Source organism: Nostocoides vanveenii (assembly GCF_039531165.1).
GTDB classification, from domain to species: Bacteria; Actinomycetota; Actinomycetes; order Actinomycetales; family Dermatophilaceae; genus Nostocoides_A; species Nostocoides_A vanveenii.
In genome coordinates this window covers 1-50,092 of sequence record NZ_BAAAPN010000001.1, presented here as the reverse complement: position 1 = coordinate 50,092, position 50,092 = coordinate 1, and the positions used below count along the sequence as shown (strand labels likewise).

Genomic DNA, 50,092 nt, shown 5'->3' with positions numbered 1-50,092 from the left:
AACGCGGTCATCATCACCCGAAGCCTGCTCCGCCGAGCCTGGACGACCCACCGCTGGGACACCCGACCCACCCGACGACCCTGACCTATCCGCGCGATCTCTTAAGCCGGGACGGATCGTCGTCCTGGGTGGACCGACCACGGTCACGCCCAATGTGCTAACCAAACTGCAGACCTTCACCACCGGCGCCGTCGTCCGCTGGAGCGGCCCCGACCGCTTCGCCACGTCGGCGGAGATCTCGGCGGGGAATTACGGCCCGGGCGTTGCTGTTCTCTATGTCGCTTCGGGCCGCGTGTTCTCCGACGCCCTTCCGGGCGCGCCGGTGGCCGGTATGACGCGGGGCCCGGTTCTCTTGGTCGACACCTTCGAACTCCCGCGCACCGTGGAGAACGAGATCGCCCGGCTGCAGCCGCACCGGATCGTCATCCTCGGCGGGCCCGCAACGGTCAGCGAGAACGTCCGCGCGGCCCTCGGGAGCTTCCTGCCCTGACCCCGAGCCTTGGGGGCTGCTTGGCCAATGACCTGGCCAATGTGGGAGATTACGACTCGTGATCGAGGTCGGCCAGGCAACCCACGTGGGGTTGGTGCGCGCGCAGAACGAGGACGCCTCGCTCGCGGCCTACCCGATCTTCGCGGTGGCCGACGGGATGGGCGGGCACGCTGCGGGCGAGGTGGCCAGTGCGCTGGCCATCGACACCCTGCGTGAACTAGCCGGTCGTGAGCTCGAGGCGGGCGATGTCGTCGCGTCCATCGAGGAAGCCAATCGGCGGGTGTGGGACGGGGGCCTGCTGCCCGGCCAGCGCGGGATGGGCACGACGCTGACCGGTGTCGCCGCCCTTGCCGACGGCAGCTGGGTGGCCTTCAATGTCGGCGACTCGCGGGTCCTGCTGGCGCACGATGGCGAGTTCCGGCAGGTGACGATCGACCATACCGAGGTTCAGGACATGGTCACGCTCGGCATGCTCGCGCCGGACGAAGCCGCCGTGCACCCCATGCGCCACATCGTCACGCGCAGCCTCGGCGCCCGCCCCGGGGTCGATGTCGATCACGAACGACTCGACCTGACCAGCGGCGACCGGCTGCTGCTGTGCTCGGACGGATTGACCGATGATGTCGCCCCGGACGACCTGTTCTGGATCCTGCACACGGCCGCGAATGCCCAGGACGCAGCCGACGCACTGGTCCAGGCCGCGCTCGCGGGCGGGGGCCACGACAACGTCAGCGTGATCGTCCTCGAAGTGCAGGACAGCGGCGCCTGACCGCCCACTGCTTCCCCGGACGTGCCGATATCAGTGGAGTTGGTTACCCTGCCCTGGGCGATGTGTGCTGAGGGTCAGCGCCGAGAAGGTCGAGGAGTCAGAACTGATGGGTATTGCAGTCTTGCGTCGCGGAGCGTTGGCCCTGGCGACGATGGGGGCAGTGGCGCTGGTGCCGGCCATGACGAGCTCTGCGGCGACGGTGCAGGGAGCCGCACCGGCCAAGGTCTCCGGCGTCGAGCGACTCTCGGGCGCCGACCGCTATGAGGCGTCGGCCAATATCTCCAAGGCGAACTATGCGCCCGGCGTGGCTGTCGCCTTCGTCGCCTCCGGGGCGATCTTTACCGACGCGCTGTCCGGTGCTCCCGTGGCCGCGCGGGACGGGGGTCCGATGCTGCTCGTGCGTTCGACCGAGATCCCCAGTGCGATCACGGCGGAGTTGAGCCGCCTCGCGCCGCGCAAGATCGTCGTGCTCGGTGGCCCGAACTCCATTTCCGACGCGGTCGAGAACCAACTGAAGTCCTACACCTCCGGTTCGGTCGAGCGGTGGATGGGTGCCGACCGGTATGACGCGTCCGCGCAGATCAGCCAGTCCTCCTTCAGCCCGGGCGTCAACACCGCCTTCGTCTCCTCGGGTCAGGTGTTCGCCGATGCGCTCTCGGGTGCACCCGTGGCCGGGATCGCGTCCTCGCCGATGCTCCTGACATCGGACGATCACCTTCCCCAGTCGATTCTGGACGAGCTGGACCGCCTCAACCCCAAGCGGGTCGTCGTGCTCGGTGGCCCGAACTCGGTGTCCGACGCCGTGCTGGCCCAGCTGACCACCTTCACCGGCAGCTGGGTGCCGCGCTGGTTTGGTGCCGACCGCTACGAAGCGTCGGCGCAGATCTCCGCGGAGTCCTTCGCTCCCGGCGTCTCGGTGGCCTATGTCGCCTATGGCCAGGTCTTTGCCGATGCCCTCTCTGGCGCCCCGGTGGCCGGCAAGAACAAGGGCCCGATGCTGCTTGTCGGCACCGACTCGATCCCCAGCTCGATCCGTTCAGAGCTGTTGCGGTTGCGCCCGCACAAGATCGTCGTCCTCGGCGGTCCGGCCTCGATCAGCACCTCGCTCGAAGCGGAACTCGGCAACTACGTCGTGTCCTGACGTTCACCGTCGGCGCACCGTCCGGTGTCGCCACCTCGCAAAAGGAGTAACCGTCCATGACCCTTATGACCACGCGCCGCTCGGCGCTCGCTGCCGCGGCTGTCGTCGGCGCTCTCGTCGCCGGCCCCAGCCTCGCGAGCACCGCGAACGCCTCCCAGTCGGCCGGCACGGTCACCCGCATCGCGGGTGCCGACCGCTACGAGGCCTCGGCCAATATCTCCAAGGCGAACTACGCGCCGGGGGTGGCCACGGCATACGTTACGTCGGGGCTGGTCTTCACCGACGCGCTCTCCGGTGCGCCGGTCGCCGGGCGCGACGGCGGCCCGGTGCTGTTGACCCGTCCGGACTATGTCCCGGACTCGGTCATCGCCGAGTTGACCCGCCTGGCGCCGAAGAACATCGTGGTGCTCGGCGGCACCAACTCGGTCAGCGGCGCGGTCATGAACACGCTGCGCACGTTGACCACCGGTGAGGTCTCGCGCATCGCCGGCCAGACGCGCTACTCCGCGTCGGCGAATATCTCGGAGTTGAACTTCGCGCCCGGCCCCGATGTCACCTTCGTCGCCTCGGGCGAGGTCTTCCCGGACGCCCTCTCCGGCGCCCCGGTGGCGGGCAAGACGCCCGGACCGGTTCTTCTCATTGAGCACGACGGCGTGCCCGGCGTGGTGAAGAAGGAGCTCGAGCGGCTGCAGTCCAAGAGCATCGTCGTGCTCGGCGGCGAGAACACCATCGACCAGGACACCTACTCCTTCCTGACCCGCTACACCACCGGCGGCGTCTCGCGCTGGGCCGGCCCCGATCGCTTCTCGACGTCGGCGACGATCTCCTCGAACGCCTACGCTCCCGGCGTCAACACCGTGTATGTCGCCTCCGGCCGCGTCTTTGCCGACGCCCTGTCCGGCGCCCCGGTGGCCGGCAAGAACAAGGGACCGGTCCTGCTCGTCGACACCGACGCGATCCCGGCCTCCGTCGACGCGGAGCTCAAGCGCCTGGCGCCGACGAACATCGTCCTGCTCGGTGGCCCGGCCAGCGTGTCCACCAATGTCGAGGCAAAGCTCGCGACCTACCTCAAGTAGGCCAGAGCCCGGAACGACGTTCTGGCACGGGCACATCAGGCGAATCGCCGCTCGCGCGGCACGCGAGCGGCGATTCGCTCTCCATGGACGCCCTAAGTTTTCTGGCTACTTTTGGTCGGGATTTCCCCGCGGGAGCACCACGAACGGCTCTATTGTCAAAAGCACACGCCTCGCCCGATAGGGCAGTCCGCGCTCGGTCAGCCAGGCGCTCATCTCGTGCCGCCCGCCGAGCAGGTGGGGCAATTTGGGGAGGCAGCACATGGCCATACAGAAATTCATCCGCGGCACGGCATTCGGCGTCATCGGGGCGGCCGCGCTCGCGACGGGGATCGGAGCCGGAACAGCGTCGGCCGCGGTCGCCGAGACCTGCACGGCACGCTGACGGGGACCTACCCCGCGATCGTCGTGCCCGACGGCGAGACCTGCACGCTGGACGGGGCGCAGGTCAAAGGCAATGTCAAGGTCGGCATCGGCTCGACCTTGATGACTGCCGACGCGATGATCAAGGGCAATGTCTTCGGCCAGCAGGCGATGCGCGTGCACATCATCGACACGGATGTGTGGGGACAGATCCACTTCCGTCGCACGGCGAAGGAGATCATCATCGGCAATGACGGGTGCAAGGTCGACCCGAATGCGGGCGGGAATATCAACCTGCAGAACAACTACGGGCCGATCGGCATCTGCCAGATGACGATCAAGAACAACATCATCCTGCACAACAACCACAACCGGATCGGTGTCTTCGACAACCGGGCCGGCAACAACATCGAGGTCATGAGCAACACCTCGGCCGCGATCCGGCTGCGTGACAACACCATGAAGGGCGGCCTGCTGATCAAGGGCAACACCGTGGCCAAGGTGCTAAACGTCTCGACCAACACCATCGGCGGCAATGCCAACTGCACAATGAATCTCGTCGCCCCGACCGGGTCCGGCAACACCGCTGGCGGCGCCCTGTCCGGTCAGTGCGCGGGCCTGGGCTGACCTGCAGAAGGTGAGGTGGGGGCATACGGCAATCGGGCCGTATGCCGCCCCCTCACCTTCGGCGGTCAGGTGCGCGTCAACGCGCCTCGTCGCCGGCGATGAAGGCCTCGAGCCGGCGACGGCCCTCGGTGTCCTCGCGCTGCTCCGGCGGGGACTTCATCAGGTAGGAGCTGGCGGAGAGCAGGGCGCCGCCGATGCCGCGGTCCTTGGCGATCTTGGCGGCGCGGATGGCGTCGATGATGATGCCGGCGGAGTTCGGGGAGTCCCAGACCTCGAGCTTGTATTCGAGGTTCAGCGGGACGTCGCCGAAGGCGCGACCCTCGAGGCGGACATAGGCCCACTTGCGGTCATCGAGCCAGGCGACATAGTCGGACGGGCCGATGTGCACATTGCGGTCCTCCTTCTTGCCGGCCAGCGGGCCGGTGAGGTTGGAGGTGACGGCCTGGGTCTTGGAGACCTTCTTGGACTCCAGGCGCTCGCGCTCGAGCATGTTCTTGAAGTCCATATTGCCGCCGACGTTGAGCTGATAGGTCCGGTCCAGCACCACGCCGCGGTCCTCGAAGAGCCTGGCCATCACGCGGTGGGTGATGGTCGCGCCGACCTGGGACTTGATGTCGTCGCCGATGATCGGCACGCCGGCGGCCTCGAACTTCGCGGCCCACTCGGGGTCGCTCGCGATGAAGACCGGCAGGGCGTTGACGAAGGCGACGCCCGCGTCGATCGCGCACTGGGCGTAGAACTTGTCGGCCTCCTCCGAGCCCACCGGCAGGTAGGAGACGAGCACGTCGACTTGGGCCTCGCGCAGAGCGGCGACGACGTCGACCGGCTCGGCCGGGCTTTCGTCGATGGTCAGGCGGTAGTACTTGCCGAGCCCGTCGAGGGTGTGGCCGCGCTGGACCGTCACACCGGTGGTGGGGACCTCGGCGATGGTGATGGTGTTGTTCTCGGAGGAGTTGATCGCCTCGGCGAGGTCCTTGCCGACCTTCTTGTCGTCGACGTCGAACGCGGCGACGAACTCGACGTCATTGACGTGATACGGGCCGAACTGCACGTGCATGAGCCCGGGGACGGTGCCGGCCGGGTCGGCATCGCGGTAGTAGTGGACGCCCTGCACGAGGGAACTCGCGCAGTTGCCGACGCCGACGATGGCGACGCGAATGGAACCCATCAGGGTGCTCCTTATTTCGGTGATGGTTAGCGGCCGAGTCGGCCGGGTGGCGTGAACGCCGGGTGGTTGGGGTCGGTCAGCGTGCCGGGGCGGGCGGGTGCGCCGCGTTCGGCGGTGATCAGGTCACCGAGCCAGCGCAGGTCGCGCTCGATCTGCTCTTCCGTATGCCGCGTGACAGCGATGCTCCAGCTGTCCCGGGTCGTGCGCTCGCGGTTGGTTGCCCGCAGGGCGGCCAACCGCTCCTCCAGACGGGCGCGGCGGCCCTCGAGGATGCGCAGCCGCGCCGTGGACTCGGTGCGCCCGAAGAAGGCGACGCGCAGCTCGAAGCCCTCGTCGTCATACGCATCGGGGTCGACGCGCGCGGTGAGAGCGCCGAAGCGGGTGCGCCCGGCGTCGGTCAGTTCGTAGGTGATCCGGGGCCGGCGGCTCGCGGGCGCGGACGCCGGGTCGGCGCTCTCGCTGAGATAGCCGTGCGCGACGAGCGCGCGCAGCGCGGGGTAGAGCGTCCCGAAGGAGAGCGCCCGGAAGGGGCCGAGCGCAAGGTTGAGCCGCTTGCGCAACTCGTACCCGTGCTGGGGACCCTCGTGGAGGAGACCGAGCACGGCGAACTCCAGCAATAGCTGGCGGCGGGTTGTCATCATGTCTCCTCTCGATATATCGGGCTGATATATCGCAACGCTAGCGGACAAAGTCGGCGTTTGTCATATCGACACGCCGCCAAGCGTGGCCTGACCCTCCATGAGTGCAAATGTGTGCACATACCTTTGATAGAACAAATACGGTCGGTTGCCGTATGCTGTGACTGGCGCCCCCGCCTACCCTCGCCACTCGAATCCGGAGGTTTGTCATGTCCCCCTCGCTCGGTGCTCTCGACGGCCGCGTCGCCGCCGCGCCCATCTCCTGGGGCATCTGCGAAGTGCCCGGCTGGGGTGAGGTCATGCCGTCCGACCGGGTGCTCGGCGAGATGCGCGAGCTGGGCATTCCCGCCACCGAACTCGGTGCCCCCGGCTTCCTCCCGGAGCAGGCCGGCGACCTCAACGCGCTGCTGGCGGGCTACGGCTTGGAGATGATCGGCGGCTTCGTGCCGCTCGTCCTGCACGACCCGGCCCAGCGGGCCGACGCCCTGCGCCGCGCCACCGAGGTCGCGGAGCTCTTCCAGGCGGCCGGGGCGACCCGGTTCGTCACCGCGCTGGTCCAGGACTACGACTGGTCGACGCCCGTGCCGCTCGACGCGGCCGGGATGGCGATCGTCGGCGAGGGCCTGCGCGAGGTCGACGCCATCTGCGCGGCCCACGGCCTGACCCAGGTCCTCCACCCGCACGTCGGGACGGTCGTCGAGACCGCGGCCGATGTCGCCCTGGCGCTGGAGCACACCGACGTCCAGTGGTGTCTCGACACCGGCCACCTGCAGATCGGCGGGGTCGACCCGGTCGCCTTCGCCCGCGAGCACGGCGACCGCGTCGGGCACGTCCACCTCAAGGACGTCGACGTGGCGACCTCGGACCGCGTGCTCTCCGGTGAGCTGACGCTCGTCGAGGGCGTCCAGGCCGGGATGTTCCGCTCGCTCGGCGAGGGTGACGTCGCGATTGACGAGGCCGTTCTCGCGCTGGAGGCCGGCGGCTACCGCGGGTGGTATGTCCTGGAGCAGGACACCGCGCTCACCCAGGGCCTGCCCGCCGCGGGCACCGGTCCGGTCGACGATGTGCGCACTTGCCTGGACTACCTCGCCACCAACGTCGCGCCCCGGCTCGGGGCCTGACCATGACCGGCGCGCAGCGCACGATCGGGGTCGGCGTCATCGGCGCCGGCTGGCTTGGTGATGTGCACGCCCGGGCGTGGGGACGCCTGCGCCACCACTACGCCGACCTGGGGGTGACGCCGCAGTTCGTGGCGGTTGCCGACAGCGTCCCGGGGGCGCGCGATGCCGCGGTCGCCAAGCACGGGTTCGCCACGGCATACGGCGATTGGCGCGAGCTGATCGCGGACCCGCGCATCGAGGCGGTCAGCGTGACCGCGCCCAACGCCCTCCACCGCGAGATCGGCGTCGCCGTCGCCGCGGCCGGCAAGCACCTGTGGATCGAGAAGCCGGTCGGCCTCTGCGCCGCGGACGCGCAGGCGGTCGCCGATGCCGTCGCTGCTGCCGGCGTGCAGGGGACGGTGGGGTTCAACTACCGTGCGGTGCCGGCGTCGGCTCGCTTGCGCGAGCTGGTCGCCGACGGCGCGATCGGTATGCCGACCCACGCCCGGGTGCGGCTGCTGACTGACTACGCCGCGCACCCGCTCGGCACGCTGACCTGGCGGTATGGGTTGGCGTCGGGAGGCCATGGGGTCCTGGGCGACCTTGCGTCGCACGCGGTCGACCTGACGCGCTATGTCCTCGGTGACCTCGCCGGGCTGGTCGCGCGGACCGCGGTCTTCATCCCCGAACGGCCGGTGCTCCAGGAGGGCGCGCAGACCTATGGCCACGGCCTCGGCGACCCCGAAGCGCCCAAGGGCGCGGTCGAGAACGAGGACTATGTGATGGCCATGATGCGCACCCACGCCGGCGTGCTCGTCGCGCTCGAGTGCAGCCGGGTGGCCGTAGGTGAGCAGAACAACTACGGCATCGAGGTGCACGGCACCACGGGTCTGATCGAGTGGGACTTCCGCACGCCCGGCGAGTTGCGTCTGTCCACCGGAAGCACGTATGCCGATCAGCCCACCCAGCGCCTCTTCGTCGGCCCGGGCGCGGGCGAGCACGGGCGCTTCCAGCCGGGGTCGAGCATCCCCACCAGCTATGACGACACCAAGGTCGTGGAGTTGGCGGGCTTCGTGCGCTCGATCCTGTCCGGGACTTCGGAAGGCCCGGTCCTGGCCGACGCCGTCGCCTCGGCCGAAGCCTTGGATGCCATGGTCCGCTCCGCCGCCGGCGCCGGCTGGGTCACGCTCTGACCCACCCCCGTCGAAAGGCCGGTTCAGGGGCGTCGAAAGGCCGGTTCAGCCCCGTCGAGTGGCCGGTTCAGCCCTGTCGAGTGGCCGGTTCAGCCCGTCCCTGTCCCACGCTCTGCGTGGGCGAGGGTGGTTCAGCCACTCGACGGGGAAAGCTAGGTGACGGTGTCGACGTCACCCAGCGGCGTCTGGGCCGCGCTAGCGAGCAGGACGCCATAAGTGGTCATCCAGCAAGGTCGTGGCCACCGTCGCGGGCCGGCATGTTCCTCGAGTGGGGGGCGGGCTGCGGCATACGGCCGTCTCGACGCCCGGTGATTTGCTGATCCACGCGCGCGGGCGCGAGCCATCTCGACGTCCGCTTCGAACTGGCCCGTCAGATCGGTGAATCCCGAAGGCGCTCGCGCATCCCCGTCGGCGCGATCGTCACGCGCGAGCTCGGCACCTACTTAACCGGTTATGCCGCCGACCGGCATCGTCGAGGAGATACTGCGGAATATGTTCCTCGGTAAGCCCGCCGGCAACACCGACCGGCCCCATCCCACTCGACGGGGCTGAATCGGCCACTCGACGGGAAATCTGGGGATCAGCTGAGGGGGGCGGGGGCACCCTCGTCCACCTCGAGGCGCAGTGACCGCAGTTGGTCCTCGATGGGCCAGGCCTGGGTGCCGAGATCCGTCATCGTCCGTGCCCCTGACATCGAGGTGTCGAAGGGCACGGGCGCCGGGATGCGCGCCTCGTCGGGCGGCGGCCCGAAGTCCAGCTGTGCCGGGTCGAGGTCGAAGACCCGGCAGGTCGCCTCCGCCAACTCCCGGCGTGTCACCGCGCTCCCACCAGCGAAGTGCAGCACGCCCTCGGCCCCCCGGTCGACGGCCCTCCCCAGGAGTGCCCCGATCTCCGCGGACGCGATCGGTGTCGCGACATTGTTGATCAGGGGGTCCTCCCAGACCGTGAAGCGCCCGCCGGCGCGCAGCACGTCGACCAGCGCCAACACGAAGACGATGAAGGACGGCAGTCCGGTGAGCATGACCAGCCAGCCGTTGATCAGTCCGATGCACGCCGCGAAGGCGAAGGTCAGCAGGATGGCCGGCCACATGCTCAGGCCGAAGTGGGTGGTCAGCAGGCCCGCGAGGAGGCCGGAGGTGCCGATCATGACGCCGGAGCTGAGGTCGAACTCGCCGGAGATCATCAGCAGCGCGACCGGGACGGCGACGATGCCGGTGCTGGCCGCGACATCGGTCCAGCGGGCGGTGCCGGCGATGGTGGCGAAGGTGCCGTTCTTGTCGACCAGGGCGAACATGACATAGATGACGACCGCGCCGAGGAAGGCGCCGAGCTCGGGGCGGCGCAGCATACGGGTCAGCGATGAGGTCGTGGCGACGCGTTCGTCGACGCGCGGACTAGCGGTGGACATACGGAAACCTCCGTGAGGGACGGATGCGGGCGACATACGGTCCGGAGGCGGCCTCCGGTCGGGTGCGGGCCGATCGGCGTATGCCGTGGCCGCGCCGGCGGCTGCGCGCCGGCGGGGCGGTGGCGGGTCGGGCCCGCCACCGCGAGCGTGGATCAGCGAGTGCCGGCGTCGGCGAGCTTCTGGACCAGGTCGGCGTTCTCCTTGGTCACGAAACCGGGGCCGGTGTACATCGGCTTGCCGCCACCGAGGACCAGGCCGTCGAGCTTGTTGACGTAGAGCAGGACGACGGGCAGGTAGCCCTGGGCGTACTGCTGCTGGTCGATGGCGAACTCCATCTTCCCGTCCTTGATCGCCTGCACGGCGTCGCCGGAGAGGTCGAGGGTGCCGATCTTGATGCCGCGGTTCACAGCCTCGGCGGCCGGGATCGCCGCACCGGTGGCGATGTCGGCGTTGAGGGAGAAGATGCCGTCGATGTCCTTCTCCGACTCCAGCTAGGCCTGGATCTCGGCCTCGCTCTTGGAGATGTCGGCCAGGCCGGCGGACAAGGTTGGCGAAGACGGCGCTGCCGGAGTTCATGGTGACGATGGGGATGCCGGCCGCGGTGGCCTTGCCGAGGGCGCCCTTGATGGCGTCGGGGATGGGCGCGGAGACGGCGATGCCCTGGTACCCGGCGCTGACGCCGGCCTCGATGAGCTGGGCCTGCTTGGCCGGGTCGTTGTTGGACTCCTAAGTACTCGAAGGTGACACCAAGGTCCTCGGCGGCCTTCATCGCGCCCTTCTTCGCGACCGACCAGAAGCCGCCGCCGTCGCCGTGGGTGTACATGCACAGCTTGATCGACTTGTCGCGGCCTGCCCGAGCTCGTCATCGAGGCGGCGTTCACGGCCGAAGGCGGCGCCGCCGGCGCCGAGGCGATTCTGCGTATGTCGAACCCCCCCACCGCGGTGTATGCCGCCAACGACTAGAACGCTGTCGGCGCGATCGGGCGGTTCCGGGCCGCCGGCCTGCGGGTGCCGGAGGACATCAGCGTGGTCGGCGTCGACGACTCCGCGCTCGCGGCATTGGAGATGGTGTCGCTGACGAGCGTGCGTCAGTCGGTCGAGGAGTTTGGCCTGGTCGCGGTGGACATCGTCCAGGACCGGATGCGCGGCGCCGACGGCCCCAGGCGCGTCGACCGCCTCGCCACCACTCTGGTCGAACGCTCCACCACGGCCCCCGCCCCCGCACCCTGACGTCGAGAGGCCGGTTCAGCCCCGTCGAGAGGCCGGTTCAGCCCCGTCGAGAGGCCGGTTCAGGCCTATCGAGTGGACGGAGCCCCCTCGTGGGCGGTGACGGCTCGTCGGCGAGTAGCCGGTCATCGAGGCGCCCTCGCCTAGGTGGTACCTCGGGGACCCTAGCCGCCATCGATCGTGATCCGGCCCGCCTGGACCAGTGTGGCTGGAGTGCGTGGGCACCATGTGAGCTCGATCCCGGACCACGTTCGTCAGCCTCAGTCGAAGAAGTCTTCGTCGATCTCGACGATCTGGACCGTCCGCTTGACCTGAACCCCGACGCCGTAGCGGATCATGAGGGCGGCGAGCCGCTGGCCATCGACGAGCACGACGCGGGTCGCGATGCCCTTGGCGTAGTCTCTGGCGCCCGAGCTGAAACCTGCCGTCGTGAGGTAAACGCCTTGGTTCGCGGCGTTGCCGTGCAGGGCGCCGACGAAGGCCTGGATCTCTGGCCGGCCAATGCTTGCGCCGAGCGCGTAGCGCTTGGCCTGCACGTAGACCCGGCTCAGGCCGAGGGCATCCTGGTCGATGACCCCGTCGATGCCGCCGTCATTGGATAGTTGGGTGCGCGTGGCGGTCCCCTCCGCGCCGCCGTAGCCCATCGCCATGAGCAGATCGAGCACCGCCTGCTCGAAGAACGCCGGCTCACGCTCGTGCAATCGGGTCAGCAGATCGGCGGAGACCTCATCGTGGATGCGGGCGATGCCGATCTCGATCTGCTCCACCGGGTCGAGCGCGGCCTCGTGGTCCGTCGACAGGGCGGGTCGCGCAGCGGTCTGGCGTGCACGGGTCCTCGGGATCGGCGGGGCATTTCGTATGCCGGCATTCTCGGCGGCCGTGAAGGTGTCACGCTCGGTGATCCCGTCAGGGTGTTCGGCGAGCAGGCGACGTCCGACGTCAGTGATGACGTACTGGCCGCGCGCCGGACGGTCGAGACCGCCGATCCGAGTCAGATGAGACGTGGCCCAACCGATCCTGTTCTCGTACATCGGCTGGCCGGACTTCAGGATCCTTGCACGCTCTTCGTCGGTGAGTTCCGCTTCCGCGGCGACGTTGTCGTATAACCAACGGCGAGAACGCGTCTCGCCATCCGCCAGCGCGCGGAGCACGGTCGCCATGAACTGGTCCCACGTCGGCATCACCATCGGAGGGGCCCCAAGACATTCGCTTCCGCATCGAGGCGAAGAGACCTGCGCCACTTGGTTTGGAGGCAACGGCAGGGACCGAGGCGGAGGGATCGCGATGGCGACAGCGGTGAACGTCCCCCGGGCGCTGTCGGTGGGTGATCTGCTCGATGTCCTCGATAGGTTTGCCGACGCCGCCGGGCCAGAGAGCACCCCAGAGGCGGTCGCTGTTGCTCTTCGGCACTTCGGTGATCACGCGGCCAGGGTATGTGTCGACGAACCGAACCGGCCTCTCGACGTGGCTGAACCGGCCTCTCGACGAAAAGTGGTGGTGGGTTCGTCAGCCGGCGAGGGTGGCCTCCAGGGCCGCGCGCATGACGTCGCGGTCGGGCTCGACGCCGGTCCATAGGTGGAAGTTCACGGCGGCCTGGCCCACCATCATCCCGACCCCGTCGAGGGCGGTGGCGCCGGCGGCGCGAGCGGCGCGGACATACGCCGTCGGTGTCGCACTGACCACGACGTCCGCGGCGATGAGCCCGGGCCGCAGGCTCGCGACATCAATGTCGACCATCGCGTCGGGATCGCCGAAGCCGACGCTGGTCGCATTGACGAGGATGTCGGCGGTGGGGGGAACGGCATACGCCCCCTCCCACCCCTTGGCGTATGCGGGCACACCGGTCGCCTGGGTGACATAGGCACCCAGCGTGCTCGCCTCGTCGGCCTCGCGTCCCACGAGGGTGATCGAGGCGGCGCCGGCCAATGCCGTCTCGACGGCCACGGCGCGGGCGGCGCCACCGGTGCCGAGAACCACAATGTGGGCGCCTTCGGGTGTCCGCACCTGCGTCAGGGCCGCGACGAAGCCCTGGCCATCGGTGTTGTGGCCGATCAACCCATCGTCGGTCGCCACCACACAGTTGACGGCACCGATGATCTCGGCCGAAGGCGCGAGCGCGTCGATGAGGTCGATGACGGTCCGCTTGTGCGGGATCGAACAGTTGAAGCCCGCCCAGCCCATGGCCCGGGCCCCGGACACGGCGGCCGCGAGTTCCTCCGAACCGATGTCGCAGTTGAGATAGCGGGCATCGAGGCCATGGTGGCGATACGCGGCCTCCATGGCGACAACCGTCGGGTTGTCGGCGGCGGGCGTGGAGAAGGAGCCGGTGATGATCCCGAGGTAGGTGCGCGGCATACGAAACTCAAGCACCGGACGGGAGTCGCCGCAATGCGGCGTCCGGTGGGCGATCAGACGTAGAAGCGCTGCGCCTTCTTGGCCTCGACATGCTCGATGTATGCCGTTCGCGTCGACTCCAGGTCGCTCACCTGCGCGACCGGCACGTCCCACCACGCGGTGCCCGGCGGGTTGGGGCCGGTCAGGTCGGTCTCGATGTAGAGCACGGTCACTCCGGGGCTGTCGGCCGTCTCGGTGAACTTCGCGTGGAAGTCGGCGATCCCGTTGCAGCGCAGCACATTCGCGCCCCAGGATGCCGCATTGGCCGCGAGGTCGAAGGGCACGTCGGCCCCGTCGAGCCGGCCAGTTGCCGCATTGCGCATCCGGTATTTCGTGCCGAACCCTTGCGAGCCGCGCGACTCCGATAGCGCCCCGATCGAGGCGAACCCGTGGTTCTGCAGCAGCACCAGGGTCAGGTCCAACCCCTCCGACACTGCGGTCGCGATCTCCATCGGGAGCATCTGATAGGTCCCGTCGCCGACGATCGCGACGACGCGGTTGCCGCCCGGCAGCGCGAGCCGCGCACCGATCGCCGCTGGGATCTCGTAGCCCATGCACGAGAACGCATACTCCACGTGGTACTGCACGGGAGTCGTTGCCCGCCAAAGACATTGGAGATCACCGGGCATCGAGCCGGCCGCGTTGATGACGACATCCTCGGGTCCCATCAGCTCGTTGAGCGCGCCGAAGACCTCGGTCTGTGCGGGCAAGGGCCCGTGGTCGCGGTGGTAGCACGCGTCGACCTCACGCTGCCAGGCCGCGTCGAGGTCGATCGCCTCCTGCCGGTATGCCGCGTCCACCTGCCACCCGGACATCGCCGCCGTCAACCCCTCCAGCGCCGCGCGCGCGTCGGCTACGACCATGGTCGCGCCGTGCTTCATCGCGTCGAACCCCAGGGTGTTGATGTTGACGAAGTGCACCTCCGGGTCGGCGAAGATCGTGTGCGAGGCGGTCGTGAAGTCGGAGTAGCGCGTCCCGATGCCGATGACGACATCGGCCGAGCGAGCCAGCGCGTTCGCCGCGGACGATCCGGTGGACCCGACCGCACCCACCGAGGACGGGTGATCCCAGTTGATTGCGCCTTTCCCCGCATGAGTGTCGGCCACGGGAATCCCTGTCGCAGAGGCAAACTCGCGCAGTTGCGCGGACGCATCGGCATACACCACGCCACCGCCGGCGACCACCAGCGGGCGCTTCGCCGACCGGATGATCTCGACCGCACGTGCCAGCGCCGCGGGCTCGGGCACCGGCCGGCCGACATGCCACACGCGCTTGCGGAAGAAGGCGAGCGGCCAGTCATACGCCTCGGCCTGGACGTCCTGCGGCAAGGCGATGGTGACCGCGCCGGTGTCGGCCGGGTCGGTGAGGACGCGCATCGCGTTCAACAGCGACGGGATGAGCTGCTCGGGCCGGTTGATCCGGTCGAAGAAGCGCGACACCGGCCGGAAGCAGTCGGTCACCGCGGTGTCTAGGGTCTGCGGCGATTCCAGTTGTTGCAGAACGGGATCCGGGATGCGATTGGCGAACTGGTCGGAGGGGAAGAGCAGGACCGGGATGCGGTTGGTGGTCGCCAGCGCGGCGCCGGTGATCATATTCGTCGCCCCCGGCCCGATCGACGTCGTCACCGACATCACCTGCAGCCGATTGCGTGTGCGCGCATAGGCGGTCGCCGCGTGCACCCCGCTCTGCTCGTTGCGAATCAGGTAATAGGGCACGTGCCCGGCCGCGAGCGGATCCTGCGCCCCCGACTCCTCGAAGGAGATCTGGTCCTGCAGCAACGCCTGCCCGACTCCGCACACATTGCCGTGCCCGAAGATCCCGAACATCCCGGTGACGAGCCGCTGCTCGACCCCGTCGCGCTCGGACCATTGCGCCCCAAGGAATTTCACGATGGCCTGGGCCGTGGTCAACCGGATCGTCTCGCTCATGCCTGCCTCACGTTCGTGCTCGGATGCGTTGGGTCTGCCGCTATGGTGCCCGGTCGATCAGGGTGCGGGCACGAGGATGTCGCGCACCAGGTGGTCGAGCTCCTCATCGGCACCGAGGAACTGACGCATGGTCTTGCGGGTGGCGCCGAAGCCGTCGAACTCGGCGATCGTCATACCGTCGGGATCGTAGGCACGCCGGAACTCGGGGAGCTCAGAGAGCGCATCGATGATCGCGGGATCGACGGGGATCGCCATCCGGTCCTCGACCACGACCTCGCACTCGTCCTGAATGCGTTGCTGCCACGCGAACGGTGGGGAGATCACGACATCGCCACCGACGAATTCCGACCAATGCTTGGTGTTGCGGAAGGCCGCGGATAGCAGACGAGAGCGGAAGCCGCGCTCCTGGAAAATCCCATAGGCCCGTTTGAAGGCCGCGACACCGGCCCACTCCAGGTAGGTGGGGTCGATGTCCACACCATCGCGCGCGACGCAGTCCTTGAGCCAGTCATCCAGTCGCCCGACCATGATGGTCACGACGTGCCCCATGGCCGAGACATCGTGTCCGGCAGCCTCGCGCGTCGCCATACCCCGCTCGATTGCCTCGGCTGCGGCAATCGCCTGCGGCACCGAGAAGGAGACGGTGACATTGATCGAGACGCCGCGCGCGACGGCGTCCTCGATCGCCGCGATCCCGTTGGCCGTCGCCGGAATCTTGACGATGACATTGGGGGCCACCCGGCTGAAAGCCTCGGCCTGGTCGGCTAGCGCCACCGCGTCCCGCGCTAGGCGGGGATCGGTCTGCATCGACAGGCGCCCATTGCGCCCCCCGAACTTTTCGTATGCCGGCAGCAGCATCGCCGCCGCCTCGAGCGAGATCTCCTCCACGACTTGCCAGCCGATCTGGGATTCGGAGGCGGTCGGGCGTTCGGCGGCGATCTGGGCCATCCGGTCCGACCAGCGCGGCAGGTCCGCTTTGACGCAACTGACGGCAATCACCGGGTTGCAGGTGGCGCCCACGGCACCCCAGGCGATCGACTGCGCCAACTCGCGCGGGTCGGCGCTGTCGTTCCACAGCACGGTGGGCTCGCTCGCGGTCATGGCCTCGAGCGGGGTGGTGGTCGTGGTCGTGGTCACGGAGAACTCCTGGTGCCGAGAGGGCCGGGCGTCACCCGGTGTGCTGTCTGAATGTTAGGACAATAGGACTATTCGCGCAAGCGGCGGAACGCTCACAGCGGACGCGAACATATGGTACTTTGTCCTAACAAAGTCCTCCGGAACGAAAGTGCGCGCGCCATGAGCCCGACCCGTATCACCCATCTGATCGCCGGCACCGAATGGACCGGGACCGCCGAGCGCACCTCGCCCGTCTACAACCCGGCGACCGGTGCACAGACCGGCGTGCTCGACCTGGCCTCCAAAGCTCTCGTCGACGAGGTCGCGGCATCGGCCAAGGCGGCCTGGGAGTCGGAGTGGCAGAACGCCTCGCTGACCAAGCGGACGCAGGTGCTCTTCAAGTTCCGTGAGCTGCTCAATGCCAAGAAGGAGGAGATCGGCGCGCTGATCACTGCCGAGCACGGCAAGGTGCACTCCGACGCCGTCGGCGAGGTCACACGCGGCCTCGAAGTCGCCGAGTTCGCCTGCGGCATACCGCACTTGCTCAAGGGCGGCTTCTCCGAGAATGTCTCGACGCGCGTCGATGTCTACTCGATCCGGCAGTCCCTCGGCGTGGTGGCCGTCATCTCGCCCTTCAACTTCCCGGCCATGGTGCCGCTGTGGTTCGTGCCGATCGCCATCGCGTGCGGCAATGCCGTCATCATCAAGCCGTCTGAGAAGGACCCGTCGGCCGTGAATGCCGTTGCGGCACTGTGGAAAGAGGCCGGCCTGCCGGACGGCGTCCTCAATGTCGTCCACGGCGACAAGGAAGCCGTCGATGCTCTCCTGGACAGCCCCGACGTCCGCGCCGTGTCCTTCGTCGGCTCCACCCCGATCGCCAAATATGTGTATGAGCGCGGCACCGCCAATGGCAAGCGCGTCCAGGCCCTCGGTGGCGCCAAGAACCACATGCTCGTCCTGCCCGACGCCGACCTCGACCTCGCCGCCGACGCCGCCGTCAACGCGGGCTTCGGCTCGGCCGGCGAGCGCTGCATGGCGATCTCTGCGCTGCTCGCGGTCGAGCCGGTGGCCGACGACCTGATCAGCAAGATCACCGACCGGATGGGCAAGCTCGTCACCGGCGACGGCACCCGCGGCACCGACATGGGCCCGCTCGTCACCCGCGAGCACCGCGACAAGGTCGCCTCCTATCTCGACAAGGGCACCGAGGCCGGCGCCACCCTGGTCGTCGACGGACGCGACGGCGATGTCGACGCGGATGGCGACGGCTTCTTCCTCAAGCCGACACTCTTCGACAATGTCACCCCCGGTATGCCCGTCTACGACGACGAGATCTTCGGCCCGGTGCTCTCGGTGGTCCGCGTCGCGTCCTACGACGAGGGCCTGAAGCTGATCAACGACAACCCCTACGGCAACGGGACAGCGATCTTCACCAATGACGGCGGTGCCGCGCGGCGCTTCCAGAACGAGGTCGAAGTCGGCATGGTCGGCATCAACGTCCCGATCCCCGTCCCAATGGCCTACTTCTCCTTCGGCGGCTGGAAGGCCTCGCTCTTCGGCGACTCCCACGCCCACGGCATGGAGGGCGTGCACTTCTTCACCCGCGGCAAGGTCGTCACCTCGCGCTGGCTCGACCCCAGCCACGGCGGCCTGAACCTGGGCTTCCCGCAGAACCAGTAGGCGAGCGCCCGAGATGGCGGCCGGATCGAGCCCGTTCCCTGCTCGCGGCGAGCAGCGAGATGCTGTTCGCCGACCTGCCCAAACCGGAGCGGATTCGGCGGATCCACGACCTCGGCTTCGCCGTCGAGATCTGGGATTGGCGCGGTCACGACCTCGACGCCCTCGAGCACCTGGCCGGTGAGGGCGTGGTCTTCACGTCGATGACCGGCTACACCGAGGGCACGCTGGCCGACTCCGCCGGCGCCGACCGGCTGCTTGCGACGGCCGCGGAGTCGATCGCGGTGGCTCGCCGCATCGGCGCACGCCACCTCAACATCCACGGCACCGGACTCGACGGGCGCGGCCAACCGGTCGTGCCCGTCGACCCGGCCGTCGGTCTCACGTCGAGCAGGTAGGCGACGGCCCGATCGACTCTGCAACGGATCGCCGAACTCGCGGAGCGTCACGATCTGACCTACAGCCTGGAGAACCTCAACACCGCCGTCGACCACCCGGGCACGCCGTTCGCGCGGGCGGCCGACACCCTGGCGTTGGTGCGGGCAATCGACAGCCCGCATTTGTCGCTCAACCTCGATCTTCACCACGCCCAGATCGGTGAAGGAAACCGCATCGAGCTCTGCCGGGCAGCCCTGCCGTGGGTCGGCGAGATCCAGGTAGCCGACGTGCCGGGCCGGTGTGAACCCGGCACCGGTGAGATCAACTACCGCGGCGTCGCAAAAGCCTTGCAGGACATGGGGTATGCCGGCGTGATCGGCCTGGAGGGCTGGCCCAGCGGGTCGAGCGAGGACGCGCTCGCGGCCTTCTGCTCCGCCTTCACGCTCTGACGCGGCTCGGCCGATGAGGCCGGGCCGCGCGGGGGGTGGGGGATCGGGCATACGCTGATGTCGTGCGTGCTGCATGAGCGCCGACCACCGCACGGGGTCGGCGCCTTTTGATTCTCGGAGCCCTCGGCGTCGTGTTCGGGGACATCGGCACCAGTCCCCGCTACGCCATGCAGACCGTCTTCGGCCTCGACGGCGGCATCGTGACCCCCACACGAGACAACGCGCTCGGCGTGATGTCGACCATCGTCTGGTCGATCATATTGATCGTCTCGATCAAATACGTCCGGTTCGTGCTCCGCGCGGACAATGACGGCGAGGGCGGGGTGCTCTCGTTGGCCTTCCTCGCACGGCAATCGGTGCGGCCAGGCGGCAAGCGGTTCCGGCTCGTCATGCTCCTCGGGGTTATCGGGGCCGCTCTCTTCTACGGCGACTCGGTCATCACCCCGGCGATCTCGGTGATGTCGGCGGTCGAGGGTCTCGAGGTCGTCTCGCCGGGCATGGCCCGCTGGGTCATCCCGATGGGGATCGTGATCATCACGGCGCTCTTCGCCGTGCAGAGCCGCGGCACCGAGCGGGTCGGCCGGCTCTTCGGCCCGATCATGGTCGGCTGGTTCGTCACGCTCGCCCTGCTCGGCATCCCGCACGTGATCGCGTATCCCCGCGCGTTGTGGGCGCTCTCGCCCCACCTCGCGATCCAGTTCGCCCTCGCGCACAAGCTGATCAGCTTCCTCGCGCTCGGCGGCGTCGTCCTCGCCATCACCGGCGCCGAGGCCCTGTATGCCGACATGGGCCACTTCGGCCGGCCCGCCATCCTCTCCGCGTGGTTCTGGTTGGTCTTCCCCAGCCTGACGCTCAACTACCTCGGCCACGCCGAGCTCATCGTCAAGGATCCGTCGACGGCGAGCCGGCCCTTCTTCTATCTGGCGCCGGCCTGGGCGACCCTGCCGCTGGTGGTCCTGGCCACTATCGCGACCGTCATCGCCTCGCAGGCGGTGATCTCGGGTGCCTATTCGGTCTCGCGGCAGGCCGAGCGTCTCGATTTCCTGCCCCGCCTGAGCGTGCATCAGACCTCCGAGCACCAGGCGGTCAGATCTATGTGCCGGTCGTCAACTGGCTGCTGTATGCCGGCGTGCTCATTTTGATGCTCACCTTTCGTAGCTCCGAGCATCTCGCCGTCGCCTACGGCCTCGCTGTCACGGGAACGCTCGTCCTGACCACGTGCCTGTTCCTGGTGTATGCCGATGCCGCCCTCGGCTGGCGACCCTGGCAACTCGCGGCCTTCGGGCTCCCCTTTCTGTGGCTGGAGTTGACCTTCGTCGGCGCGAATGCCACTAAGATCACCCATGGCGGCTGGCTGCCAATCCTGTTGGCTACGGTGATCGCCTTCGTGATGATCACCTGGCGACGGGGTCAGGAATTGGTCAAGGATCGCCGGGCCAAGCTCGAACGCCCGATCGGTGACTTCCTTGCGCAGGCGCGTTCGGGTGAGTTGCTGCGGATCAAAGGCACCGGTGTCTTTCTGCACGTCCGCGACGACACCGCGCCCTTGTCGCTCCGCGAATCGGTCGACTTCACCAACGTCCGCTACGAGCGTGTCGTCATCACCAACACCATCCGGATGAATGTCCCGCATGTGCCCGACGAGCAGCGGGTGACGATCGATGATCTTGGCGACGACTCGGACGGCGTATGGCTGGTCAGGCTGCGCTTTGGCTTCGCGGACGAGCAGGACATTCCCGCGGGCCTGGCGATCGCGGCTGCTCAGGGGCTGCCCGTCGACCCGGAGACCGCGCGCTACTACCTGTCCCGGATCTCAGTGCACGCGAGCGACCGGCCGGGCATGGCGCGGTGGCGCAAACCGGTGTATGTCGCTTTGTCCCACAACGCGGCCGACCCGACCAACTACTTCCACGTGCCGATCAGCCGGACCGTGGTCGTCGGGGCTCAGGTCTTCTTCTGACGCTTCACCGGCCTTTCGACGGGTCTGAACCGGCCTTTCGACGGGTCTGAACCGGCCTTTCGACGGGGTCAGTGGTCGTGGACGGTGACGTCGAAGGCGTACTGGTCGTAGCGGTAGCAGTGGTCGCCGAACTCCACGGCGGCACCCTCAGCGTCATACGCCCGGCGGGTCATCGTCAGCAGCGGATCGCCGGCCTTGAGGTCCAGCAACGTGCGCTCGGTTGCGGTCGGACGGCGGGCGCCGATCGTCTGATGGGCGATCACCGGGCGCACGCCACGGGCGCGAAGGGCGGCATACAGGGAGCCGCTCGCGATCTCATCGGCGGTGACGTCAGCAAAGCGTGGCGGAAGCCAGTTGTGCATGACAGCCGTCGGCACGCCACCGGCCAGGCGCAGCCGCTCGATGCTGACGAGCGCAGTTTCCGGCGTCAAGCCGAGCGCGGCGGCGGCCGCGGGATTCGTTGTCGCGGAATGGAAGCCGAGGACCTTGGTGGTCGGCTGCTGGCCGCGGCGGACCATATCGTCATAGAGGCTGGTCAGCTCGTCGCGCCGGTGAATGACCTGGCTCGCGACCGTGGTGCCCACGCCGCGGCGCCGCACGAGCAGACCGCGGGCGACGAGCTCGGCGATGGCCCGGCGCACCGTTGGCCGGGAGAGCGCGAGCCGGTCAGCGAGCGCGAGTTCGTTCTCGAAAGCATCGCCCGGCCCGAGTTGCCCGCTCTCGATCGCCGCGGTGAGTTGCTCGGCGAGTTGGTGATACAGGGGCACCGGGCTGGCGCGGTCGATAGTCACGGCAATGGGGATCACAAAGTTGAGCCTATGTCACCGATTGCACAACAGCCGAACAACCATATGTCCTAACAAAGATTGACACCTGCACGGTGACCCGCGAAGATGGCCGTATGACGCCGCGCTCGTTCGAGGTCCTCGCGATCGGCCGGGTCGGAGTGGATCTCTATCCGCTGCAGTCGGGGGTCGGGCTCGCCGATGTCACGAGCTTCGGGAAGTTTCTCGGCGGTAGTGCGGGAAATGTCGCCGTCGCAGCGGCTCGCTATGGGCACTCGGCGGCGCTCATCTCGCGCGTGGGCGCCGATCCGTTCGGCGTCTTCGTGCGCCGCTCGCTGACCGAGTTGGGGGTGGACGCCGACCTCGTCACGACGGACCCGGGCCTCCCGACGCCGGTGACCTTCTGCGAACTCTTCCCGCCGGACGACTTCCCGCTCTACTTCTACCGCTATCCGACGGCGCCGGATCTGCGCGTCGGGCCGGGCGAGATCCCGCCCGTGGCCGTCACCGAGAGCCGGCTGCTGTGGACCACGCTGACGGGCTTGTCCGCGGAGCCGAGCCGCACCGCCCACGCGACCGCTTGGGAGCTGCGACATGCCGCGGGGGGTGAGGATCGGCATACGGTCATCGACCTGGACTACCGGCCGATGTTCTGGCGCACCGAGGACGACGCCACGCGGGCAGCGGACGCCGCACTCGCCGCGAGCACGGTCGCAATCGGCAACCGGGACGAATGCCGGGTGGCCGTCGGTGAGACCGACCCGGACCGCGCGGCAGACGCCCTGCTCGAGCGCGGGATCGAGCTGGCCATCGTCAAGCAGGGGCCGCGCGGGGTGCTGGGCGCTACTGCGGACGAGCGTGTAGTCGTGCCGCCAACACCCGTCGAAGTGGTCAACGGCCTCGGCGCTGGGGACGCCTTCGGTGGCGCCGTGTGCCACGGCCTGCTCATGGGGTGGTCGCTTAACCGGACGCTCCGATTCGCCAGTGCCGCAGGGGCGTTCGTCGCAGGCTACCTGGAGTGTGCGTCGGCGATGCCGACCGAGACGCAGGTGCGGCACGTGATAGGCGAAGTGACCGGATGATCGACCTCGCCGCTCTCACCCGGCGCCGGATCGCGGAGCCCCAGGCAATTGCTGGTGCCTGGCAGACGCGCCTGCCGGCGACGCGCCCGGCCGACGGCCGCATTTTGCTGATTGCCGCCGACCACCCGGCGAGGGGCGCGCTGACGGTCCGGGGCGAGCCCCGCATGGCGGATCGCCGGGAGCTGCTAGGCCGGCTGGCAACGGCATTGAGCCGGCCGGGTGTCGATGGAGTGCTCGGCACGCCCGACATCCTCGAAGACCTCCTCCTCGCTGGTCTGCTGGAGGGCAAGCTCGTCATCGGCTCCATGAACCGCGGCGGCCTGCAGGGTGCGACATTCGAGTTCGACGATCGGTTCACGGCCTACGACGTGCCGACCATCGTCAACCACAATCTTGACGGTGGAAAGATGCTGACGCGCATCGCGCTTGACGATGCGGGCTCGGCTTCGACGCTGGAGGCGAGCGGGGCAGCGGTGACCGCGCTCGCGACTGCCCGCAAGCTCGCCCTGGTCGAGCCCTTCCTCAGCGCCCGGCGCGGCGTGCGCCGCGTCGAGAATCTCCTCGATCCCGACTCGGTCATCGCGTCCATCGCCATCGCCTCGGGCCTGGGGGCGAGCAGTGCCTACACCTGGCTGAAGCTGCCGGTCGTGGGCGAGATGGAACGCGTGCTCACCGCCACCACATTGCCGACGCTGCTGCTCGGCGGCGATCCCGCCGGCGACCCGGACCGGACGTATGCCGGCTGGGCCGCCGCCCTGGCCATCCCGCCGGCCGCCGGACTCGTCGTCGGCCGCGCATTGCTCTACCCGCCCGACGACGATGTCGCCGCTGCCGTCGACACCGCCGCCCGACTCGTCCATGGAGACCGCAAATGAGCACCGGAGACGACAACGCCGCCTGGGTCCGACTGGCGGGCGCTACCGCCACCGACGGCTGGGATGTTGACATCACCGACGGCATACCGGGTTGGGCGCACACGGGGCTGCTGCTCGCGACTCTTGCCGACGGCGACGAACGACGTGTCGATCTCGGCGAGCGCGAGGCGATCGTCGTCCCGCTCGCCGGCGGCGTGCACGTCCGGACGGAACGAGCGGGCGTCGTGGAGCAGGCCGAGCTCGCCGGCCGCGAGTCCGTGTGGGCGGGAGCGAGTGACGCGGCATACGTGCCGACGGGAAGCACACTGACCCTGACCGGCACCGGCCCGGCTCGAATAGCGATCTGTCTGGCGGCCGACGCGACCGGCACCGAGCCGCCACCCTTCCGGCACCTACCGGCGAGCGATGTGCCGGTCGAGTTGCGCGGGGCCGGGATCGCCTCCCGGCAGGTGCGCAACTTCGGCATTCCCGGCGTGCTCGAGGCCAACCGGATGATCGCCTGCGAGGTCATCACACCGGCTGGGAACTGGAGCTCCTGGCCACCGCACAAGCACGACACCGAGCGGCTTGGAGTGGAGTCGGAGCTGGAGGAGATCTACTACTTCCAGACCCGAAGCACCGACGCGCGAGGCACGGATCCAGTTGGCTACCAACGGGTTTACGCCGCCGGTGGGCGCCCGATCGATGTGCTCGCCGAGGTCCGGACCGACGACGTGGTGCTCGTGCCGCACGGCTGGCACGGACCCGCCGTCGCCGCGCCGGACGCCGATCTCTACTACCTCAATGTGATGGCTGGCCCCGGGCCTGAGCGGGCCTGGCTGATCTGCGACGACCCGGCGCACGCCTGGGTGCGCGAGACCTGGGCGTCGCAGCCGGTCGATCCCCGCCTGATCTGAGCGGTAAACCCCCGGCAGAACCGCAACGGGTCCTTGACCGCTTCGGTAGCGTCGGTGCTGAACATCCCAGCCGCCGCCTGACCCGACACCCGCGGCCAGCCACCACCACAGACACGCCGAGGCGGAAGGCGCACCACAGATGAAGCCGTCGTCTACGACGCACCCGAGAGCTTCGAGGTCAAGGAAATCCCCACCCCTGAGCCTGGCCCGGGCGAAGTCCGGATCAGGGTCACTCAGGTCGGCGTGTGCGGCACCGATGTCCACATCCACCACGGCGACGTCAATGCCGTCTTCCCGCTGACCCCCGGGCACGAGTGCGTCGGCACTGTGGACGCGCTCGGTGCTGATGTCGATCGCTTTGCTCTCGGCGAGCAGGTCACCGTCAACCCGAATATTCACTGCGGGACGTGCGACTACTGTCTCGAGGGCCGGCTCATTCTGTGCACCGACCTCAAGGGGTCGGCTCCAACTATCCGGGCTGCTTCGCGGAGTATGTCGTCGCCCCGGTCAACTTCGTCTACTCCGCCGAGGGAATCGACCCCGACACCGCGGTCTTTACCGAGCCAACCGCGTGCGCGATGCACGGTATCGAGACGCTGGCCGCCCGGCCGGGCTCGACGGCCCTCGTCTTCGTAGCGGGACCGACCGGGCTGCTCGTCGCTCAACTGCTCAAGCGCGGCGGCATCGCGCACGTTCCAGTGGCTGCGCCAACGGCATACAAGCTTGAGGCGGCGACGGCTCTCGGCATTGACGCGACAGTCGTGATCGACCGCACGGACAGCGCCGGCAACCTCGAGGCGCTGCGAGCGGCGTCCGGTCGCGACGGCTACGACTACGTCATCGAGGCCACCGGCTCGGTCGAGGTTGCCGAGATCTGCGTGCCGCTCACCCGAAATGGCGGGACGGTGCTGATCTACGGCGTCACGCGGGCCGACGAGGTTGTCCGCTTCCACCCCTTCGACGTCTTCCGGCGTGAGATCACCATCAAGGGCTCCTTCGCCGAGATCACCTCGTTCGCGGCCGCTATCCGCGCCCTGCGCTCCGGGCGAGCCAAGACCGACGGCATCATCACCCACCGGTTCTCCCTCGACGACTACGGCCAGGCGCTCGATGCCGTCGCGCATGATCGGTCCGCACACAAGGTGCTCATCGTCCCCTGACGTGGACGCCGGACGGCAAATGTCCTAACATTCCGTCAGCCCGATCACGAAGGAGCGCGATGCTCATCCTGCCCACCGCCCGGACGCCCGACCCGCGGACCGCCCCATCGCTGCGGTGGGGGATCCTCGGCACCGGATGGATTGCCGAGAAGTTCACAACCGCCTTGCGGCGCAACACCACTCAACGCGTGTATGCCGTTGGCTCACGATCGCAGGAGAGCGCGGAGCGCTTCGGGCGCACGGTGGCGGCCGAGCGGGCATACGGGTCCTACGAGGCGCTGGTCGCCGACCCCGACGTCGACATCATCTATGTCGCGACGCCGCACAACTACCACCACGAGCACGCGCTTCTCGCCATCGCCGCCGGCAAACACGTCTTGGTCGAGAAGCCGATCGCGGTGAGCGAGGCCGAGGCCCAGGACATCGCCAATCACGCTGCGGCGGCGGGAGTTTTCTGCATGGAGGCGTTCTGGACGCTCTTCCTGCCGAAGTACGACGTCCTGGCCCAACTCGTGCCGGACATCGAGGTCGACGCCGTGCTCGCCGACATGGGCGAGCACTTCACGCCGGATCACCGCATCTTCGACCCCGCGCTCGCCGGCGGGCCGCTCTTCGATATGGGCACCTATCCGCTCTCCATCGCGATGTGGGCGCTCGGTGACCCGATCTCGGTCACGGCATACGGCGCACCCGCGCCCAATGGCGTCAACGGGCAACTCGCGATCGCGATGCAGGGCGAGCGCGGCGGGGTGGGGGCGCTGCATACGTCGATCGTCGGTGAGACCCCGACGACGGCGACCTTCGCCGGCCTCAATCACACGGTGGTCGTCGACGGGCCGTTCTACCAGCCGGGCGGCTTCACGCTTACCACGCGCAGTGGCGAGCGCCTTCGGTATGACGAGCCGAAGGCGGCACACGAGGGCGGGCTGCACTTCCAGGCTGCCGCCGTCGCACGTCATCTCGCCGTCGGCGAGACCGCCTCGCCCATCCGCCCCCTGGCCGACTCGATCCGCCTGCTGCGCGTGATGGACACCATCCGTGCTCAGGTCGGCATCCCGGATTAGTGCGCGCGGGTGGGGCTACTCGCAGCGGGGCACTCGCACGATCAGTGCGCCGGGGTCCATCGTGATCTCCATGGTGCGCGCCTCGTCGAACCCATCCCCGTCCAACTCCACGCGTTGCGCGGGGTCGACCTCGATCCGGATTCGGTCACCTCGGGAGCGGGCGATGGCGTCGGAGTCGGCGCCGTCCGCTCCGCGGGCGAGCGTCCATACGGCACCGACCCATTAGGCGACCCCAGAGGGACAGACGACCACGGTGTCCAAGATGCCGTCGTCGATGAGCGCATCCGGGAAGAGCGTCAGCCCGGGCTTGAGGGTGCCGCAGTTGCCGACGACGACCGTGCGGATATCCGCAGCGTCGGTGCGCTCGTTGTCGGTGGTGATGTGGGCGCCGAAGGTGCTGCTGCGCAGATTCTTGGCACCGGAAACGACATAGGCGGGCCAGCCCATCGTCTTCTTCAGGCCCTCGGTCGCGTCGTCCATCATGGCCGCGTCGAAGCCCATGCCGGCCATCACCGTGAAGAGCTGACGCTCGCCACCGTCAACCACCGCGCACGCGGCGTCGATGCGCCGATCAAGCCCCGTGCACACGACCTCGACCGCGTCCTCCAGATCCGTCGGCGCCCCGAAGTTGCCCGCGAGCAGGTTGCCGGTCCCGCCCGGCAGCAACCCGAGCGGTATGCCGGTGCCCGCCAGCTCGTGCGCCACCGCCCGGACGGTGCCGTCGCCGCCGAGGGCGCAGACCAGACGGGCCCCGTCGCTGAGGACCTGTCGCGTCTGGCCGTATCCCGGGTCGTCTTCGGTGGTCTCGACCACGGTCGGCACGGGCAGACCGCGGCGCCCGAAGCCGGCGATGACCGACGCAATCGCGTCCTGGAGGTCGTCGCCGAATTTGGTTGGGTTGACGATCACCGCCGCGCTCTGGATTGCCTCGTTCACAGCGCCTCACGCTAGCTCGTCGGCTGGAATCATGGCGAGCATGGAGACCCCCGATGTCGAGCGTCATGCGCGGGAGGTGGGCGACTCCCGACCGGTCGAGATGGGCGCGCGCCTCGGCTATGCCGCCAGCGGATTGACGCTCGCTCGCCCGATCCCGCTCGCCCCGCCGGTGACGGCCGCTGTCTTCGCCTGCAATGCGCTCATGGGCCTACCTTCCGCTCGCTCCGTTGCACCGCCCCGGCACAGGCACAACGCTATTGCCGTATGCCGTTCGCCCGCCCCCGGTCAGTGGCTGAGCTTGGTCCAGGCCTGGTGCGCCAGGCGCTCGGCGAGCACGTCCGATGTCCAGCGTTCGGCGAGGGCGGTCTGCGCGAGATCGGCCTGGCTCGGCGGGGCCATCCCGCCGACCGGCTGGTCACGGTCCAGGTTGGAGGGGAAGGCATACCCCTCGGCGCTCGCGGCCACGACATGGTCGCCGAGGTCGAGCGGCATACCGTCATTGATCGCCGTGAGGAGCGCGGGATAGATGGCGTTGACCACCCGCTCGCGATTCACCGACTCCATCGCCCGCCCGAAGGCGGACGACACCTGCAGCAGGTTCGCCATCCGCTGGATGTCGGCGGAGACATTGGTCCCCGCGGCGTGCATCAGGGCGGGGTTGAACCACACCAGGTCGCCCTTGGTTAGCGGCAGCTGGATGTGGTTGGCGATGAAGTAGTCCTGGAAGTCCGGCTGCCAGTAGGCGAGGTAGCCGTGCGAATACTTTTGGCTGTGCGGGAGGTAGAGCGTCGGCCCGGCCTCGACGGGCATGTCGACGTGCGCGACCGCGCCTTGCAGGGTGAGCACCGCCGACAGTGCGTGCACATGCGCGGGATAGCGCGCGGCCTGGGCGCTGTCCATGAACCCGAGGTGATAGTCGCGGTGGACGGTCTGCGCTTTGCCACCCGGTCGCACGACGTTGGCCTGAGCCGTGACCTGATATCCGGGCCCGAGCCAGGCGCGCGCACCGAGGGCGACGAGGGCGTTGCTGTAGTAGGCGACGAAAGCCTCGGGATCGCGGACGGCGAGCTTCTCCAGCGCATTCCAGATGCGGTCATTCGCCCCGGGTTCGCCGAAGTGGTCGCCCTTCGGGCCGCCGGTTTCCTTCTCCTGCTTAATGATGGCGTCGTATGCCGTGCTCACCCGGTCGATGACCGCCGCCTCGAAGGCGCCCGTCAGGACCACGATCCCCGGGCCCGCCGCCCACGCCCGCGCCAGTTCAGCCTCGACCTCGGCGGACCGGCCCGCGGCCAGCGCGGCCCGCACCGTGGCGCCGTCGTAGCGGAGCACGCCCTGCTCGACTGCGCTCGCCGTGGGGTAGTCGGCAAGGTCCGTGGTGTCGTCGAGGATGGCCAGCAAATCGTCGAGCCGACAGTCCTCGGCGCGCAGCGCGCCGACGGGGATGGCCGGGTTGCGGCGGTAGGGCGCCGTGCTCATCGAATGGCTCCGTTTCACGAGGACTTCCCCGTCACCCTCCCATGGTGCCGCACCCGGTCGGGGCTGGGTGCGTCAGGACGGCACGACGCTGCGGGCGCTGATCATCGATGGGCTGCGCAGCGAGCTCGATCGGCGACGCGAGGGCGCGAGTGCCGTCGAGTTCTTCTTCGAGACGCTCCCCGGTCAGGGCCTGGCGAGCGACCTCGAGCCGGCGGACGCCATCGCGCGCTCGTACGGATTGACCGAGTGATCGCCCTCGATACCAACCTGCTCGTCTACGCCCACCGCGAGGACGCCGCGCACCATGAGCGCGCGCTGGGGGCCGTGCGGCGAGCTGCCTCAGGTCGCGGAGGTTGCGCCATCCCGTGGCCTTGCGTGCACGAGTTCCTCGCGGTGACGACGCACCCGCGGATCTATCGACCTCCGACGCCACCCGACGACGCACTTCGGGCGATCACCGCGCTGACCAACCATCCGGGCGTGCATCTCATCGGTGAAGCCCGTGATCACCTGCAGGTGCTTGACGAACTGATCTCGGGCGGCGCGGTCACCGGGCCACGGATCCATGACGCCCGGATCGCCGCCATCTGCCTGGCGCACGGCGTCGATGCGCTCTGGTCCGCGGACCGCGACTTTCCTGGTTCCCCGGCCTGCGCGTGGTCAATCCGCTGGCGGACGGAGATCCGGTTCAGGCGCGATGAGGCCGACGTCTGGATCGAAGGTCACGACGACCGGTGTCATTAGAGGGCCGCACGCAGCGCGAGGACCGCGACCCCACTGGCGGCGAGGTTCACGACGAGCCAGCTGAGCAGCCATACGGGCGCGGGGAGGTGGGTGAGCGCAGCCAGCACGGCCGGGTCGTCCGTGGGTCGTCCGCGGCGGGCGACATTGGCCAGACCGCGCCAGCCCCCGGCGAGCAGCAGCACGCCGGCCGCCAGCGCGACATAGGTCTGGACGGCGTCGTCGCGCCACCACCACAGCCCCCCGGTCGCCGCACCGGTGAGCATCACGACGAGCGCAGTCAGCAGCGAACGCACCTGTGTCGCAACGAGAATCGAACCGACCAAGGCCGCTCCCAGGACAGGCGCAGCGTGGCCTCGCACGACCGCCGTGATCAGCGCCGCCCCGGCGAGCGCGGGTGCCGGATAGCCCGCCCAGGTCGTCGCCACTCGCCCGAAGCCACGGCTGGGTCCGACGGTTACGGCGTGCCCCGACGCGTCGCCCCGCACGACGAAGCCGGTGAAGCGTCGCCCACACGCCATCCCGACGCTCGCATGGCCGAGCTCGTGGACGAGCGTGACGATGATCCGCAGCCGGCGCCAGAGCGGCTCCCACGCCGCCGCACCCGCCGCGACGAGCAGCACCGCTCCCAGCCCGTATGCCGTGATCCCACCCCCGCGCGCCGCCGGAGTAAGCCGCTCGCGCACGAGGTCCCACCAGTCCACGGGCGCGACCCTAGGCGACCGCGCTGTGCCCGCGGTGCGGATGAACTACGTCAGCGGCAGATGCGCGGAAGGCGAGTGCCGCGCCGAATATCGTCTTCAGGTGTGACCCAGATGGACGCACTTGACCCCGATCAACTCGTCTGGCATTACACCGACGGTGCCGGGCTCATCTCGATCGTCACCAACCACGTCCTGTGGTCCACGGCGTCGGCCTTCCTCAACGATGCCCACGAGGTCGAGCTCGGCTATCGGCGTATCCGCGACGAACTCGGCGCCCGCGCTGCCGGCGGCGATCCCTTCGCTCGCATGCTTCAGGACAAGGTCGATCGCAGTGAGCAGGAAATAGCCGGGCCCTCGCCGGGCATCTTCTTCATCCTCTCGGCAGCGCAGCACTGGGACCTGCTGGCGATGTGGCGCTGCTATGGCGGCGCGGGAGAGTCGTATGCCATCGGCCTGGATCCGCTTGTGCCACTTCGGATTCTGTGCGATGCGGACTGCCCCTTGGTCGAGCAGCCGAGCGATCCACGCATCGGCCGGTTGATCCGTCAGCGCCCCTGGAGCCCCGTCCGGTATGCCCTGCCCGATCAGCAGGCGCTCGTCGCGGCGGTCTTCGAGGGCCTCCCCGAGGAACTCGCGGCGGCCCACGAACTCGCTTCTGCCGCAGGCGAGGCCGACGCTCGCACGGGCATGGTCGATGCGCTCAGTGAGACCCTCGACGACATGGAGCAGGCCCTCGTCCTGATCAAGCACGACGGTTTCCACGACGAACGCGAGACGCGGCACAGCACCACGCTGATCGACCCGGCCGGCCTGGCCGGCTTCCCGGGCGTCGTGCGCTACCGAGCCACGGCATACGGGATGGCGCCGCATCTCTGGCTAACTGGTGCCGGCGACGCGAGCGGCGGCCCGCTCACTACCGCACGTATGCCGTTGCCGATCCGCGCCGTCGCCATCTCACCGACGCCCAACGGTGCGGCCGCCGAGGAGTCGATGCGCGCGATGCTGCGCACGCGCGGATACGACGTGCCCGTCCTCCGCTCGCGAATCCCCTTCCGCGGCTGAACAGTTGGCGCGGCTGAACCAATTTCTCAGGCCGGCGTTGTGTCGGTCGTCGGTGGTGGCCGGTCGAGCCGCTTCACCGTCGCGGTGACCTCGGTGCCCGCAGCGACGACGGTCCCGGCGGCCGGCTCCTGGCTGAGCACGACGAAGACCGAACTCAGCGGATCGCTCCCAGCGCCGTCCGGTGCGACGGGCATGGCCACCTTCAGCCTGGCACCGAGCCACTCGCCGCGCGCGACCAGGAAGCTCTTTCCGACACCGTCCGGGACAGCCATAGCCCCGGGCGTCACCGACGCCCTGGGCGACTCCGTGCCCGAGGCATCCGGGGCCTGGCCGACGGGCGTTGTGGAGGTGGCACCGGGGTGGGGGTCCACGGATCGGTGCCCTGGCGACCGGGCGTGCACCCGCCAGCGCTCAGCGCAGCGATGCCTGCCAGCAGGCCCGCCCCGATGCTGCGTCTGCCCGTCATTGGTGCACCTTACGAGGGTGCTGATCGCCTGTGGAAGGGTTCAGGGATCGCCAAGTCGGCCCGGATGCGGAAGGATCACGGCATGGCTCAGCGCGTCCTCACGATCCTCGTCAGTGATCTCACCGGTCAGGACATTCCCGTCGGCGACGGCCGGACCGTGGAGTTCTCTGTCGACGGCCGGGACTATCGGCTGGATCTCTCGGACGCCGAGGCCCGGGCTTTCGATGCCGCCCTGTCCCCGTATGTCCGCGCCGCCCAGCGGGTCGGTGGCACCGCCCCGCCCGCGACGGGCCGCGTCGCACCACGGATCGAGAAGGCGCAGCTCGACGCGATGCGACGGTGGGCTCGCGCCAATGGCTACAACGTCTCGGACCGGGGGCGGATCTCGGCCGAGGTGCAGGCCGCGTACCACGCCAGCACGTCCCCCTGACCCGACCTTCCCGACGCGGTCTGCCCGCAATCAACTCAACAGTCCCTTCCGTCACTTCTGCCCCACGCGCCCCAATCGAGCGTGGCAATAACGAGGGGTAGATCGGTCAAACGCGCGCTGACCTGCGAAATTCATGGGACGAAAAGTATTGACAGCGATGCATCGGGTCCTGTCAACCTAGGTGGCACCCCCCCGAAGACTGGATGTCCGGCACTGTCGCCGCGAGCCGTCCTTCGACCCGCCTTCGCCCCCACGGAGACCCGCCGATGCCACACCCAGCCTCGCTCCGAAGCGTGCCCGCAGTCGTCGCCACCTTGGCCCTGACCGGCGTTGCCGCGCTGACGATGAGCCCGGCCCAGGCGGCGCCCAAGCCGGCCGCCCCCACGGCACAGCTCAACCCGTCCGGCAACTTCCTCAAGCTCTGGACCGCGGAATGGATGGGAAAGCACGACGCCTGCACCGCCGCGACGGCCACCGCCCTTGCTCAGCGCGTCGACTACATCGCCGCGATGAAGGGCAAGTTCTCCGCCACCCTGCTGCCGGGGATGCGCGCCGCGAACCCCGACCTGCGCATCGGCGTCTATCGCAACGCGACCTTCGGCAACGCCGGCATGACCGAGGACCTCTACGCGCACGACGCCGGCGGCAACCGGATCCACGCGATCAAGTGGCCAACCACCTACCTGATGCAAATCGACTCCCCCGGCTGGAGCTCCACCCTGAACGCCTCCTGCGCCGACCTGGTCGCGCGCAGCGGGTATGACGACTGTTACCTCGACGTCCTCGGCTACGGCCCGCTGACGTCGGTCTATCTCAACGCCAAGCCGGTCAACAAGGACGGCTCGCTCTGGACCCCCAACCAGTGGATCGCCGCATCGTCGAATCTCGCCCGCAATGTCAAGGCAGCAACCGGCGAGGGCGTCACCGGCAATGGGATCGGCACCGGCCGGCGCTACTGGAGCACCGATATGCCGTCCAAGCCGCTGATCCCGGCCACCGACCAGGTGGCGGCGGAAGGCTTCGTGCGGGACGCGCAGTCGTCGGTCACGGCATACCGCAATGAAGCGGAGTGGAAGAAGGACGTCGACATGCTCGTCGACTCCGAAGCCGCGGGCAAGGGCATGATGACGATGACCAAGCTCTGGATCACGGCGACGCCCGCGCAGGTCGACGCATGGCACGAGTACACGCTCGCGACCTTCCTGCTCGGCAGCGGCGGCAAGTCGAAGTTCTTCTTCCTGCGCAGCAAGGCCGACACCGGCTGGATGGACCACCCCTTCGACCTGATCAACCCCGGCACCCCGCTCGGCGGGTATCGCCCCGAAGGTGGCGTCTACAAGCGCGACTTCACCACCTCCCTGGTGCTGGTCAACCCGACCAAGGTGACCGCGACCGTCCCGCTCACGCGGACCTACACCACCTTGACCGGAGCCACGGTCTCCGGCTCGGTCACGCTGGCCCCCAACACCGCGCGGATCCTGCGCTTCTGAAGGCCTGCGGCGCCTGTCGTATGCCGCTCCCGCAGATCGACCGGTAGTTACGGGAAGTCCTAGACATAACGCTTCGTGTCGCTCTGTCGACGTATGATGAGGACGTAGCCCCCCTGCGAGGGTCGGGGAAGTGAGCCTCGGGATTTCCTGCCGGACGACAGGGCCCGAGGCTCGCGCTCGTCAGGGCGAGATGTCGAAAACGGCGATTCGATCCCCAAGCAGCGTCCGGAACTCATCAGCTCCGATCAGAGCGGACGAGATTGCGCCACAAGCCGCGTCGGCGACCCAGAGGAGGGGTTCGTTCCTGCCCACCGCCTGTGCCACCCTGACCCTCGCCGACACACGGCGTTGCGCGCGCAGGGCGTCAACCATTGAGACGTCGCGCATATCGTCGGCCCGCCCGCGCGATTCCAGGACGACCGTCTGAACGCCGCGCCGCCCCAGTTCATGGAGGAGGCGTTCCAGACACTTACGACGGCTCCGCTCGGCCCGCTCCCCATCGCGACCCGTTCGCACGACCGCCAGGTGGGCGATATCGGCCTGGGCGATGTCGCGAACGATCCTTCTGCGTCTACGGTTGCTCTCACCGCGCCAGTGCAACTTCGTCTGCGCCGGCAGGCGCAGCAGCGTCATCCGACCGCGTAGGTCCTCTTCTTGATGTGCCCGAACGATGGTGGCGCCAAGGACGTAGGTGATTCGCCGGGGTCCAGAGCTGACGCATGACTCGTCTACCCATGCCCTGGACCGAACGTCCTCCACAACTCAACGCCCCTGTCCTGCGCCCGGATGCTTCCGCATCCGACCATGTGCTGCCAGCCCCACCAGGTCTTACGTCCGCCGTGGCGACTGGCCTTGCTCCCTCGGCGACGTGACAGCGCACCCCTCAACGAAGGCCACGGCGGACTCCTCACCGTACAATTCGAGGTATGTGCGGTGTCAAGTAGATGGGAGAGTTCGAGAGGAGAGCAAGACTATTGACGGACTCTCGGCGTTGTGTTTCCATGGGTCTCCTGGGGTGTCGAGCGACGGCGTGGGGTTCAGCGTCCCAAAGCCCACCGACAACCGCGCCGGGACGGAGCGCGCGATGAACCAATTGACAGTCACCACCCTCACCGAGGCCTGCCGGCCGGGTGGCAGCAGCGTCCTGACCCTCAGTACCGAACTAGCCCCAGCAGCCGGCGAATCAGCGGGCATCGCGCCGGCTCGTTTCGTCCGCGGCCGAGAGGGGACGTACGCCTTCGAGACGCGCTACGAAACCGCCGCGGACGGATCCGGCGCAGCGGTCCGGGCCGTGGTCATCGACAGTAAAGGGAGTTCACTCAATCGCGTCGAGACAGCGATCATGGCGGCCATCCGCGATGGTCATCCCGTTCTCTCCCGGGTTCCTCGGCTTGAAGTGGACTACGGGCGTGCCGGAACGTTCACCGATCTGGAACTTCCCCATCGCTTCGCCGATGGCCATCTGCGAGCCGGCACCATCGATGGAAAGCCGACCACCGACAATCCGCAATACCGAGCGCTTCGGGACTGCACCGCGCTCAACGCACGTCCACTTCTCGAGGCCAGCCCCGGAAGTCTGGTGTTTGGCGCCTGGGATTCCACGCGAAAGTCGCAACAGGTCCGATTCCGGAGCGCCCTGGTCGGTGAGACCATCGGCTTCTTGGCGGACCAGGTCACGGGCTCCCACATCGACCCCCGCGGTGCCGCCCGCTGGGACACCGTTGCGCCCAGTGTGCGCCTGAAGGCGGAGGACATGCGCACGCTGCTCGCTCAGCTTGAGCCCGAACTGAGCCCCGGCAATGTCGCTGCGATCCGAAAGGAGATCGACAAGGCCGGCAAGGGGACCGTGTCTGCCGCCGCCCTGGGCCTGGGCGCGATCCCACCTTCCCTCAACGGGCTCGGGCTGGTCTCCTGCCGCCGAGTACTTCGCCACCACGTGCTGTCCTTCAGCGCCCTGCGGCAGTTGCGCTTCGGCTTGGGGACGGACGGCGACACGGCGGCTCGGGCGCTGCTCGCGGCATACGCGCTCTGCGGCTTGACCCGATCATATGCCGAGGTCGTCTACCGGGCGAACTGCGACCTAGTCGAAAAGGGCTGCCCGACAATGGTTCTCGATCGCCGCTTCGGCGAAACCGAGGAGTTCGACGCGCTCACCGAAGGCGTCGCCGACGCGCTCCTCGAGGAAGCATTGACCGCTGCTGGCGCCTTCGGCGTGCGCTGGGAGGGGCACATCCTGCGTGTGAAGGGCAACCCGCTGATCTCGGTCGGGGAGGCATCCGAAGAGGACGAGGGCGCCTGACATGCCCTTCCTCGCGATCTCCGCCAGGTTCCCACTCGGAACCTTCCTCGGGCACCAAGCCACCGGACAGCCGGCGACCGTCCCCGACACGGCCCGGCTCCACGCCGCCCTACTCCACGCCGCTGGTAAGGGTTCGACCGCCGTCGAGGTGGCCGGAGACCTCCGTCCGAGCGACGCGAGCCTGGCGGCCTTGCGTTGGCTCGAGGCGCGCCCGCCGGATGCGTTGGGCGTCCCCCGGAGCGTGTCGGTCAGCTCGGCATCGGTGTCGGGTACTTCGTCCTATCGGGATGACGGGGTCATCGAAAAGGTCAAAGGCAATGTGCGTGTCCGCAAGGTTCTCAAAAGGCAGTCCGACGCGGTGGCCATCGATGGCGCCCTCTGGTGGGCCTGGGCCGAAGAACTGACCCCAGAGTCGTTCGCTGCGATCGAAGCGTTGTGTGCCGACGTCAGTTGTCTCGGCGAGTCCGACTCCCCCGTGGTGTTGGAGGCGTATGACGCGTCGGTGGCTCCCATGGAGGTGACCCACCGCCTGTCGGCACGTCAATCCTCGTTTCCCCCAGCTGGCGGCCTGGTCATGCGCACGCCGAAAGCCGGCCGGGTCGAAGAGCTCGAGGATGCGTATGTCCGGAGCAACCCGGCGAAGCGCCCCACCCTGGGTGCGGATCGCCCCTCAGAGAGCCAGGTCGCAGCGTCGCCGCAGCCGCCGTTGTCACGGCTGCAACACCTGGATTACCGCCCGACCGACCCGGCCAAGCCGGCTGCCCCCTGGGTGGCGGCTCTCGCGCTGCACGTGGATACGCCCATACCGGCTCATGACGTCGTCCGCTTCTGCGCGGCGCTGCACCGGACCTTGACAAGTTTCCTCGGCGCCGACTCCTCGGCCCTACTGACCGGTTCCTACCCTCAGGGTTCTCCGCAACCGCCGAACCGCGTGGCGCTGCACTACGTCGAGGCCGGCCGAGTAGCCGCGATCGACAACCCGGGTGGCGCCTTCCTCGTGCTCCTGCCGCAGGATGCGGATCCGGTCGAGGCAGCGGTCGTCGAGAGGCTGACCAGGTCAGTGAGGAAGGTCTACCGCGGTGCCCTCGGTGTCCGCGAGGTCCGGGATCGGACCCCTCTCGACGCCACAGGTTTCTGGCCGGCGCCTGAGCCTGGCCTGATCCGCTTCTGGCGGCCGGCGATCGCGGCGGTGCCCGAGATCAATCGCCCCCGCAAAGATGTGCGCTGGTCGCTCAACGACACGGCCCTGCTGTCAATGGGGCACCTCCTGCGCGATCGCGTCGCCGCGCCGACCGGACCCCCCGAAGAGGTGCGGCGGGCGCGGGTCCAGGCGATCAAGGACCTCGGGATCTGGGCCGGGGGAAGTAGGCGAATCCCCGATAGTCACGTGGAACGCTACGTCCACAAGTATCCGGAGTCCCTTGTGGTGCAACCGTATTCGACAACCATACAGAGTGCGGGTCAGATTCCCGACGGCGCGGTGTGGGCGCTCGGGCAGAGCCGACATCTCGGTGGGGGATTGATGATCCCCTTCGACCTCGCCCCGGATGTCGCCCAGCATCTGCTCGGCTGGTCACCGTGTTAACGCCCGCGGCCTTCGGCACCTTCTTCGCCGCCGTCAATGGCGGATACCAGCCCTTCGCCTGGCAACAACGGTTGCTCGATCACGTGATCACGGAAGGGGTGTGGCCGAGGGCTATCACCGCGCCAACAGGAACCGGCAAGTCGAATGTCGTCGACGTCCACGTCTTCGCCAATGCCCTCAATGCCGTGGGCCAAGGTCCGCGCGTGCCCCGGCGGCTCGCCGTCGTGGTCAACCGGCGGGCCATCGTCGACCAGCACCTGGTTCATGCGGCGGAGATTCAGCAGGCACTCGACGCGCCCGACCGCCCCGAGATCCTCGCAGCGGTCCAGGCCGCGTTGGCCGGCCTGGCCGAACCTCTCGGCTCGAGCCACGGCGACGCGCCAACCCTGAGCGTGGTGTCGATGCGCGGCGGGCAACCGTCTCTCCTCGAGCCGGAGGGAGTTCAGCGCGCCTCGTCCCGGGAATGGCTCGATGACCCACGCCGCTGCATGGTCATCTGCGCCACTCCCGACATGTGGGGCTCGCGACTATTGTTCCGGGGCTACGGCACGGCCCCGCTGGCGCGACCCCGCGACGCTGGTCTTCTCGCCTTGGACGCCGCCGTGATCGTGGACGAAGCGCACCTCAGCCACCAGCTTCTGACCACCGCGCGAGATGTCTCTGCCCTGAGTCACGCCGGGGCTGCGAGGCTCGATGTGCCGGCCCTTCAGGTCGTCAGCACGACTGCCACTGCCACCAACTCGACGCCCGTCGGTGACCAGGTCGTGACGGTTGAGGCACGTGACATCGACGGTGACGGGCGCGACCCCGAACTGAGGCGACGGCTGGTCGGGACCAAGTCGATCAAACGGATCATCAGCGCCAGCCAGCCGGCGTCGAAGAAGGCTGGAGCGGCATACGTTAACGAAATCGCCGAGCGAGCCGCGGCGCTGCGGCACGAGGCTGGCACAGCAAGAAGCGACGCGGCTTGCACGATCGGCGTCATCGTGAACCACGTCGCGACTGCGGCACAGGTTGCCGACCGCCTGCGGAAGTTCCATGGCCTGACCGTCGTGACGTGGGTGGGCCGGATGCGGCCGATGGATGTCGAAGAGATGGGCGCGGCATACCCGGGCGTCTTCACTGTCGAGGGCAGTCCAACCGTGGACGCCCTGGTGACGAGCCAGACGGCCGAGGTCGGCGTCGATCTCGACTTGGCGGGCATGGTGACCGAACTGGCTCCGGCGTCGGCCCTGGTCCAGCGATTCGGGCGGGTGAACCGGCGCGGACGCCGCACCGATGCCGTTGTCGAGGTCATGGTTCCGCCAGCGCCCCCATCCACGGATCGAATGCCGTATCTCCGGGACGACCTCGTCGCGAGCTATGTCTGGTTGCAAGAGATTGCCGCGCGTGGTGGCGACGCGTCACCGTGGGGTCTGAGCGGACCGACCGCACCACCTCTTCCGGTGACTAAGCCAAGCCGGCTCGCGTGGTCGCGGGTTCGGCCAAGTGACGCGGACCTATTGAGCTCAACGAGCCTCCCGTTGTTCCAGGAACCCGACCTGGCCTTCTGGCTTCGGGACGACCTGACCGCCGAGACGGCCATGGTCGGGGTGGTGGTGCGCACCTTGCCGATCGATGACGCCTCGGCCGCGGCTCTGATCGTCGCGACCCTTCCCGTCGATCGGGAGATCCTGCCGGCGACGATCACGACGGCACGCGCTGTGCTGGAACGGCTCATCGGGAGCGGTCGCGATGACCACGAACGGATCTTCCTGGTCGCGGCCGACGGCAAGACCGCGAGTCCCCAACGCGATGGCGACGCTATCTCGACGCAGCTCACGCCCGGTGCCATGGTGGTAGTCGATGCCGACCACAGGTTGGTTCTCGAAGGAGTGCTGGTCGATGACGTGCCGGGCCGGCTGGCGCGGCTCAAGCCGTTGGAGGATCACCCGGAGTACGTCGTGCTCGGTGGGGCCGACGCAGAGGACTTGCTCGCGGTTACCGATGGCGAGGAGCAGGATGAGTTGGCGAGCGAGCGGCTGGGCATGCCGTCGACGGTCGCGGCCTCATTCGACACCGAGGGTGATGACGCGTGGGTCGTCCTCGTCCCGAAGGACGCCGTGCTCAAGGACGAGTCCATCCGGCAGGAGCTGACGGCGAGTTCGCAGGGCGTGCACCTCGAGGACCACTGCCGCGACGTCGCCGAGCGAGCTCAACGACTCGGCATCGACCTTGGCCTTCCAGGAGACCTTCTGGCAGTTCTCTACGCCGCGGGCATCTGGCATGACGCCGGCAAACGGGATCGGCGATTCCAGAAATACCGGCTGTTAAACACCACGGGTCCCCTGCTGGCGAAGAGCTCCCAGCGCCCGGCCTGGAAAGTGCGCCGGGAGCGAGGTGGACTACCCCCAGCGTGGCGGCACGAGCAGCTCAGCGCGGCGCTGGCGTGGCTTGCGTTGTCCGGAGACCTTGATGAGTCACGCCGGGTCCTAGTGGCGCGTCTCGCCGGCACGAGTCATGGGTGGGGGCGGCCATTCTTTCCCCATGGCAGCGTCGGGCTGGCCGATGACACCGAACTCCCCGGCAGTCTCGCTGCGTCTCGCGCGCTCTTCGACTCGACGGCATGGCATGACGTCATCGAGACGACCGAAGCGCTCTACGGAATCTGGGGCTGTGCCTACCTCGAAGCCCTTGTCCGGGCCGCTGACGGAACCGTGTCGAAAGAGGGCCACTGATGGTGACGATCGAACTGCCGGGAGACCCCTCGTCGGCCCTGGCATTGTTGGCGCCGGTGGGACTGGCCGGCATTCTGGACGAGGCCGGGCTGGGGCCTGCATACCTGAAGTGGACGTTCGATGAGGTGGAGTCCGGGCGAGAGGTGGTCCCAAGCAGAGCGCAGGTGACGTGTTCCGCGGAATCGGTGGACGTTGTCGCCGCGGCCGTGCGGCGGCACGCTGAGCGACATCTGCAGGCCGATTCGTGGCTTCAGGCGCGGATCGATGGTCTGTCCAACGCCGGGAAGGGACTCTTCAGCCCGCGGGCTGGGATCAAGCCGGACGACTGGGAAGGCTACCTGGCCCAGCGTAAGGAAACGCTGGATCGCTTGGGCCCCCTCATGACAGACCTGGATTGGGCCTTCCTCGCCGGCCTGGGTGAACCCGCGTGGTGGCACGCCGGCGACAAGGACGCCCAACCCGACAAGGGAGCGAGTCGCTGGGAGATGAAGACGCGAAATCGTGGCGAAGAGATCATGGTCAATCGGCTGCATCTGCTCGCCCGTGCGGTCGCTGCTCGAACTGTGGGCGCCATGAGTGCCGGGTTGACCGGAGCTGCTCTCGTCGATGAGTGCGGTGCCAACAAGCCTGACTCACGTACTCCGACGGGGTTCACCATTCCGCAGCCGACCGACAACGTGCTTGCGTGGCTTGCGCTGTGGGGCCTCGCGGCCCTGCCGGTCGCGGCGGTTTCCTCATCGACCCATGAGGGACTGAGCCAGTCTCCCGGAATGTGGCCACGACGGGGCGTTCACCCCCAAATGGCTGCACTCCCCGTTGTCACGCAACCATATTCGCAGAGGGCATTCCGCCAACTTGTCACCACCGGCGCCTTCGACCTCGGAGCGTTCGGTTCGGATGACGACGCTTTGCCCGCACGCACCTGGCTGGGGAGTCAAGGAGTGGTCGCGATTGTGCGCTTTCCCATCCGCAAGACCGGGTCCGCGTCCGCGCCCGAGCGCCAGCTGTTGTCGGGTCACGCGACACGGACGACGCCCAATGGCTGATCCGCTTCCGATCAGCCTGGTCGCGCACACAGTATTCTGCTCGCGCCGCGCGTGGTTGGAGGCCGCTGGCGAGACGACACCGAGCTTTGCGATTGAGCATGGCGTGGCCGCGCACGGCGCCGTCGACGCGAGGAGAGACGACCGGCGGGCCGCGAGGCGATCTGTCGAGGTGATCCATGCGCAACTCGGGTTGGTCGGGCGCTGCGACGTCGTTGCCGACGATGGCGACGGCCTTCGAATCGTCGAGTACAAGTCGTCCCCACTCCGCAGGCGCGCGGAAGTCACTGCAGCCCAGCGCATCCAGCTGACGTTGCAGGCCATGTGCCTCGAAGACATGGGGCATCGGGTGACAGGCGGCGCGGTGTACTTCACGAACCACCACAAGGAGGTCAGCGTCGCCATCGACGACGCGGCGCGAGAGGAAGCGCGGAGCTACGTCGACCTGACCCGCGTTGTCGTCGAGGCTGCCTGCGCCCCGGATCCACTTCGGGACGATCCGCGTTGCCGCCTGTGTTCGCATGCGGGTGTCTGTTTGCCCGAGGAACGACGCGAAACGCGGATCACGCACGCGATCAAAGTGACGGAGCCGGATGGGGAGACCTTGCATGTGACCACCCCCGGTGCCCGGGCTTCCCTGTCGGCTGGCCGTGTCGTTGTGCAGCGGTCCGAGGACAAGCTCGCGTCCGTTCCGATCGAACTCGTGGCCGCCCTGGTGGTCCACGGCAACGTGGATGTGTCGTCGGCGCTCATGCGCGAGTTGCTGTGGCGCGGCATACCGGTTACCTGGTGCAGTGGGCGGGGCACTGTTGTCGGGTACGCCCGTTCGACCAGAAGCCCCAACGGGGCCGCCCGGGTCGCGCAACGAAATCCTCCCGCCGACGTTGCTCTTGCGCTGGCCCGGGAGTTCATTTCGACAAAGATCGCCAACCAGGCGACGCAGATGCGCCGTTCGGCCCGAGAACCCCTCCAGGACAAGGTGGATCACCTGCGACGGCTCTCCCGGCAGGCGGCGCACGCGGCGACGCCGTTACAAGTGCTGGGCTTCGAAGGTGAAGCGGCGGCGGTGTACTTCGATCGGATGGCGTCGATGCTCGCGGTCCCCACCCGTGACACGTTCGCCCGAAGGTGGCCAGGTCGGGAAGGCCGTGGAGCGCTGGATCCGCTCAACGTCTCGCTGAACTTCGCCTATGGGCTCCTCCTGGGCGTCTGCGTGCGCGCGCTGGTGATCTGCGGCCTTGACCCGCACGCCGGGGTTCTCCACTCGGCGGGCAGGAACAAACCCGCAATGGCGCTCGACCTCATGGAGGAATTCCGGGTCCCGCTCGCCGACGCCGTCGTCATCGGTGCCATCAACAACGGTGAGTTCACTTCCCACATGCTGACTTCTGTTCTCGGGGGCACCCGGCTGCGGGACGACGGACGGCGGGCGCTGGTCGGAGCCTTCGAACGTCGCCTTGACCAGTCCATTCGGCACCCCGTCTTTGGTTATCCCGCCACGTGGCGGCGGACCGTTGAGATCCAGGCAAGGATGGTGCTCGGAACACTCGACGGGAGCCAGGATCGGTATGTCGGAGTGCGTCTGAAGTGAGGAGAGACGCACGGCGCACGCTGGTGGCCTACGACATCCCGGACGATCGCCGTCGCCTGCGGATCGGGAATGCGCTTGCGGCCTATGGTGATCGCGTTCAGTACTCAGTGTTCCTGGTCGACATTGGCCCGGTGAAGTTGGCGCGGCTCATTCGCCAGCTGGAATCGCTGATGACCGACGATGACTCGATTCTCATCGGCGACCTTGGCCCGGTCGATGGAGGCGACTCTCGTTGCACCTTCCTCGGGCGCAGGTCAGGAATCAAGCGGGACTTCGTCATCTGATCCGCCCGGACGTGAGGTTATCGCTCCCATCGTGTGTGGGGGAACTGCACGTGAGTCGAATGTCCAGGTCAGCGGACATGAGTGCGTCGCCACTCCGGAGATTTGTCGATCCCAAGATGCCCTGTCCCCCAACCCCACGTGAAGTTTCACGTTTTGCCTGGTCAGTGGACTAGCCTTAGTGGAGCGGTCGCAGTTCGTTCGCGAGCTGCACTTCGTTGAGGGCGGCTCAAATCGGCCGCCCGCCGGCGAGTTCCGCGGGTGGTCGCAGTTCGTTCGCGAGCTGCACTTCGTTGAGGGTGGCAACATTGCGGGCGACCTACGGGTCTGCCGACAGTCGCAGTTCGTTCGCGAGCTGCACTTCGTTGAGGGGACCTGGACGACCTCGCGATCGGCGGCACCCGATTCTGGTGGTCGCAGTTCGTTCGCGAGCTGCACTTCGTTGAGGGCGCACTTAGCGATCCGGGCGCGGCCCATCGCTTGCAGGGTCGCAGTTCGTTCGCGAGCTGCACTTCGTTGAGGGTCACCACGGCGCTACTGTGGCCGGCGCTCGACGGGGGTCGCAGTTCGTTCGCGAGCTGCACTTCGTTGAGGGTCGACGGGCACCCCCGCGACGTCCCCGGTCGCGTCCACGTCGCAGTTCGTTCGCGAGCTGCACTTCGTTGAGGGACAGCGCGGCGTTTCACAGCCCCCGCACTGGTGATCGCGTCGCAGTTCGTTCGCGAGCTGCACTTCGTTGAGGGCACCCGTCGGTGTAGCAGTCCCGCCACTTCGGCCCGTCGTCGCAGTTCGTTCGCGAGCTGCACTTCGTTGAGGGACCGTGACGAGCCCGCCCCCGCCGGGCGGCTATCCGCTGTCGCAGTTCGTTCGCGAGCTGCACTTCGTTGAGGGCCGGGCGGCGGCGCGGGAGCGCTCGTGTGGTCACGGAGGTCGCAGTTCGTTCGCGAGCTGCACTTCGTTGAGGGACCGGCACCTGATCTTGAGAGACGCTGATCCGCCGCGTGGTCGCAGTTCGTTCGCGAGCTGCACTTCGTTGAGGGGTATCGGGCTTTGGTGGCGTGGGGTATGGCCGAGGGCGTCGCAGTTCGTTCGCGAGCTGCACTTCGTTGAGGGGTGGACGAGACGGGCACCGGCTCAAATCAGCCGCCCGGTCGCAGTTCGTTCGCGAGCTGCACTTCGTTGAGGGGCGCCGGACGGGAAGCTGCTGGGCGGCACCGAGCCGCCGTCGCAGTTCGTTCGCGAGCTGCACTTCGTTGAGGGGGCTCACGACGCGTCCCCGTTGATGAGGCGCGCGATGGTGTCGCAGTTCGTTCGCGAGCTGCACTTCGTTGAGGGGTCCCCGTCACGGAAGCCCCCGCGGCCACGCCGTGTCGCAGTTCGTTCGCGAGCTGCACTTCGTTGAGGGGGGCTGGCGGTCGCGTCGACCTGCTTGGCGCCCGCCGGTCGCAGTTCGTTCGCGAGCTGCACTTCGTTGAGGGGTCGTCGGGCAGGTGTGGCTCAGGCGCGGCGCTCACGTCGCAGTTCGTTCGCGAGCTGCACTTCGTTGAGGGATCAGCGGGAAACCGTCTCAGCGTCGCCGCAACCTCGTCGCAGTTCGTTCGCGAGCTGCACTTCGTTGAGGGCGCCGCGGGCGGCCGCAGCCCCGGCGTTGCGCCGGTGACCGCGTCGCAGTTCGTTCGCGAGCTGCACTTCGTTGAGGGAGCCACAACTTGTTCCCGTCCGCCACGATCAGCCATGTCGCAGTTCGTTCGCGAGCTGCACTTCGTTGAGGGATGTGGAACGACGTCCTCAAGCCGACCTTCAAGTTCAGTCGCAGTTCGTTCGCGAGCTGCACTTCGTTGAGGGAAGATCGCGGCCGCGCCCTCATCCGGCTTGCCCCGAAGTCGCAGTTCGTTCGCGAGCTGCACTTCGTTGAGGGCCGATGACGCAGGGCGGGAGTGGCACGGAGTACTTCATCGTCGCAGTTCGTTCGCGAGCTGCACTTCGTTGAGGGGGCTCCATCCGGCTCTCGGCCCAGCGGTCTTCGGCTCGGTCGCAGTTCGTTCGCGAGCTGCACTTCGTTGAGGGGACCCCGAGTCGGATTCGCTGGTCATGCTCTTCCGGCGGGTCGCAGTTCGTTCGCGAGCTGCACTTCGTTGAGGGCGGTTCTGGGTCAGCGGTCGGCAGGCCGAGGGGCATGTCGCAGTTCGTTCGCGAGCTGCACTTCGTTGAGGGGGGCTGATTGTTCTCGGGTTGCGGTTCCTGCATACGGCGTCGCAGTTCGTTCGCGAGCTGCACTTCGTTGAGGGGTCGGCGGCCGACCGGTCGCTGGCCCGTCGCTTCGGGCTGTCGCAGTTCGTTCGCGAGCTGCACTTCGTTGAGGGCACCCGACCGGCAACGCCTGGCAGGACGTCGCCGACGTCGCAGTTCGTTCGCGAGCTGCACTTCGTTGAGGGCCATGACCTTGATGACGATCTGCGCCGGCAGGCTGGACGTCGCAGTTCGTTCGCGAGCTGCACTTCGTTGAGGGCTCGAAGACGGCGTGGTCCGCTGGTGGATAGATCAGCATGTCGCAGTTCGTTCGCGAGCTGCACTTCGTTGAGGGTGCACCGAAATGTGGCTCCCCGACGACACCGTCGCCCCCGTCGCAGTTCGTTCGCGAGCTGCACTTCGTTGAGGGGACCCGAGCGAGCTTCGCGATTCCGGCGCGGCGCCTGTGTCGCAGTTCGTTCGCGAGCTGCACTTCGTTGAGGGCTCAGGTCTCCATAGATCTCGTTGACGCTGCCGTTGGTTGTCGCAGTTCGTTCGCGAGCTGCACTTCGTTGAGGGGGCTGGTACGTCTTCTCGAACCGCTTCGCGATCGTCGAGGACATGTCGCAGTTCGTTCGCGAGCTGCACTTCGTTGAGGGGGCGGGCCGGACAGTCGCCGCCGCGCGGCGCGCAGTCGCAGTTCGTTCGCGAGCTGCACTTCGTTGAGGGTCCAATCGACCGGTTACGGTCACTGTCGGGGAAGGGATCAGTCGCAGTTCGTTCGCGAGCTGCACTTCGTTGAGGGATCGCCCGCTCCCCGGATGGCTCACGCTGGCCGGCGTCGCAGTTCGTTCGCGAGCTGCACTTCGTTGAGGGAAGCTCGACGGGTTCGTGCCCGAGTGGTTCGTCTCCGTCGCAGTTCGTTCGCGAGCTGCACTTCGTTGAGGGATGCCGGCCAGGTCGTTGGGGAACGCGGCGCGCAGGTCGCAGTTCGTTCGCGAGCTGCACTTCGTTGAGGGATCACCACCCGAGACTGTTGCCGCTTCGTGACCGACCGGTCGCAGTTCGTTCGCGAGCTGCACTTCGTTGAGGGTGATCGCCGACGCCAGATCCCCGACCTGATCGGCCGTGGTCGCAGTTCGTTCGCGAGCTGCACTTCGTTGAGGGGCCCAGACCGTTGCCGAGTCGTACGCCTCTACCGTTGGTCGCAGTTCGTTCGCGAGCTGCACTTCGTTGAGGGGCGCGGGAAGCGATCACCGAGTTTGAGAAGGAGCGCGAGTCGCAGTTCGTTCGCGAGCTGCACTTCGTTGAGGGGCGATCGAGGGCAACACCTCCAGCGGCCAGGCCGGCGTCGCAGTTCGTTCGCGAGCTGCACTTCGTTGAGGGCTCGTCGGTGTCGCGTCGGGCGCGTGCGGGGCCGGGTTGTCGCAGTTCGTTCGCGAGCTGCACTTCGTTGAGGGGGCGACGGCGACGGCTACGGCGACGGCTAGGGTCGCAGTTCGTTCGCGAGCTGCACTTCGTTGAGGGCGGCAACCTCGTGGCCGACGAGTCGATCGCTGACGTCGTCGCAGTTCGTTCGCGAGCTGCACTTCGTTGAGGGGTATCGCAAGTGGGTGAGTAGTAGCGCGGGGTCGAGCCCGTCGCAGTTCGTTCGCGAGCTGCACTTCGTTGAGGGCGAGCCGCGCCGCGGTACAAGGGTCGGCCGTCGATGCGTCGCAGTTCGTTCGCGAGCTGCACTTCGTTGAGGGGCGTGGAATGAACGTGTCCTGGCCTTGGAGATGGGGACAGGTCGCAGTTCGTTCGCGAGCTGCACTTCGTTGAGGGCGCTATGTCGCCAACCAGGGCAAGTCCATGGGCGGCGGTTCGCAGTTCGTTCGCGAGCTGCACTTCGTTGAGGGGATCGAGCAGGCTTGGGGGTCCCACGCGTCGAATGTCTTGCCGGTGGGGAACCCGGCGGCGGCGCGGCGGGTGGCGAGGGCGGAGCGTTCCCGGCCGGCGGCTTCTTCGCCGAGCAGGGCCCGTAGGACCTCGACGGGTTCCCACCGTTGGGCCTTCGCGGTCGCGACGACCTCGGGGGCGTGGCGGCGGATGTGGGGCAGCCGCAACCGGCGCAGGAGCGTCTGAAGGTCATCGGGTAGCGGGGGTGGGGCAGGTACGCCCAGGGGCGGGACTGGTGCTTTCGCTGCCGGGCTCACGAGGTCACCTGCGGCCGATGGTCGTTGACCGTGAGGTTCGGGTCGCTACCTGCCGCCGTCGGTGTCGTCGGGGTCGGGGTCGGGGTGGCGCCGAGGGCGGCCCAACTGGCGGTGCCCTGGGTCAGGGACCCGTCTTCTCCGGCGCGGCTGACCGCGGCGTTCTTCGTGGTGTGCTGGTGGTGGTCGAGGATGGAGGCGAGGTCGGCCTCGGCGAACCGGGCGTGGACCGCGGCGTGGCCGAGCGCCCAGTCGACGTCCTTGGTATCGAAACAGCTTCGCCAGGGTCACGGCCTGGGCCATCTTGACCCGGATCTTTGTCGTGCCCGCGGCCGCGGCCTCGCTCAGCCACAACCGGGCACCGTCACCGATGGCGAGGAACTCGGCCTCAGCAGTGTTGCGGGCCAACGGTTTCCGCTGCAGTGCCCGACCGGGGTGTGGGGGAAGTGGTCGTCGTTGATCCTCGGGGTGCCCGGGGTGGCCCGGGCGTGACGAGCGACCTCGACCGGCCCGCACGGGCCGACGTGGACCAGCACGATCGCCTCCTCGGCGCCCTGCCCGTAGACCCGGGCCCACACGGTCTGACCGAGCAGCCGGGCCGGGACGGAGTACTGCCCGCCCTCGAAGGAGACCATCGGGGTACTCGGCGGGACCGTGCGGGTCACCCCGAACGCGACGGTGTGCGGTGTCAGCGGGATGGGGTGCAGCCGGGTCTGTTCCTCGGCGAGCATCTCCACCGGGACCCGGCGGGTGACCCGGTGAACCCGCNGGTCACCCCGAACGCGACGGTGTGCGGTGTCAGCGGGATGGGGTGCAGCCGGGTCTGTTCCTCGGCGAGCATCTCCACCGGGACCCGGCGGGTGACCCGGTGAACCGGGTGTTGACGTGGCCACAGAACTCCGCACACGCGGCCTCGAGCTCAGCGAAGGAGGTGTACTCCTGCCGCAGGTTCGTCTCCTTCGGGACCAGGTCGGCCTTAGCGATCTTCACCGACGACTCCGACCCACCCTTGGACGCGGGATCGGCGGGGACGCAGGTGTGGATCGTGACGCCGTAGTGCCGGGCGAACGCGACGATCCCGGGATTGCGCACCGGCATCCCGGCGATGTGCTCGGTGGTGACGGTCTTCTCGTTGTCGGTCAGGACGTAGGTCGGGGCGCCGCCGAGGGGGCGCAGCGTGACATCGAGCGCGGCCATCACCGACGGCATCGTCTTGTCCCGGATCGGCAGGACCACCCGGAACCTGGACCACGCCAACCACGCGATGAACAACGTGGTCTTCACCCCGTCGATGACCGGGCCGTCGCCGAAGTCGTACTGCAGCCACATCCCCGGCTCGGTGACCCACGGCCGGTGGACCCGAACCCGGCCGAGGCGATAGTCCTTCTTCACCGCCGCGACCACCCGCCGGGTCGTGCGCTCGGACCCGGTGTACCCCAGGGCGAGCAACTTCTCGTGGGCACGGTCCGCGCGCAGCTTCCCCTTCGAGCGTTCGATCCACTCCTCGACCTTCGGCAGGAACTCATCGACCAGCCGAGCTCGGGCGGCGGGACGCTCGGACAGGGTGCCCGCTTCGCGGGCGGCGACGTACCTGGCGACGGTGTGGTGCGAGACCCCGGACAACTCCCCGGCGTCACGCAACGACCCGGTCAGGTCGAAAGCTTCCAACATGTTCATGATCTCCTCGGCAGACTTCACGGTGTCCCTCCTGGGGGCGGTCGACGCTTCAGCACCGCCAGCGCACCCCAGGAGGAGCCCCAACCACCGGACGTGGTCAGGCCAACGAACTTCGTGTCGGGCAGACCCCGTGACCGCCAGCGGGCACTTCTCGTGGCCGCTACCGGGCAGCTATATGGCCGCCTCCGGGCAGTTTCTCGAGACCGCTTTCA

Annotated in this window: 42 protein-coding genes, 6 pseudogenes and 1 CRISPR repeat array; of the genes and pseudogenes, 31 read left to right on the top strand and 17 right to left on the bottom strand. The window is 68.2% G+C overall.

Translation table 11 applies throughout. The features are described from left to right. The first annotated feature begins 154 nt into the window (after positions 1-154). From ABD209_RS00235 to ABD209_RS00210, 6 genes are all read left to right on the top strand, one after another. Positions 155-490, top strand: coding sequence for a cell wall-binding repeat-containing protein (locus tag ABD209_RS00235; protein ID WP_344060404.1), 336 nt, complete (start codon positions 155-157; stop codon positions 488-490). A gap of 58 nt (positions 491-548) precedes the next feature. Continuing rightward, complete coding sequence (locus tag ABD209_RS00230; protein ID WP_344060395.1) at positions 549-1,259, top strand: PP2C family protein-serine/threonine phosphatase; 711 nt, start codon at positions 549-551, stop codon at positions 1,257-1,259. A gap of 106 nt (positions 1,260-1,365) precedes the next feature. Further along, the gene (locus ABD209_RS00225) at positions 1,366-2,400 is read left to right on the top strand and encodes a cell wall-binding repeat-containing protein (RefSeq protein ID WP_344060392.1); all 1,035 of its coding nucleotides are present in this window, start codon (positions 1,366-1,368) and stop codon (positions 2,398-2,400) included. A 56-nt stretch (positions 2,401-2,456) separates the two neighbouring features. Continuing rightward, entirely contained in the window at positions 2,457-3,476 is a 1,020-nt protein-coding gene (locus tag ABD209_RS00220) for a cell wall-binding repeat-containing protein (RefSeq protein WP_344060389.1), read from the top strand. A 259-nt stretch (positions 3,477-3,735) separates the two neighbouring features. Beyond that, the gene (locus tag ABD209_RS00215) at positions 3,736-3,858 is read left to right on the top strand and encodes a hypothetical protein (protein ID WP_344060387.1); all 123 of its coding nucleotides are present in this window, start codon (positions 3,736-3,738) and stop codon (positions 3,856-3,858) included. Between the two features lie 23 nt (positions 3,859-3,881). Continuing rightward, positions 3,882-4,463 (top strand): hypothetical protein, encoded by a 582-nt coding sequence (locus tag ABD209_RS00210; RefSeq protein WP_344060384.1) that lies wholly within the window; start codon positions 3,882-3,884, stop codon positions 4,461-4,463. A 76-nt stretch (positions 4,464-4,539) separates the two neighbouring features. Here the strand turns inward: ABD209_RS00210 and ABD209_RS00205 are convergent, their stop codons facing one another. Then, positions 4,540-5,631, bottom strand: coding sequence for an inositol-3-phosphate synthase (locus ABD209_RS00205; RefSeq protein ID WP_344060381.1), 1,092 nt, complete (start codon positions 5,629-5,631; stop codon positions 4,540-4,542). A gap of 26 nt (positions 5,632-5,657) precedes the next feature. Further along, positions 5,658-6,269 carry a PadR family transcriptional regulator gene (locus ABD209_RS00200; protein ID WP_344060378.1) on the bottom strand — a complete coding sequence of 204 codons (612 nt, stop codon included), beginning with the start codon at positions 6,267-6,269 and terminating at the stop codon, positions 5,658-5,660. A gap of 209 nt (positions 6,270-6,478) precedes the next feature. Between ABD209_RS00200 and ABD209_RS00195 the strand changes: the two genes are divergently transcribed. Beyond that, positions 6,479-7,390: a TIM barrel protein gene (locus ABD209_RS00195; protein ID WP_344060375.1), complete on the top strand. Its 912-nt coding sequence runs from the start codon at positions 6,479-6,481 to the stop codon at positions 7,388-7,390. A gap of 2 nt (positions 7,391-7,392) precedes the next feature. Then, positions 7,393-8,562 (top strand): Gfo/Idh/MocA family protein, encoded by a 1,170-nt coding sequence (locus tag ABD209_RS00190; protein WP_344060370.1) that lies wholly within the window; start codon positions 7,393-7,395, stop codon positions 8,560-8,562. A gap of 580 nt (positions 8,563-9,142) precedes the next feature. On the opposite strand, the gene ABD209_RS00185 is transcribed toward ABD209_RS00190, so the two are convergent. From ABD209_RS00185 to ABD209_RS19690, 3 genes and pseudogenes are all read right to left on the bottom strand, one after another. Next, complete coding sequence (locus ABD209_RS00185) at positions 9,143-9,970, bottom strand: ABC transporter permease subunit (RefSeq protein ID WP_344060367.1); 828 nt, start codon at positions 9,968-9,970, stop codon at positions 9,143-9,145. Between the two features lie 152 nt (positions 9,971-10,122). Beyond that, the gene (locus ABD209_RS00180; RefSeq protein ID WP_344060401.1) at positions 10,123-10,443 is read right to left on the bottom strand and encodes a substrate-binding domain-containing protein; all 321 of its coding nucleotides are present in this window, start codon (positions 10,441-10,443) and stop codon (positions 10,123-10,125) included. A 151-nt stretch (positions 10,444-10,594) separates the two neighbouring features. Then, a pseudogene (locus tag ABD209_RS19690) lies at positions 10,595-10,660 on the bottom strand (hypothetical protein); the annotation flags it as partial. Between the two features lie 288 nt (positions 10,661-10,948). Between ABD209_RS19690 and ABD209_RS00170 the strand changes: the two are divergent. Then, entirely contained in the window at positions 10,949-11,200 is a 252-nt protein-coding gene (locus tag ABD209_RS00170; protein ID WP_344060398.1) for a substrate-binding domain-containing protein, read from the top strand. Between the two features lie 257 nt (positions 11,201-11,457). Here ABD209_RS00170 and ABD209_RS00165 read toward each other — a convergent pair whose 3' ends face one another. From ABD209_RS00165 to ABD209_RS00150, 4 genes are all read right to left on the bottom strand, one after another. Then, positions 11,458-12,357: a restriction endonuclease gene (locus tag ABD209_RS00165; RefSeq protein ID WP_344060361.1), complete on the bottom strand. Its 900-nt coding sequence runs from the start codon at positions 12,355-12,357 to the stop codon at positions 11,458-11,460. Positions 12,358-12,703: 346 nt separating this feature from the next. Next, positions 12,704-13,552, bottom strand: a complete 849-nt coding sequence (locus tag ABD209_RS00160; protein WP_344060358.1) for a shikimate dehydrogenase family protein — start codon at positions 13,550-13,552, stop codon at positions 12,704-12,706. Between the two features lie 53 nt (positions 13,553-13,605). After that, positions 13,606-15,519: a 3D-(3,5/4)-trihydroxycyclohexane-1,2-dione acylhydrolase (decyclizing) gene (iolD, locus tag ABD209_RS00155; protein ID WP_344060355.1), complete on the bottom strand. Its 1,914-nt coding sequence runs from the start codon at positions 15,517-15,519 to the stop codon at positions 13,606-13,608. Positions 15,520-15,576: 57 nt separating this feature from the next. Beyond that, positions 15,577-16,656: a transaldolase family protein gene (locus tag ABD209_RS00150; protein ID WP_344060352.1), complete on the bottom strand. Its 1,080-nt coding sequence runs from the start codon at positions 16,654-16,656 to the stop codon at positions 15,577-15,579. A 159-nt stretch (positions 16,657-16,815) separates the two neighbouring features. On the opposite strand from ABD209_RS00150, the gene ABD209_RS00145 reads away from it, so the two are divergent. From ABD209_RS00145 to ABD209_RS00125, 5 genes and pseudogenes are all read left to right on the top strand, one after another. After that, entirely contained in the window at positions 16,816-18,315 is a 1,500-nt protein-coding gene (locus ABD209_RS00145; RefSeq protein WP_344060349.1) for a CoA-acylating methylmalonate-semialdehyde dehydrogenase, read from the top strand. Positions 18,316-18,374: 59 nt separating this feature from the next. Continuing rightward, the gene (locus ABD209_RS00140) at positions 18,375-18,710 is read left to right on the top strand and encodes a hypothetical protein (protein ID WP_344060346.1); all 336 of its coding nucleotides are present in this window, start codon (positions 18,375-18,377) and stop codon (positions 18,708-18,710) included. Between the two features lie 15 nt (positions 18,711-18,725). Then, positions 18,726-19,139 (top strand): annotated as a pseudogene (locus ABD209_RS00135) (TIM barrel protein); the annotation flags it as partial. A 167-nt stretch (positions 19,140-19,306) separates the two neighbouring features. Then, positions 19,307-20,550: pseudogene (locus ABD209_RS00130) on the top strand (KUP/HAK/KT family potassium transporter); the annotation flags it as partial. Next, on the top strand, positions 20,530-21,099 hold the full coding sequence (locus ABD209_RS00125) for a KUP/HAK/KT family potassium transporter (RefSeq protein WP_425564513.1): 570 nt from the start codon (positions 20,530-20,532) through the stop codon (positions 21,097-21,099). The pseudogene ABD209_RS00130 and the gene ABD209_RS00125, both read left to right, overlap by 21 nt. Positions 21,100-21,167: 68 nt before the next feature. On the opposite strand, the gene ABD209_RS00120 is transcribed toward ABD209_RS00125, so the two are convergent. Next, positions 21,168-21,905 (bottom strand): GntR family transcriptional regulator, encoded by a 738-nt coding sequence (locus tag ABD209_RS00120; RefSeq protein ID WP_344060337.1) that lies wholly within the window; start codon positions 21,903-21,905, stop codon positions 21,168-21,170. A 95-nt stretch (positions 21,906-22,000) separates the two neighbouring features. Here ABD209_RS00120 and iolC point away from each other — a divergent pair, with 95 nt between their 5' ends. The 6 genes and pseudogenes from iolC (at position 22,001) to ABD209_RS00095 (ending at position 26,961) form a co-directional block, all read left to right on the top strand. Continuing rightward, entirely contained in the window at positions 22,001-22,966 is a 966-nt protein-coding gene (gene iolC, locus ABD209_RS00115; protein ID WP_344060334.1) for a 5-dehydro-2-deoxygluconokinase, read from the top strand. Then, positions 22,963-23,841, top strand: a complete 879-nt coding sequence (locus tag ABD209_RS00110) for a Cgl0159 family (beta/alpha)8-fold protein (protein ID WP_344060331.1) — start codon at positions 22,963-22,965, stop codon at positions 23,839-23,841. The genes iolC and ABD209_RS00110 overlap by 4 nt, the downstream gene beginning before the upstream one ends. Beyond that, positions 23,838-24,737, top strand: coding sequence for a 5-deoxy-glucuronate isomerase (gene iolB, locus ABD209_RS00105; RefSeq protein ID WP_344060328.1), 900 nt, complete (start codon positions 23,838-23,840; stop codon positions 24,735-24,737). Before ABD209_RS00110 ends, iolB begins: the two co-directional genes overlap by 4 nt. Positions 24,738-24,980: 243 nt before the next feature. After that, positions 24,981-25,136, top strand: a pseudogene (locus ABD209_RS19685) (alcohol dehydrogenase catalytic domain-containing protein); the annotation flags it as partial. Positions 25,137-25,177: 41 nt separating this feature from the next. Further along, the gene (locus tag ABD209_RS00100) at positions 25,178-25,897 is read left to right on the top strand and encodes a zinc-binding dehydrogenase (RefSeq protein WP_344060326.1); all 720 of its coding nucleotides are present in this window, start codon (positions 25,178-25,180) and stop codon (positions 25,895-25,897) included. 59 nt (positions 25,898-25,956) lie between these two features. Next, entirely contained in the window at positions 25,957-26,961 is a 1,005-nt protein-coding gene (locus tag ABD209_RS00095) for a Gfo/Idh/MocA family protein (RefSeq protein ID WP_344060324.1), read from the top strand. 222 nt (positions 26,962-27,183) lie between these two features. Here ABD209_RS00095 and ABD209_RS00090 read toward each other — a convergent pair whose 3' ends face one another. Then, a complete protein-coding gene (locus tag ABD209_RS00090; RefSeq protein ID WP_344060321.1) occupies positions 27,184-27,897 on the bottom strand; it encodes a diacylglycerol/lipid kinase family protein in 714 nt (237 codons plus the stop codon). Between the two features lie 285 nt (positions 27,898-28,182). After that, positions 28,183-29,373: a phytanoyl-CoA dioxygenase family protein gene (locus ABD209_RS00085; protein WP_344060318.1), complete on the bottom strand. Its 1,191-nt coding sequence runs from the start codon at positions 29,371-29,373 to the stop codon at positions 28,183-28,185. Positions 29,374-29,440: 67 nt separating this feature from the next. Here ABD209_RS00085 and ABD209_RS00080 point away from each other — a divergent pair, with 67 nt between their 5' ends. Both ABD209_RS00080 and ABD209_RS00075 read left to right on the top strand, forming a co-directional pair. Further along, positions 29,441-29,623 carry a hypothetical protein gene (locus tag ABD209_RS00080; protein ID WP_344060315.1) on the top strand — a complete coding sequence of 61 codons (183 nt, stop codon included), beginning with the start codon at positions 29,441-29,443 and terminating at the stop codon, positions 29,621-29,623. Next, positions 29,620-30,117: a type II toxin-antitoxin system VapC family toxin gene (locus tag ABD209_RS00075; RefSeq protein WP_344060312.1), complete on the top strand. Its 498-nt coding sequence runs from the start codon at positions 29,620-29,622 to the stop codon at positions 30,115-30,117. The genes ABD209_RS00080 and ABD209_RS00075 overlap by 4 nt, the downstream gene beginning before the upstream one ends. Here the strand turns inward: ABD209_RS00075 and ABD209_RS00070 are convergent. Further along, positions 30,114-30,818: a M50 family metallopeptidase gene (locus ABD209_RS00070; RefSeq protein ID WP_344060309.1), complete on the bottom strand. Its 705-nt coding sequence runs from the start codon at positions 30,816-30,818 to the stop codon at positions 30,114-30,116. The genes ABD209_RS00075 and ABD209_RS00070 overlap by 4 nt on opposite strands. A 111-nt stretch (positions 30,819-30,929) precedes the next feature. Here ABD209_RS00070 and ABD209_RS00065 point away from each other — a divergent pair, with 111 nt between their 5' ends. After that, positions 30,930-31,880, top strand: coding sequence for a hypothetical protein (locus ABD209_RS00065; RefSeq protein WP_344060306.1), 951 nt, complete (start codon positions 30,930-30,932; stop codon positions 31,878-31,880). Between the two features lie 26 nt (positions 31,881-31,906). Here the strand turns inward: ABD209_RS00065 and ABD209_RS00060 are convergent, their stop codons facing one another. Then, entirely contained in the window at positions 31,907-32,152 is a 246-nt protein-coding gene (locus tag ABD209_RS00060; RefSeq protein ID WP_344060303.1) for a PASTA domain-containing protein, read from the bottom strand. Positions 32,153-32,428: 276 nt separating this feature from the next. Here ABD209_RS00060 and ABD209_RS00055 point away from each other — a divergent pair, with 276 nt between their 5' ends. Both ABD209_RS00055 and ABD209_RS00050 read left to right on the top strand, forming a co-directional pair. Further along, positions 32,429-32,776, top strand: a complete 348-nt coding sequence (locus ABD209_RS00055) for a histone-like nucleoid-structuring protein Lsr2 (RefSeq protein ID WP_324386375.1) — start codon at positions 32,429-32,431, stop codon at positions 32,774-32,776. Positions 32,777-33,069: 293 nt separating this feature from the next. Further along, complete coding sequence (locus ABD209_RS00050) at positions 33,070-34,266, top strand: putative glycoside hydrolase (RefSeq protein ID WP_344060297.1); 1,197 nt, start codon at positions 33,070-33,072, stop codon at positions 34,264-34,266. 180 nt (positions 34,267-34,446) lie between these two features. Here the strand turns inward: ABD209_RS00050 and ABD209_RS00045 are convergent, their stop codons facing one another. Further along, positions 34,447-34,899, bottom strand: a complete 453-nt coding sequence (locus ABD209_RS00045) for a hypothetical protein (protein WP_344060294.1) — start codon at positions 34,897-34,899, stop codon at positions 34,447-34,449. 451 nt (positions 34,900-35,350) lie between these two features. On the opposite strand from ABD209_RS00045, the gene cas7g reads away from it, so the two are divergent. The 6 genes from cas7g to cas2 are packed head-to-tail and all read left to right on the top strand — an operon-like array spanning position 35,351 to position 43,785. After that, positions 35,351-36,565, top strand: a complete 1,215-nt coding sequence (gene cas7g, locus ABD209_RS00040) for a type I-G CRISPR-associated RAMP protein Csb1/Cas7g (protein WP_344060291.1) — start codon at positions 35,351-35,353, stop codon at positions 36,563-36,565. A gap of 1 nt (position 36,566) precedes the next feature. Continuing rightward, positions 36,567-38,150: a type I-G CRISPR-associated protein Csb2 gene (gene csb2, locus ABD209_RS00035; RefSeq protein WP_344060288.1), complete on the top strand. Its 1,584-nt coding sequence runs from the start codon at positions 36,567-36,569 to the stop codon at positions 38,148-38,150. Next, positions 38,144-40,867: a type I-G CRISPR-associated helicase/endonuclease Cas3g gene (gene cas3g / locus ABD209_RS00030; RefSeq protein WP_344060285.1), complete on the top strand. Its 2,724-nt coding sequence runs from the start codon at positions 38,144-38,146 to the stop codon at positions 40,865-40,867. The genes csb2 and cas3g overlap by 7 nt, the downstream gene beginning before the upstream one ends. Continuing rightward, complete coding sequence (locus tag ABD209_RS00025) at positions 40,867-41,913, top strand: hypothetical protein (protein WP_344060282.1); 1,047 nt, start codon at positions 40,867-40,869, stop codon at positions 41,911-41,913. Before cas3g ends, ABD209_RS00025 begins: the two co-directional genes overlap by 1 nt. Further along, the gene (gene cas1 / locus ABD209_RS00020; RefSeq protein WP_344060280.1) at positions 41,906-43,501 is read left to right on the top strand and encodes a CRISPR-associated endonuclease Cas1; all 1,596 of its coding nucleotides are present in this window, start codon (positions 41,906-41,908) and stop codon (positions 43,499-43,501) included. Before ABD209_RS00025 ends, cas1 begins: the two co-directional genes overlap by 8 nt. Further along, positions 43,498-43,785 (top strand): CRISPR-associated endonuclease Cas2, encoded by a 288-nt coding sequence (gene cas2 / locus ABD209_RS00015; protein WP_344060277.1) that lies wholly within the window; start codon positions 43,498-43,500, stop codon positions 43,783-43,785. Before cas1 ends, cas2 begins: the two co-directional genes overlap by 4 nt. A gap of 186 nt (positions 43,786-43,971) precedes the next feature. Continuing rightward, positions 43,972-47,909: direct repeats of the CRISPR family, unit length 36 nt; unit sequence GTCGCAGTTCGTTCGCGAGCTGCACTTCGTTGAGGG. A 374-nt stretch (positions 47,910-48,283) separates the two neighbouring features. On the opposite strand, the pseudogene ABD209_RS00010 reads toward cas2, so the two are convergent. Together ABD209_RS00010 and istA are read right to left on the bottom strand one after the other, a co-directional pair. Beyond that, positions 48,284-48,964 (bottom strand): annotated as a pseudogene (locus ABD209_RS00010) (Mu transposase domain-containing protein); the annotation flags it as partial. Positions 48,965-48,972: 8 nt separating this feature from the next. Beyond that, positions 48,973-49,901 (bottom strand): annotated as a pseudogene (gene istA, locus ABD209_RS00005) (IS21 family transposase); the annotation flags it as partial. Positions 49,902-50,092: the final 191 nt, after the last annotated feature.

Bases quoted from the DNA above. Each gene is read 5' to 3' on its own strand.
- ABD209_RS00225 (WP_344060392.1), top strand. From the start codon at position 1,366: ATGGGTATTGCAGTCTTGCGTCGCGGAGCGTTGGCCCTGGCGACGATG.
- ABD209_RS00220 (WP_344060389.1), top strand. From the start codon at position 2,457: ATGACCCTTATGACCACGCGCCGCTCGGCGCTCGCTGCCGCGGCTGTC.
- ABD209_RS00215 (WP_344060387.1), top strand. From the start codon at position 3,736: ATGGCCATACAGAAATTCATCCGCGGCACGGCATTCGGCGTCATCGGG.
- ABD209_RS00205 (WP_344060381.1), bottom strand. From the start codon at position 5,631: ATGGGTTCCATTCGCGTCGCCATCGTCGGCGTCGGCAACTGCGCGAGT.
- ABD209_RS00200 (WP_344060378.1), bottom strand. From the start codon at position 6,269: ATGACAACCCGCCGCCAGCTATTGCTGGAGTTCGCCGTGCTCGGTCTC.
- ABD209_RS00195 (WP_344060375.1), top strand. From the start codon at position 6,479: ATGTCCCCCTCGCTCGGTGCTCTCGACGGCCGCGTCGCCGCCGCGCCC.
- ABD209_RS00190 (WP_344060370.1), top strand. From the start codon at position 7,393: ATGACCGGCGCGCAGCGCACGATCGGGGTCGGCGTCATCGGCGCCGGC.
- ABD209_RS00185 (WP_344060367.1), bottom strand. From the start codon at position 9,970: ATGTCCACCGCTAGTCCGCGCGTCGACGAACGCGTCGCCACGACCTCA.
- ABD209_RS00165 (WP_344060361.1), bottom strand. From the start codon at position 12,357: ATGGCGACCGTGCTCCGCGCGCTGGCGGATGGCGAGACGCGTTCTCGC.
- ABD209_RS00160 (WP_344060358.1), bottom strand. From the start codon at position 13,552: ATGCCGCGCACCTACCTCGGGATCATCACCGGCTCCTTCTCCACGCCC.
- iolD (WP_344060355.1), bottom strand. From the start codon at position 15,519: ATGAGCGAGACGATCCGGTTGACCACGGCCCAGGCCATCGTGAAATTC.
- ABD209_RS00145 (WP_344060349.1), top strand. From the start codon at position 16,816: ATGAGCCCGACCCGTATCACCCATCTGATCGCCGGCACCGAATGGACC.
- ABD209_RS00140 (WP_344060346.1), top strand. From the start codon at position 18,375: ATGCTGTTCGCCGACCTGCCCAAACCGGAGCGGATTCGGCGGATCCAC.
- ABD209_RS00125 (WP_425564513.1), top strand. From the start codon at position 20,530: ATGATCACCTGGCGACGGGGTCAGGAATTGGTCAAGGATCGCCGGGCC.
- iolC (WP_344060334.1), top strand. From the start codon at position 22,001: ATGACGCCGCGCTCGTTCGAGGTCCTCGCGATCGGCCGGGTCGGAGTG.
- ABD209_RS00110 (WP_344060331.1), top strand. From the start codon at position 22,963: ATGATCGACCTCGCCGCTCTCACCCGGCGCCGGATCGCGGAGCCCCAG.
- iolB (WP_344060328.1), top strand. From the start codon at position 23,838: ATGAGCACCGGAGACGACAACGCCGCCTGGGTCCGACTGGCGGGCGCT.
- ABD209_RS00095 (WP_344060324.1), top strand. From the start codon at position 25,957: ATGCTCATCCTGCCCACCGCCCGGACGCCCGACCCGCGGACCGCCCCA.
- ABD209_RS00085 (WP_344060318.1), bottom strand. From the start codon at position 29,373: ATGAGCACGGCGCCCTACCGCCGCAACCCGGCCATCCCCGTCGGCGCG.
- ABD209_RS00065 (WP_344060306.1), top strand. From the start codon at position 30,930: ATGGACGCACTTGACCCCGATCAACTCGTCTGGCATTACACCGACGGT.
- ABD209_RS00060 (WP_344060303.1), bottom strand. From the start codon at position 32,152: ATGGCTGTCCCGGACGGTGTCGGAAAGAGCTTCCTGGTCGCGCGCGGC.
- ABD209_RS00055 (WP_324386375.1), top strand. From the start codon at position 32,429: ATGGCTCAGCGCGTCCTCACGATCCTCGTCAGTGATCTCACCGGTCAG.
- ABD209_RS00045 (WP_344060294.1), bottom strand. From the start codon at position 34,899: ATGACGCTGCTGCGCCTGCCGGCGCAGACGAAGTTGCACTGGCGCGGT.
- cas7g (WP_344060291.1), top strand. From the start codon at position 35,351: ATGAACCAATTGACAGTCACCACCCTCACCGAGGCCTGCCGGCCGGGT.
- csb2 (WP_344060288.1), top strand. From the start codon at position 36,567: ATGCCCTTCCTCGCGATCTCCGCCAGGTTCCCACTCGGAACCTTCCTC.
- ABD209_RS00025 (WP_344060282.1), top strand. From the start codon at position 40,867: ATGGTGACGATCGAACTGCCGGGAGACCCCTCGTCGGCCCTGGCATTG.
- cas1 (WP_344060280.1), top strand. From the start codon at position 41,906: ATGGCTGATCCGCTTCCGATCAGCCTGGTCGCGCACACAGTATTCTGC.